We start from the raw sequence: 57671 nt of genomic DNA, 5'->3' as shown, positions 1-57671 counted from the left end.
GATCTGGCCTTCCTGCCATTTATTGTAAATACGCGAGAACGCATAGCACTGGGTGAGCAGAGAGAAGCGGCACAGGTTTTTCGCGCGGATGACCGTATCAAAATTGGGGTCCGGCTCCTTCCAGCCCTCGCCGTAAATGGCTACCAGCCAGTCTTCCGGGTGACGCAATGACCAGATAGGCTCGCCTGCCGGGGTAATGTCTTTATCGAGAATGATCGGCGGATAATAGGTGTTGCGGTTCCATTCGTAGGGCACATCGTCGCTGGTCAGCCAAAAGCCCGTGAATGAGCTGTCGCTGTCGTTATCCATGACGAACCCGGAGAGGTCCACCGTCACTTTTTTGACGGGATGCATCATCGCCCTCGGGTTGGTCAAAAACGGGTTGGGGTCTTCCACCCAGCCGTTATTTTCCAGGCAACGCACGGCGCGCTCCATCTCGGTATGCGGCAGGCCCAGGTCAATATCCTTGTCAAAAGGTATCAATCCGCCGTCGCGCACCAGCCCCAGCAGGGTGCCGTAGCAAGCAAAGGCGTGGACGTTACCCATCGCCAGTTGATTAAGGGTATCCCACATCAGCTCTTCGGTTTCGGGCTTATCGAAGTCATCGCGCTGCTTTTTGGGCGCGGGCAGCTTTTCGTCGTCTTTTGCCGGCTGCTCCAGCTTCAGCGCGAGCGCCTGGCGAAAGTGCTCGACGGATTCCGGCAGCTCGCCCTGGCGCTGCTGCATGACGCCGTAGCTCATATGAACGCCGGGGGTTTCCGGGGCGGCTTCCAGCGCTTTTTGCAGCAGCGGTGCTGCTTCGTCAAGGCGGTTTTGCTTGCTGTAGGCCTGGCCCAGGTTGATTTGCCCCATCAGATTATCGGGGTCGATCTCCAGGGCTTTTTCGTAGTGCTTGATGCTGGCTTCGGCACGGCCGTGTTTGCCTAGCTGCTCGCCGAGCATCAGGTGCAGAGTGATATTCTCCGGGGCCACTTTAACGCCCTGCAACAGCATATTGATGCCGCGCTGGACCTCGTTATCACGAAAAAAGCCCTGGGCGCGGTTGATGTAAACGCCGGCCGCTTTGGCCTGTTTGGGCTGGGCGTCGCTCGTGTTTTTGCGGCGGTTTTTCTTACTCATGGGCCCCTCCTGCGTGCGGCTGGCGGCTGGATGATGTATCCCGGTTGGCCCAGGGCGCCGGGCTGTAGTCGGCGGTCAGCGTGAAGGTATCCGGCTCGCTGTCAAACTGGCTGAGGTAGCCACGGGTGGCGAGGTAGTGCGTAGCGGTATCCGGGTCGACCCGATTGAGCAGCCGGTAGGCCAGGTCATGAACGCCGTGAACGGCATCGAGCAGAAACGCCAGCTTGCGCAGCCGCTCCGGCGCCATAGCGGCCAGGCGCGCCTCATCGGGGATAAACACCGCCTCGATGGTATCCAGCTGGCTGGCCTGCTCACGCTGTAGCGGCACATCATCGGGCAGGTGGCTATAGTGGGTCGGCTGATCAAAGCGGTAGCACTGAAAGCCGTGGCCGGTCATCCACTGGAACACCTCGGCGACGCCGGGCTGCCCCTGGCAGCTGGGCATCATGGGCAAGCGGGCGTGCACCAGCAGAGTGTCGTTGAGGTAGGCGGTGCCGTGTTCCAGCGCGGCAAGGCTGTCGTTGCGCTCGTCGAGGAGCAGCCAGTCGACCTGGCCCAGGCCGTCGATGGCGTCCAGCGCCAGAGTGGGCACCGGCACCTGGGCGAGGACCCGCGCGCCCTCGTGGCGGTTATGCGGCAGCTGCGCCGGCGGCAGCGGCGCCAGGGTGCCACTGCGCTCGGCGTCCATGCAGGCGTGTAGCATGGCGGATTGGCCGTCGCCCAGCAGCGCATGGGGGAAGACCTGAAACTCGTCCAGCTCGGCGAGGTCGTCGTTTTCCTGCAGGCGGCTGGCGGGGTCAAAGACGATAGTGGCCAGGGCGTTGAGGTCCATCAGGCCATTGAAATTCTTCTGGAACGGCAGACGGGCGCCGTTATCCACCACCATGATGCGGCCGGTAAACTGCCAGCTGAAATCCACGGTGGCGGGGGTGTCCACGGGTTTTTGATCCATAAAAGGCCTTGTGTTCTCCGGGCGGCGCCGAGTGCCGACGGCGGTACGCCATCAGACTGTCACTTGATAAGACAGGGTAACAAAAAATGTTGGAATTAAGAGGATAAAAAAGAATTTATCAAGAATTGAGTTTATTTCTTTTAGCCTTCTTCTTCATCATAGCTTCCGCAAACGGTAAGCCATCATCAATCAGATGACTTCCATCTTGTGAAGAAAACCCACAAGCGTTACCGAAAACAACAGGGCCACATAAGTCTTCTTTTATTTCAACTATTTTCTCTCCTATTCCTTTTCGAAGGAACCCCTTACCAGCTTCGCTGAGATCCATGTTAATAACTTTGAAATAGTCACCATTTGGATCCTCAACAGGTGAAAAAATAAAGCCACCAATTCTTTTGATAAACACATATTCTTCATCAGGTTTATCAATCAGACACACATCAGCATCGCCTTCGACTACGATTAAGATATAGCAATCTGAGCCAAGCTTAAAAACTCTTCTTTCAGCATCATCGAATACGTTTTCTATTTCTTCTATTTTCATAACCTCTTCCCCAACGCAAAACGGGCCCCGCAGGGCCCGTTACAATCCAAGTCTCAAAACCGCCCCGTGGGGCGGTGGTTGAGGGGGTCAGCTTAGCCCAGCAGCGACAGCGCGTTCTGCGGGAGCTGGTTGGCCTGGGCCAGTACCGAGGTGCCTGCCTGCTGCAGGATCTGGTTCTTGGTCATGTCGGCCACTTCACTGGCGTAGTCGGCGTCTTCGATGCGCGACTGGGCGTCGGTGAGGTTGGTCTCGTTGGTGCTCAGGTTGTTGATCGCGGACTCAAAGCGGTTCTGGATCGCACCGAGGTCGGAGCGCAGGCTATCGATGTCGCTGAGCGCACTGTCCAGCGTTTCAAGGCCTTTTTCCATCGTCTTGTCAGCGGCATCTGCCTCTGCCTGGACATCAGTGATGCCTTTGGCCGTAGCGTCGATCGGTTCGGCATCCGCACCGTCTTTAAGATTTACCTCGACGGAAGCGAACGTACTACCAGAACTGCTAGCCGCTTTTGCAGTCACATCTACCTCGTAGAATTCTGCATCTGCACCGCTACCAACTTTGGCAAACTGGTCGCCATTTTCTGTTGCTACCAGATTAGCGGAATCAAGTCCCGATACACCTGAAGGTGTGTCGCCGGAAAAGTAGTTTACGTCCACATCTGTAGATTTCGCTACTACATTCTCACCATCTTGAGCAGAGGTAAGTGAATCAGAACCAGTACTTGTCGCTGTAAACTCAATGCCGGCAACGGTAACAGTCTCGCCATCGCCAGTAGATGAACCCGCCGTTGCGATGGAGGCAGAAGTCGGCTTCTCAAGCGATTGGACGTCGAAATCATCAATGCCCAGCTCTTTGGAGTTGATGGCTTTCAGGTCAATATCGATGGTTTCGTTATCGTTGGCACCCACCTGAATTTGCAGCGCTTCATCACCAACGCCTTTGTCAAGAACTTTAACGCCGTTGAAGTCGGTCTGCTTGGAGATGCGGTCAATTTCGTCGGTGCGCTGGTTAATCTCGTCCTGGATGGAGGTCAGGTCCTGCTGGCTGTTGGTGCCGTTTTTCGCCTGAACCGTCAGCTCACGCACGCGCTGGACGTTGTCGTTGATCTGGTCGAGCGCGCCTTCGGCGGTTTGCGCAACGGAGATACCGTCGCTGGCGTTACGCTGCGCCTGAGCCAGGCCGGTGGTCTGCGCTTCAAAGCGGTTGGCGATGGCCTGACCGGCCGCATCATCCTTGGCGCTGTTGATGCGCAGGCCGGAGGACAGACGCTCCATGTTGGTTTCCAGCGCGCCTTTGGAATCGTTGAGATTCTGCTGGGCGATCATGGAGGTGATGTTGGTATTGATCACTGACATGGTGATTCTCCTTTCGGTGTCATCTGGCCGGGTGATGGCCCCTGGCGCCAGCTTTGCGGCCACTGTACGTGCGCCGTTGTGTCAATTAACGGCCGCCGGGGGAAAAGCTTTAGGGCGGCGGCGGGATTTTACTGTAACAGAATGTATCCGGCGCTTTATTGTGGCGGATGGCAGCTTATGTGGCCCGGGGGTCGGCGCCTTCGGGCGCCGGCGCGAGTTTGAGCGCGGGGAGCTCGCGGGGGGCGGCGCCGAGGTCGTGCCAGTGTTCGGGGTGGCAGGTGAACAGCAGGATCTGGTGGCGCCGGGCGGCGTCAAAGAGGATGCGCTTCATCTGCTCGCGGCGGGCGCGGTCGCAGTGGACCAGGGCGTCGTCGAGGATGATGAGGGTGGGCCGGCCGGCCTGGCGGAGGAGGTCGGCGTAGGCCAGGCGGCTGATGAGCCCCATTTGCTCCCGGGCGCCGTAGCTTAACGCCTCCAGGTCGTCGCGCTCGGCGCGACTGGCGCCGGGGCGAATCAGCGTTTGCGGCTGCAAGTGGGCGTCCACGCTGAGCTCGGCGCCGGGGAAGAGCCGCTTGAGGTAGTGGTCCAGGTGGCGTTGCAGCGGCGCCTGGAGCCGCCGGGTGACGGCCTGGCGCTGCTCCTTGAGCAGTTGCAGGAGAAGCTCTAACGCCCGGGCGCGGCGCTGGAGTTCGTCGCGGCGGCGCTGGCGGTCGCGGTGCTGCTGGCGGGCGGCGTCGCGCTGCTCTTCGAGGCCCTGGGCGCCCTGGGTTTCCAGGCGGATGTGGAGCTCGTGAATCTCGTGCTGGCGGGTGTCGGCCTGGCGTTGCAGCGCCTCGGCGGCGCGGGTGTAGCGCGCGAGGTCCTGCGCCAGGCCGTCGGGGTCGGCGGCGTCGATTTCGCGCTGGCGCCGGGCGAGGGAGTCGGCCAGGGCGTCTGCCCGGGCCTGGAGGTCGGTGAGGGCGTTTTGCGCGTCGTCGTGGCGCTGCCGGCGGCCGGGGGCCTGGAGGGCGTCGTGCTGGCGCTGCCATTCGGCCTCGGCGGTGGCCAGCGCCTGGCCGGCGAGGCTGAGGGCTTCGCGGTGGGCGATGTCGGCGTGTTCGGCGGCCTTGAGGCGTTCGTCGGCGGTGGCCAGCGCGGCCCGGGCGGCGTCTTCGTCGAGCGGTGCTGCGTCGCTTTGCAGCTCTTTTTCAGTTTCAGTATTTGTCAGCTCTTGAGAACGCTCTTGAGGCTGTTCTTGAGACAGCTCTTGAGAAAGCTCCTGGGACAGCTGCTCGCGGCGCTGTTCGATGCGCCGGTGCTCGCCGGCCAGGGCGTCGAGCCCCCGGGGGGCGAGGCCCTTGAGCTGGGCGCGTTCGCGTTGCCGGCGGCGGTCGAGGTCGTCGGCGCGGGCGGCGCGGGTGTCGGCGTCGGTGAGGCTGGCGACGCCCAGCTGTTGCAGCAGGGCGTCGCGCTCGGCGGTGTGGCGCTGCTGGCGGCGCGCGAGGTCGGCTACATCGCCGCCGCCGGGGGTGACGGTGAGCTGCCCCACGCCGGGGATGCGCAGCTCGGCGGCGGCCAGCAATTCCTGCTCGCCCTGCCCGCTCAGCGGCTGGTCGTTGAGGGTGAGCTGCCGGCCGTCTTCCAGGCGGTAGGCCAGGCGGGTGGCGATGGCCTGCTGCTGGATGGCGAGTTTGTCGCGCTCGGCCTCGATGTGTTGCAGCCGGCGCAGGGCGTCGGGGTCGAGGTGCTGGGCCTGGTGCTCGCGGGTGAGCTCATCGAGGGTGGCGGCCAGGCGGCGGGCGTCGGCCAGGGCGTCGTTGAGCCGGGTGGCCTGGTCGGCGAGGTTTTGCTGCTCGGCTTCCAGGGTCCGGCGGTGGGCGTGCCGGCGGGCGGCGTCGAGGGCGCGTTCGGCGTGGCGGTAGTCGGCCCGGGCGCGTTGCAGGCGCTGGCGGATGGCGTCGTCGCCGGCCTTTCGCTGGTCCAGGTGCTGCTGCGCCTGCCGGGTATCGGCCCGGCGCTGTTCGAGCTGGCGGGCCTGGTGGTCCAGGTCCTGCAGCTGCTGGCGGTAGAGCGTCTGCTGGCGCCGGCAGGCGTCGTGCTCGCGCTGTTCGCGGTGCTGGTCCTGCTGGCGGGCGTGAACGGCGTCGAGCTGGCGGCGGGTGTCGTCGGCGCGTTGCTGCTGGGCCTGCCAGGGGCGGTGGGCGTCTATCTCGCGGCGCTGGCGCTGGAGCTCGCCCAGGCGGTCGACCTGGTCGCGGTAGGCGTCGACCTGGCGGTCGAGGGTGTCCAGCTCTTCGGCGAGCCGGGCGCAGTCCTGCTCGGCCTGGCGGTAGTCGCCGGTGGTTTTGCCGGTGGGGGTGAGCAGTTTGCCGCGGGCTTTTTCGACCCGGGCGATGAGCGCATCGCCGGTGGTGCTGGCGACGTGGCCCAGGGCGTTGCCGAGGGCGCTGCTTATGTTATCAGTACCAGAATTGTCAGCTCCGGGATTGTCAGCATTGGCGTTGTCAGCGCCCTGTTCTTCCGCTTCTTTCTCCGCGACGCCTTCCTCCAGCGCCTGGCCGAGGGCGGTTTGCAGGTGTTCGCGGGCGTGGTCCACGGGGTCGCGCATGTTCTGGACGGCGCCCTGTTCGACCCAGAGCAGGCCGGGGATGCCGCGATGTTCGGCCTTGCTCGCGCCGCGTCCGGGAAATTCGTAGCCCAGCAGCCGGGCCAGGCGGTCGTCGGCGGCGCTGCCGGTGTAGGCCTCGCCGTCGGCCTGGAGGTCGCAGCGCGGCTGGTGGAGGAAGCGTTTGTCCAGCGTCCAGTGGCGGCCCTGCCAGTCAAACGCCAGGGCGACGGTGGGCGCGGCGGCGGAGTCGTCCCAGGGTTTGAGGTGGGCGACGCTGTTGGTCTGGTGGCGCTCGAAGAAGGCGGCGCGGATGGCGCGCACCAGGGTGCTTTTGCCGGATTCGTTGGGGCCGACGAAGAGGTTGAGGCCGGGGTCGAGGTGGGTGATTTCCAGCGGGGTGCGGAACTGCTGAAACTGCTCCAGTCGCAGGCGGGTGAGTTTCATGGCTGGCCCTCCTGGCCGGGTTGGTCGCGCAGCAGGCCGGCGAGCAGGCCGAGGGCGTGGCGCGCGGTGTCGGCGTCGGGGTCGCCCTGGGTCTGGCGCTGCTGTAGCTCGTGGATGACGTTGCCGACGTAGCCGTCGGCGTGCAGGGCGGCGATGTCGTCGGCGGTGGGGGTGAGCGCGAGCGCGTCGCGGTGGGTTTGCAGGCTGCGGTGGCGGCCGGCGGCGGCGCCCAGGGCGCGGTCAAGGCGCTCGCGGCCGGCGAGGTCGAGCTCGCCGGTGAGGGTGAGGTCGAGCACCGACATGGCGGGCAGGGCGTCAAGCTCGGCGAGCAGGGCGTCGAGGTCGGAGGCGACGGTGAGGTGGCGCTGCCACTGGTGCCAGGCGTGGCGGCCGATGGCAATGGGCGTGACTCGGGGCGCGGCGCCGGGGCGGTCGATGTCGACGCATAGTGCCTGGCCGGCGCCGTTGTCCTTGAAGCGGTCGGGCTCGGGGGTGCCGCTGTACCAGGTGCGGGCGTCGATCTGTTTGAGGCCGTGCCAATCGCCCAGCGCGAGGTAGTCGAGCCGGGCGGTGGCGGCGCGGTCGGCGGCGATGGGGTTGGTGGCGATAGCGTTGGTGGCGTCGAGCGCTTCGGGCAGCTGGCCTTCGACGCTGCCGTGGGCGAGGCCGATGCGCAGCCGGTCGTCGGCGGTGTTGGCGGTGTCGAGCCAGGCGGTGAGGTCCTGGGGTGTCTGGCGCTGGGTGAGCGGCGCGGGGAGGATGACGCTGCCGGCGCTTTCCAGCTCAAGGGGCTCGGGCTCGCTGAGCAGGTGGGCGTTGGGCGGTATGGCGCCGATGCGCCGGGCGCGGTGCCAGATGCTTTCGGCCAGGGCGGCGTCGTGGTTGCCGGGGAGCATCAGCCAGGGGCCGGTATAGCCGCTCATGGCCTGGAAGGTGCGGTGCAGGGTGCGGTCGCCGAGGGTCTGGGCGTCGAAGAGGTCGCCGGCGACGAGGACGGCGTCGACGGCTTCGGCGGTGGCGACTTCGGCCAGGCGTTCGACCGCTGCGAAGCGGGCTTCGGCCAGGGCGGTGGCGTCTTCGGTCTCGAAGCGGGCGTACTGGCGGCCGATCTGCCAGTCGGCGGTGTGGAGGAATCGGGGCATGGCGGCCTCCTTGCGCGATAAATGCCGGGGTGGTTTCAGAAATCTCTGACCATGCCGTGAACCGGTCGGCGAGGGGGCGCTATCAATCCCTCCCTGGACGCTATCTACGCCATCCTTGGCGTAGAACCCCCTCGCCGACCGGTTCACGGCTCGTCGGGCGTCGAGCGGATGACGCTGCGGCGCGAGCCGTTGACAAGTCTGCCTGCCGGCTCCGACATTGTCTGTGAAAACTGACTGTGAGGATCGATGGCGGCGATACAAGCCGCTGAAGTATAACAACCTACCCGGAGTGAAACGCCATGTTGATGACTGATCGCGTTGCCCTTTCAGCGTTTTTACCGCTGGCTTTGGTGACGTCTGCCTGCCTGGCGCCGGTGCTGTCGGCGCAGGCCGATACGGATGATCTGACGGCGGATATCAGCGCCGAGTCGCTGGACGTGGCACTGCAAGGCTCGGCGGATGACGCCGGCGGGCATGTGACTATCGACCAGCTGACGGCCAGCGGCGTTAGCGATCAGGCCGTGGAGCATCTGACGTTCAGCGGGCTGGAGGGCCAGTTGAAAAACCTGGACGAGCTGGGCAGCGGCAGCGTGGCGCTGGGCTCGGGCACGCTGCGCGGTTTCAGCGGGCTGGATGATGACGAGCCCGAGCTGGACCGCCTGGCGCTGAAGGATCTGGATGTTGATCTGGACCGGCTGACGGGCTCGCTGGCGGCGCTGGATGTGGATACCCGCGACGAGAACGAAGGCCGCTTTACGCTGGATGCGCTGACGCTGGAGCTGGACCCGCTGATCGCTCAGGCGCCGGCGGACCAGCGTAGCCCCTTGCGTATGGTCAGCAATCTGGTGACCGACGGCAGCGGTGTGCTTCATCTTGATGCGCAGGCCAACGGCCGCCAGGAGGATGACGGCGGCGCGACCCGTTTCACCGGTGACAGCCGGCTGCGCATTGGCGATGCGCTGGGCTGGCAGATCACTACCGATGTGACGGCCCGCCTGCCCGAGGGCGCCGACCCGAAGGCGCTGGCTGCCGGCGTGGACGGGCTGGATGATCTTGAGGGCGTGACGCTGCTGGGCGGCGATATGGATATGACGCTCACCGAGCAGGGGCTGTTCGGGCGCCTGCCGGCGTCGCTGGCGGCGATGCAGGGGATGTCCGAGACTGATTTCATGGAGCAGGCGCGCACTCAGGCCGAGGGCTTCGGGCAGATGTACGGGCCCGGGGTCAAGCAGATTGCCAACGGCCTGGTGGCGATGATGGCGGGCGACGCCGAGGCGTTGAGTATTCATCTGGACGTGCCGGATGAGGCCAACCTTCAGCAGCTGGCCAGCGACCCGCTGGCGCTGCCCGACCGCCTGAGCATGAAGGTCGAGCAGGAGTAGTCGCGGCGGTGCGCCGTTAGTGGCTGCCTTGGCGCCGGGCCAGCTGCCAGCCGACGATCATGGCGGCGAGCATGGCGATGAGCGGGGCGCTGGGCGCCGCGAGCGAGGCGATTGCCGGGCCGGGGCAGTAGCCGGACAGCCCCCAGCCGATGCCGAACAGCGCCGACCCGCCCAGCAGGCGAGCGTCCAGCTCGCGGCGGGTGGGCAGCTGAAAGTACCGGCCGAACAGCGGGCCGGTGCCGCGCAACACCAGGCGGTAGCCGATGAAGGTGGTGACTACTGCGCCGCCGAGCACGAACATGAGCGTGGGGTCCCAGGCGCCGGCGATGTCGAGAAAGCCCAGCACTCGCGCCGGGTCGGTCATGCCGGCGAGCGCCAGCCCCAGGCCGAACAGCAGCCCGGCGATGTAGCCTGCCAGCGTTTTGGTCAAGCGGGTTTTCATCACTCACCTCCGATAACGTGGCGCACGATAAACACGGTGATGACGGCGGCAACCAGAAAGCTGAGGGTAGCGGCCAGCGAGCGCGGCGACAGCCGGGCCAGCCCGCAGACGCCGTGGCCGCTGGTGCAGCCGCTGCCCAGCCCGGTGCCGATACCCACCAGCAGCCCGGCGACGAGCATCAGCGCTACGCCGCCGGCCGGCGCGCCGATAATCGCACTCGCCGACGTTCCCGACGCGCCCGCTGCCCCGGCGACGTTGCCCAGGCCGGCGCCGGTTTGCGCGTTGATCAGCATGACCAGCAGCGGCCCGCTGATGATGCCCAGCACAAACGCCAGCCGCCAGGCGTTCTCACGCTGCGGCCGGGCGGTGACCAGGGTGGCGGCGATGCCGCTGATGCCGGCGATGCGGCCCAGCGCGGCCATCAGCCAGGTGGCGGAAAGGCCGATCAGCACCCCGCCGGTTAGCCCTTGCAGGGCTGCCTGCATGTCCATTTTTTGCTCTCCGTGAGCGTTTCGTCTCAGAAAACCTTCCGTCTCTGTCAATAGCCGTGCCGGCGCGGGCCTAAAAGCGGTTGAGCGGGACTTTCAAGTACACCTGGCCGTTGTCTTCCGCCGGGGGCAGCTCGCCGGCGCGCATGTTGACCTGTACCGAGGGCAGGATCAGCCGGGGCATATTAAGGGTGGCGTCGCGTTCGGTGCGCATTTTGACGAATTGGGCCTCGCTGACGCCTTCGTGTACGTGGATGTTGTGGGCGCGCTGCTCGGCGACGCTGGTCTGGTGCTGGTAGGTGTCGCGGCCGGGGGCCTTGTAGTCGTGGCAGAGAAACAGCCGGGTGGCGTCGGGCAGCGCCAGCACCTTGTGAATCGAGCGGTAGAGCGCGGCGGCGTCGCCTCCGGGAAAGTCGCAGCGGGCGGTGCCGTAGTCGGGCATGAACAGCGTGTCGCCGACGAAGGCGGCATCGCCGATGACGTAGGTCAAGCACGCCGGGGTGTGGCCGGGGGTGTGCAGCACGCGGCCTTCGAGCCCGCCGATGGTGAAGGTGTCGCCTTCCTCGAACAGGCGGTCGAACTGGCTGCCGTCCCGGGCGAATTCGGTGCCGGCGTTGAACGCCTTGCCGAAGACATCCTGCACCACGGTGATGTTGGCGCCGATGCCGGTGCGCCCGCCGAGCTGCTCGTGGAGGTAGGGCGCGGCGGAGAGGTGGTCGGCGTGGACGTGGGTTTCCAGCACCCATTCCACGCTCAAGCCTTCGCGGCGCACGAAGTCGATGATGGCGTCGGCGGAGCGTACGTCGGTGCGCCCGGCGGCGTAGTCGAAGTCGAGCACCGAGTCGATGATCGCGCAGGCGGCGCTTTGCGGGTCGCGGACGACGTAGCTGAAGGTGCTTGTGGGTTCGTCGAAAAACGCCGTTACCGTCGGGATGGATACGTCTTGATCAGACATTGGGGCTCTCCGTCAAAATGTGGCTCAGGAATCGGGGGTGGCGCAGAACTGCTCGTACAGCGTTTCGATCACCGCCAGCGCCTTGCCGTCGGCGATGCGGTAGTAAATCTGTTTGCCGTCGCGCCGGGTGGCGACCAGCGCTTCGCGCCGCAGCACGGCCAGCTGCTGGGAGAGCGTGGGCTGTTCGATGCCCAGCTCGTGCTCCAGCTCGCCGACGTTCATCTCGCCCTGGGAGAGCTGGCAGAGCAGCATCAGGCGGTCGGTGTTGGCCAGTGTCTTGAGCAGGTTGCGGGCTTCGCCGGCGTTTTCGCGCAGGCGGGATAGCTCAATTGGTGTGGCGTCGGGCATGGCGCTGGAGGTCTCGGTGTGGTGGGTGGATTTCATTTTATAATATCACATTATGTTTTTGTTGAAAGTATTGAGTGTCCCGGCTAGTCTGTAATGGCTGGTCGATCAGAGCACTGCTCCACAACACTGTTCCAAAACACTGATCCAAAACACTGCTTCACATTCCGTTACCTCCCAGCATTTCGGTACCTCCCAACATTCTATTAGCTCCCAGGAGAACGCCATGAACTGCAACGTAGGCAAAATCGATAAAACCCTCCGCATTGTCGCCGGCCTGGCGCTGATTGCGCTGGCGCTGACCGACGTGATCGGCGCCTGGGGCTGGATTGGCCTGGTGCCGCTGGCAACGGGCTTTTTCAGCTTCTGCCCGGCGTACCGCCTGATAGGGTTGAGCACCTGTTCCAAAAACCAGTCCAAAAGCCAGTCCAAAAGCTAAGTCCAAAAGCCAGTCCAAAAAACAGCCATCCATCACCGTTGAGGATTTGATATGCCCAGCTTTCCCCATTCGTATCGCGTGTTTGCGTCCGGTCACGAAGAAGGCAGCGTCAACGCCGGCAGCGAGGGGCTGCCGACGCTGGAAACCAATCCGCCGCCGGCGTTCAACGGCCCGGAGGGCTACTGGTCGCCGGAAACGCTGCTGGTGGCGTCCGCCGCCGACTGCTTTATCTTTACCTTCCGCGCCGTGGCCCGCGCCTCGCAGCTGGAGTGGCGGGACCTGCGCTGCGATGTGGAAGGCGTGCTCGACAAGGACGGTAAGGCTACCCGCTTCACTCGGCTGATTATCCGCCCGGCGCTGACGCTGGCCGACGAGGTGCAGCGCGAGAAAGCCGAACGCTGCCTGGAAAAGGCCGAGCGCAACTGCCTGATTACCAACAGCCTGAATACCGACAACGAGCTGGTGCCCGAGATTACCGTGGCCTAGCCGCCGGCCGGGCTGATGGCAGAGATAGATAGAGACATGAACGGAAGGAGGCAGCAGCACCATGACGCGACGCGTTGAGCTCGCCATTCTGGGCGCGGGCACCGCTGGGCTGACAGCGCTGAAGGAGGCCCGGCGCTATACGGATAATGTCGTCCTCATCAACGCCGGGCCGTACGGCACTACCTGTGCGCGGGTGGGCTGTATGCCGTCCAAGGCGCTGCTGGAGGTGGCGCACGCCTACGGCCGCCGCGACTGGCTGACCGCGTGCGGGATGCAGGGCGGCGACTCGCTGGCGATGGATTTACCCGCGGCCATGCAGCATGTTCGCTCGCTGCGCGATGGCTTCGCCGCCGGCCCCGCCGGTGCGGCGGAGGCGCTGGGCGAGCGCAGTCTTCAGGGCCGGCCGCGCTTTCTCTCGCCGACTACTCTGGAAGTCAACGACGAGCGGATTGAGGCCGAGGCGGTGATCATCGCCACGGGCACCCGCCCGAACCTGCCGGATGCCTGGCGCCGGCTGGGCGACCGCGTGGTGACCTCCGACGAGGTGTTCGAGCTGGAAACGCCGGGCCGCCGAGTCGGCGTGGTGGGCCTGGGGCCCATCGGCCTGGAGCTGGGCCAGGCGTTTGCTCAGCTGGGCTGCGAGGTCCACGGCTTTACCCGTGGCGCGCACCTGGCCGGGCTCAGCGATCCGTCGCTCAACCCGCTGCTGCTCGACGCGCTGCGCCGACAGATGCACATCACCACCGAGGCGGACGTGACGTTGCACGACGGCGAAACCGGCGTGCTGATGCAGGCGGGCGACCGCGAGGTTGAGGTGGACTGGGTGCTGGCGTCGCTGGGGCGGCGGCCCAACGTGGAAGGCCTGGGGCTGGAGAACCTGGGCGTTGCGCTGGACAACCAGGGGCTACCGGCCTTCGACCCGGCGACGCTGCGCGTGGGCGAGCTGCCGGTGTTTATCGCCGGCGATGTGGACGGCCTGCGCCCGCTGATGCACGAGGCGGCGGATGCCGGGCGCATTGCCGCGCATCATGCCCTGCACCCGGAGGCCGACTGCCTGGCGCGGCGCACGCCGCTGGGCGTGGTGTTTACCCAGCCGGGGGTCGGCCATGCCGGCCTGACTCACGCCGAACTGCCCGACCGGGGCGTGGTGACCGGCCATGCCGACTTTGCCCGCCAGGGGCGCGCGATAACCGCCGGGCGCAATACCGGGCGCATTGTGGTCCACGCCAGCGAGGAAGACGGCCGCCTTCTCGGCGCCGAGATGGTGGCGCCGGACGCCGAACACCTGCTGCATCTGCTGGCCTGGTCGATTCAGCAATCCATGACGCTGGAGCAGCTGCTGGCGATGCCGTTTTATCACCCCACCGTGGAAGAAGGCCTGCGCAGCGCGCTCCAGTCCGCCCGCCGGGCGCTGGGCCGGCGCTCACCCCGGCCCGACCTGCCGCTGTGCCGCGAGCCGGCGGTGTAGCCAGCCTGCCCCACCCTTTCGAGCCGGCTTTGCACGGCTCGCTTTTCCACCGCTTTTATCGGGCGCTTCTGATTTTATCGGGGGCGCTTCCGGTTTTAACGGGCGCTTCTGTTTTAACGGACGTCTCTGGTTTTAACGGGCGCTTCTGTTTTAACGGACGCCTCTATGCAGGAGCGTCCGCACAGAAGCGTCCGCTTTGAGGCGTATTAAGAGCTTTTGAGAGCTTTTGAAAAAATGAGGAATATGAGCATGTCACGACTTCCCCTTCTGACGATCGACCAGGCCGATGAGGCGGCGGCGCCCGCGTTGCAGGGCGTGCAGCAACAGCTGGGTATGCTGCCGAATTTCTTTGCGGGTATGGCCCACCACCCCGGCACGCTGAACGGGTTTCTCGCCGCGCAGCAGGCGATGACCGCCGACAGCCGGCTGACCGCTGCCCAGCGTGAGCTGATCGCGCTGGGCGTGGCCAATGCCAACGGCTGCCATTACTGCGTTAGCGGGCACAGCATGGCGGCCAAAGCGGCCGGGATTAGCGCCGAGGCGGCCAGACAGGCGCAGGCCGGCAAGGCCGACGGTGCCCATGATCAGGCGCTGCTCGACCTGGCGCTGGCGGTGTTGGATACGCGCGGCCACCTTCCCGATGCCGCGCTTCAGGCGGCCCGCGATGCCGGCCTGGACGACGCTACCCTGGTGGAAGTAGTCGGGCTGGTGGGCGTCAACAGCCTGAGCAACTGGGTGAACAACATGGTCCGCCCGGCCATCGACTTCCCCGAGGTGCCGCTGGTGTAGGCACGGCCCGGCGGCGCTCGGAAATGAAATGGTTTGTTCTTAAAAGCGGCTTGCTCCTGGAGGCGGCTTGCTCTTGAAAGCGACGTGCTTTTAACAACGATTCGGCTATCAAAATATGTCAGTGCTGGCTAAAGTACGGGCCTTTTAGCTGACAGGATCTGCCATGCGCCCTTCCATTGACCGAACGACTGCCGGCAAGGCGACCTTGCTGGCGGGTATTCTGCTGATCGCCGCCAACCTGCGCGCGCCCTTTACCGGCCTGCCGCCGCTGCTGGATTGGCTCGCCGGCGATTTCGATCTGGGCACTACTGCCGCGAGTGTGCTGACCACCTTGCCGCTGCTGGCGTTTGCCGTGGTTTCGCCGCTGAGCGCTCGCCTGGCGCGGGCGCTGGGGCTTGAACGCACCCTGCTGGCGGCGCTGCTGCTGATCACCGTGGGCATTGCGCTGCGCTCGGCCGGGCCGCTGTGGAGCCTGTACGCCGGCACCGGCCTGATCGGCATGGGCATTGCCGTGGGCAACGTGCTGCTGCCCAGCCTGATCAAGCGGGATTTTCCCGACCACATCGCCATGCTGACCGGGGCGTATGCGCTGGCGATGGGCTTGGCGGCGGCGCTGCTGTCGGGCCTGGCGGTGCCCATGGCGACCAGCTGGGGGTGGCGCGGCGCGCTGGCGGCGTTCATCGTGCTGCCGCTGGCGGCGCTGGCTGTCTGGGTGACGCAGCTCAGGGCTCCCGCGCCCCGGGCCACCGGGCAGGCCGCAGCGGCGACGGGCAAAAGCGTCTGGCGTACCGGCCTGGCGTGGCAGGTGACGCTGTTTTTCGGGCTGAACTCGACGATCTACTACGTGGGCATCGGCTGGCTGCCGGCGATTCTCACCGATGCGGGCATGACGCCCGAGCGGGCCGGCTCGCTCCACGGTGTGTTGCAGTTTGCCACCGCCGTGCCCGGGCTGGTACTGGGGCTGATTCTGCGCCACATCGAGGATCAGCGGCTGCCCGCTGTGGGCTCGGCGCTGATGTCGGCCGTGGCGCTGCTGGGGCTGATCGTGGCGCCGCAGCAGGCGCTGCTGTGGTCGCTGCTGTTTGGCCTGGGTACGGGCGCCGGCATCATCATGGGGCTGTCGTTTATCGGCCTGCGCACCGCCAGCGCGCAACAGGCCGCTGCGCTATCCGGCATGGCGCAGAGTGTGGGCTACCTGCTGGCGGCGTCGGGCCCGCCGGTGATGGGCCTGCTGCACAACGCCCCCGGCGGCTGGCAGCTCCCGCTGGGCGTCTGCGTGGTGCTGGCGCTGACTATCGCGGTAATGGGCATGCTCGCCGGCCGCGATCGTCGGCTCGGGGCGGAGTGAAGGGGTGTTGTGGCACGTATACTGATACCATCAACGCTGCGGTAACGGCACAGATCGCGTTCAAGCAGGCCGCCCAACACATCCTTGACCTGTCCGAGGAACACCTGGTTGAGCTGATTCATAACGGGCAGTTTTCGGAGGTAGAAGACGATGGCTAAACAATACCGCAGCAATGCGATGGCCGCGATCCATGAAACCATGGAGGCGCTGCATGACGTCGGCGCCATCGACAAACAAACGATACGCGACTTCGATGAGACATGCCTGACCACCGCCAGGACGATCCCGGCAGAAGACATTCGGGCGCTCCGTGAGCGGGAGCATCTTTCCCAGCCCGTATTCGCCCGTTATCTCAATGTCAGCAGGAACCTGGTCTCCGATTGGGAACGCGGTGTCAAGCGTCCTGGCGGGCCCGCTCTACGTCTGCTGACCCTGATAGACAAAAAGGGCATTCAGGCAATCGCTTGCTGAGCCGTCCGTACCGTGACACAGCAGCACCAGAGCGCCGTTGCCTATCGGCGGCTTCCCCGGTAGGCACCGTCTGTCGACGGTCAGGTTTTTGGCCATTGCCGTTATGGCTGACCAAAACGCTGTAGCTGCATTTCCTGCAAACGGCTCAGGGTACGGCGGAAGGGAAAAGCCAGCGCGCCGTTGCGGTAGAGCTCATCCAACGGCACGGCTGCGTCCAGGTAAAGCGGCACACCACGGTCGTAACATTCATCCACCAGCGCAATAAATCGGCGTACTCCGTCGTCCTGATGCGATAGCGCCGGCAGCCGGCGGTCGCCTGCTGCTACCTGCATCACGCCATCTTCGGTACCACGGGCTATCGCCTTTTGCTGGCCACTCCCGGTCAGCCGAGGCACTTCGCTCAGGAAAACAGGCGAAAAGCGCTCACAGAGTTCAATAAAATCCTGTGGGGCCAGCTTTTGCTCGCACAGGTCGGCGTAACGGCACCACAGCACATGCCGGCTACGCTGCACGACCGTGATCCGGCGGTGCCCCAGCAGCAAGGGGTCACTATGGGGCTGTTCGCCCTTGCCAAGCTGTGCGGCAAAGGCGTTTGCCAGCGCCTGCGGCTGGTTAACCCAATAGCGTTGCTGATGTTTCCCGGGGTGCAGCCGGTGATCCTGGCCGCCGTCAACGCCCACTACCTGCATCTGCTGTTTGATGGCCGCAATGGCCGGCAAGAGTCGCTCACGATTAAAGCCGTCCTTGTAGAGGTCATCCGGCGGCTGGTTGGACGTGCTCACCACTACCAGCCCTTGCGCCAGCAATGACTGAAACAGGCCACCCAGCAGCATGGCATCGCCGATATCGCTGACAAACAGCTCGTCCAGACAGAGAACACGCGCCTCGGACGCCAGCTCCCGGGCCAGCCGTTCCAGCGGCGATTTCTGCCCGGTCAGCTGAAACAGGCGCCGGTGGACCCAGCGCATAAAACGGTGAAAATGCTGCCGCCGGGCCGGCACGGTTAACGCTTGGTGGAACTGATCCATTAGCCAGGTTTTGCCGCGCCCCACCGGCCCCCAGAGATACACGCCCTGAATATCCGCCTGGCCCGCCTGCAACTGTTCATGGCAGCGCTGCAAGCACCGGGCCGCCTCATGCTGAGCCGGATCGTCCTGAAAGCCGGACGCCAGTGCCTGGCGATAGGCGGCGTAAGGGGAAGGGGCTGTTGTGTTTGCTCTGGCCTTGTCGCCCTGCTGGTCGGCCATTATCACCTTGGCTCCTTTTGCTGATATGCGCCTGGCGTGGCTTTCGGCGGTATCTCCGTCCCGCTTATGCACAGCGCCACCGGACAGGTCAGCCGGACGTTGAATCGATGGTGGGAACTATCCTTGGAAGCTGTCTTTGGAAGCTATCCTCTACCAACCGCCGGGGCGCTTCTCACGTTATCCAGCCGGCATCTATTGGAGTCCTGAAAAGGCCGCATATACGGGCTAAGGCGAAACAGGGTATTCACTTCCAACAGCCGTTGCGCACGCTCCGGATCGTTCACGGTCAGGCCACGCGCCTCCAGTAGCGCCAACTGCTGTTCCGGCGTGAGCGGCGGCTTGGAAAAATCAGTCATGCCGCGTGTTCTCCGTGGCAGGCAGTGACAAGCGCCAAGTGCCTGAATGATAGCCAATAAAAAACCCGCACGATTTGAGCGTGAAGACTGAAGTCTACATAGGCTTGGCGGGTATATTACCGGTAAAAGTAATATATTACCGGATCGCTGGCAAGGCATTTTTACGATAAGCGCGAGTTTTGAGCGGACTAATGGGCATCAGGCATAGCTCTGCCAACACATCATCTTTCATGCGCCGTCACGCGGCCTTTGCGCTGCTGACAAGAGGTGTTCATACGAGGCCTATATCGGGCGAAGCAGGCCCGCAGTGTAGTGATGAAGTGTTTTTGGCCAATACATCCCGGGGCCAAACAGCTAGCGCCTACGCCTTGCGCTCGGTTATCGCGCCACTCGGGGTGGCACCATGTCGCGCCGGCGTTGGCCGCAGACGCGCTTTCTTTCGCTTAACGCCATGAATTCAAAAAAAGGGCAGCCCCTCCGGGCTGCCCTTTTACGGAAGGTCGCGCGCGCATAAAAATCAAAATCCGCGCGTGCGACGGGTCAAGGTTGCCGGATTCTGAACAACACGGAATAGAGTAACGGAATAACCACCAGCGTTAGCGCCGTGGCAAACAGCAAGCCGAACATGATGGTCACGGCCATGCTTTTGAAGAACGGGTCCATTAGCAGCGGGGCGACCCCGAGTATGGTCGTCAACGCTCCCAGCACCACCGGCCTGGCACGGCTGATGGCCGCTTTCATCACCGCATCAAATGGCTCAATCCCCGTGCGGATGTTGCTATCTGCCTCATCCACCAGAACAATTGCGTTTTTCACCATCATCCCGATCAGGCTCAAAAAGCCCAGAATGGCCATGAACTCAAAGGCCGCCTGGAATGACGCCAACCCGATGACGACGCCCACCACCGCGAAGGGTACGGTCAGCCAGATCACCAGGGGTTGCCTGATGGCGTTGAACATGAACACCACCACCAGAATCATCGCCGCAAATCCGTACGGCGCCGAAACGGCCAACCCCTCGTTGGCATCCCGGGACGCTTTATACTGGCCGTACCAGGTCAGCTCATACCCCGCGGGGCGCTCAATGGCTTCAATTTTGTCACGAACCGAGTTGAAAGCGTCATCCGTAGGCACCCCGGGGGCCGGATCGGACTGCACCATAATCGTCGGTTGACGATCCACCCGGCGAATCATGGCATCATTCCACTCAACATTAACCGCCTCGGTCAGTTCGCTAACGGGCACTGATTTGCCGAGTTTTTTGCTGTAGACGTTGATACTTTCAATCGCCTGCTGGCGGCTTCTTTCATCCAGCGGGGCCCGCACCACCAGCGGTATCAGGTCATCGCCTTCGCGATATTGCCCTACGGTCCGACCGCTCAGCGTCTGGGCGATCGCCTGGTTGATTTCGACACTGGTAAGCCCTAACCGCTGAAGCAAGGCGTGATTGTAGACGGGCACCACGCCGGGCACCTGCTGGCGCCAGTCATCCTGTACCGCGATCAGGTCGTCATCCTCGGCCATTATGACCTTGGCCTGCTCGGCCAATTCGCGCAGCACCGCCGAATCGGGGCCGCTGAACCCGGCTTCGATTTTCTTGCCACCGCCACGGCCCAGCATAAACTTCCACGCCTTGATGGACGCATCCGGATGCCCGGCCGTTAACGCGCCCTGCAAGTCGTTAATCAGCCCGGAAATCCGGCTTTCATCATCAACATCCACGAGCAGCTGGCCATAGGACGGATTACGCGGCTCCGGTGAGTACGTCAGCATAAAGCGCAAACCGCCGCCGCCCACAAACGACGTCACGTCGGTGACACCCTCGCGCTCGGTCACGTCATCCGCCACGTCACTCAGCACGTTTTGCGTGCGTGAGATATCCGAGCCCTGGGGCAGGTAGACGTCGACGACAAACTGCGCGCGCTGGGAGTCCGGCATAAACCCGGGCGGCACCAGGCTGGTGCCGGCAACGGCGGCGATAAACAAGCCAATCAATACGACGCCCGTGGTCTTTCGATATATCAGAACCCGCTGCAGTAAACCACGATACGCGCGCAGGATAATGCCCTCGGCATCGGACTTGTCCGTCTGTTTCACCATCAGGAACTGATAGCACAGCATGGGAATAATCGTTACCGAAAAAATCCAGCTGAGCGCCATCGAATAGAGAATCACCCAGAACAGTGAGCCGGCGTACTCGCCCATATCGCTCGGCGACAAACCGATCGCACTGAAGGCCAGGATGCCCACCATCGTGCCCCCCAGCAGCGGCCATTTGGTCGATTGCACGACATCCAGAACGGACTGGTAGCGGTCCTCACCGTTTTTGAGCTTCACCAGGATGGCGTCCGTCACCACAATCGCATTGTCGACGAGCATGCCCAGCGCAATGATCAGCGCGCCCAGCGACACCCGCTGCATGGCGATGTTATCCACCAACATGATAATCAGCGTGCCGGCGACGGTGAGCAACAGGACAAAGCCGATGATCACGCCGGAGCGCAGGCCAATAAACGCCAGCAGAACGATAAAAACGATGACCACCGCTGCGGCCAGATTACCGATGAAGCTGGATACGGAATCGCGTACCGCGTCAGACTGTATGGAAACCGGGTTAAGCGAGACTCCTACGGGGCGCTGCCCGTCCAGCTCGGCCAGGCGCGCCTTGACGGCATCGCCCATCTCCACCACGTTACCGCCGGAGATATTCGAAATACCCAGGCCAATCGCCCGTTCACCGTTATACTGCATCAGGAAGGCAGGCGGCTCCTGATAGCCCCGTTCCACATTAGCGACATCCTTCAGCTTGACGGTCTGGCCGTCTTCCCCTATTCCCAGCGGCAAATCCTTGAGTTGCTGAAAACTCCCGACAGCACTCTGCGGAATCACCGGCAGGCGCATTGCGCCGGCTTGTATATCGCCCGCTACCGTAATGCTGTTCTGCTTGTTCAGGACCTGATAGACCTGCTCTGCGGTGACGCCCAGGTTTTCCAGCCGCTCACTGGAAATCTCGATAAAAATGCGGTCTTCGCGCTGACCGGTCAGCCGGGTTTTCGCCACGCCATCGACGAGTGCCAGCTCCTGGCTTAAAAAGTCGGCATAGTCGTGCAGCTGCTTATCGCTGTATCCCGGCGCGGTAATGGCATAAAACAAGGCATAGACATCGGAAAAGTCATCGTTGACAAAAGCAGGATTCGAACCTGCGACCCTCGGCTTCGGAGGCCGGACACATCCTATTTTTCTTGCCTAGGCCTATAGGCCAAATATACAGCTAAAAAATCTCAAAAACAATTAATATCAAAGACTTACCTTACGATATCTTGCGATTTTGGCTTATTTCGTCGAGCAACTTAACGCCGATTAGCGCCGCCCTTCACCATACGGCTGGACACAGCTTGGCACATAATGTGATTTGGGTGTGTCCGGTTTCCGGACACTTTTGACCCTTGGCCAAACTGTTTTCTGCGGGAAGCGATATCGTCACACAAAAAAATGGTGACATGATTCCAGCCGTAGCCATTTCCCTGCGCTTCGGCCTGCCACCCGGCAGATTGATATCTGCTTTTGAATGGCCAGCTCTCAGCCTGTGTAATAACCCCCTGGTTTCTGCACACCCTACGCTATTAATGCTGGGTGTGCCCGTGGCGCCACATAATCGAGAGACTGATGTGGCCGCTCTTCGTTGTAGTATCGAATCCAGCGATCGATCGCTACCCTAGCTTGGCCCAGCTTGATAGCTATCGGCCGCTGCTGCCTCCGTGCGCGAGTAACTGGCCATAGGTATATGGTCGGCTGGCAGGGTGATAATCAACGCATCATCCTGCGCTCCCTCGCGTATCATGGCAAAATGCCTGGTGCTGCAGACTGCCGGTTACCCGGCAGCATCGACGAAAGAGAGCTACACCAAGCGCGACGGTTAAGGCAATAGGCGGGTACGATCGACTAGCGCAGCAGATCGTGGGTCAGCTCAGTCACCGTTTGCAAGGTAACAGTTGATCATGCGGACCCCGACACCAGGCACCTGTCTAATTTTTGGGGTCCACTTCACTTCCTTGGTTACGCGAAAGAAGCTTATTTTCGAGCAACAAGTCCTGGCTCGGAGCACAGGGGCGAAAGTTGGTCGGCATGAAAAAAAGCTATTGGCGCCGGGCGGGTGCATCCTTAGCCACGTAATAGGGGACGTCCGCCTTGGGTAGCGGGTCTCGGCCGCGCACTTTATCCGCCATCTTCTCGGCGATCATGATCGTCGGGGCATTAAGGTTGCCCGTGGTAATTATCGGCATGATCGAGGCATCGATTACTCGCAGACCTTCGAGGCCATGCACACGCCCGGCACCGTCCACCACCGCCATGGCATCATTACCCATCTTGCAGGTGCCGCAAGGATGGTAGGCGGTTTCAGCATTCTGGCGAACGAATTCGTCGAGTTCCGCGTCGGTTTTTATGTCCGGGCCCGGGGCGATTTCACGGCCGCGATACGGGTCAAATGCCGGCTGGGCGATGATCTCACGAGTGATGCGGATAGCGTCGCGAAACTCCTGCCAGTCCTTTTCCTTGGACATGTAATTAAACAGGATACTCGGTGCCGCGCTGGGATCGCGAGAGGTCAGGCGTATGCGCCCTCGACTCATCGAGCGCATGGAGCCTACATGGGCCTGGAAGCCGTGGGCCTGGACCGCGCTTTTGCCGTTGTAACTAATGGCAATCGGCAGGAAATGGTATTGCAGGTTGGGCCACTCTTCCTCGTCGTTGGTGCGGATAAAACCGGCGGCTTCGAATTGATTGCTTGCTCCGACGCCCTTGCCGAAAAATAGCCATTCGGCGCCGATTTTCGGCTGGTTCCACCACTTGAGCGCCGGATACAGCGAGATGGGCTGCTTGCACTCGTACTGGATATACATTTCCAGATGGTCCTGAAGGTTTTCTCCCACGCCGGGCAGTTCATGTACCACCGGGATATCGAACTCTTTGAGGTGCTCCGGGTTGCCGACCCCGGAGCGCAGCAGGATCTGTGGCGAGGCGATGGCACCACCACAGAGCAATACCTCGCGGCGGACCCGCACCTCCTGCTGCTCCCCCTTGCGTGAATAGCTGACCCCTACGGCACGCTTGCCCTCGAAGAGAATACGATCGGTCAGCGCATGAGTCTCAATAGTCAGGTTGGCGCGTTGTTTGGCGATATCCAGATAGCCCCGGGCAGTAGAGGAGCGGCGCCCTTTGGGGGTGACGAAACGATCCATGGGACCGAAGCCTTCCTGCTGATAGCCGTTGACGTCCTCGGTTGCCGGGAAGCCCGCCTCAACACCTGCCCGCATGAAGGTATCGTAGAGTTCATTGTTGTCTGCCTTGGGCGTGGTGACGTGGATCGGCCCATCTCCGCCGTGGTATTCATTGGGGCCGATATCTCGAGTCTCCCACTTCTTGAAATAAGGCAGGCATTCAAGATAATTCCAATCCTCGAGCCCCGGTATCTCGGCCCAGCGATCGTAATCCAGGGCATTGCCGCGCAGATAGCACATGCCGTTGATCAGGGATGAGCCGCCCAGCCCCTTGCCGCGCCCACACTCCATGCGCCGGTTGTTCATATAAGGTTCCGGGTCCGTTTCAAAGGCCCAGTTGTAGCGCTTGCCTTGTAACGGGTAGGCCAGGGCGGCGGGCATCTGGGTACGAAAGTCGAAACGATAGTCCGGCCCGCCAGCCTCCAGCAGCAATACTTGCACCTCGGGGTCCTCAGTCAGGCGTGTGGCGAGCACGTTACCCGCCGAGCCGGCGCCGATAATGATGTAGTCGAACTCACGAGTCTGCGTCATAACCTACTCTTTTTTTACCTGGTGTTAACGTGAAAAACAGCTGTTTCTTTAAGGGATAAAGTCCCAATCGTCTGTCACTATACCCCCTGAAGCGATCAGAAAACCGCTGGGAAAGGGCCCATCTCGACCTGAACAGACTTGATCTGGGTATACTGATCGAGGGACGAAAGACCGTTCTCGCGCCCGATACCCGACTCTTTGTAGCCGCCCACAGGCATCTCCGCCGGCGAATCCCCCCAGGTATTGACCCAGCAAATGCCCGCCTCGAGACGCTGAATCACCCGGTGAGCCCGGTTCAATCCTTCACTGAATAAGCCGGCAGCCAAGCCGTAACGGGTAGCGTTGGCGCGGCGAATGACTTCCTCTTCGTCATCGAAGGCCAGGATCGCCATCACCGGGCCGAAGATCTCTTCGCGTACGATGCGCATGTCATCCGTGCAATCCGTGAAGACCGTGGCCTCCGCCCAGGCACCTTTGGTGTAGTTGTAATCGGAACCACCAGTCATGCGATTGCCCCCAGCGAGCAGGCGTGCGCCTTCCTGCGGCCCGAGTTCGAGGTAGGACATCACCTTCTCGAGATGTTCAAAGCTGACCAGGGGGCCGAAATTGACTCCGGGGTCGAGGGGGTCGCCAGTTTTGATGCGCTTGACGCGCTCAACAATCTTGTCCTCAAAGGCATCCTTCACGGAACGCTGTACAAAGACCCGAGTGCCGTTAGTACATACCTGACCGCTGGAATAGAAATTGGCCATCATCGCCGCGTCAGCGGCACGCTCGAGATCCGCATCGTCGAAAACGATCAGTGGCGACTTGCCGCCAAGTTCCATGGTCACTTCCTTGAGAGTTGAGCCGGCGGCGGCGGCCATGACTTTCTTGCCGGTTCCTGCCTCACCGGTGAAGGTAATCTTGTCGATATCCGCATGCTGGGTGAGCATCTCGCCAACGCGGCCGTCGCCTTGAACCACATTGAATACGCCGTCTGGCAGTCCCGCTTCCGTAAATATCTCGGCGAGCTTGAGGGTGGTCAGCGGCGTAACCTCGCTGGGCTTGAACACCACGGCATTGCCAGCGGCCAGGGCCGGGGCGCTTTTCCAGCAGGCGATCTGGATAGGATAGTTCCAGGCGCCGATGGCGCCGACCACTCCCAGTGGTTCGCGGCGGGTGTAGACGAAGGAATCCTCACGAAGCGGGATCTGCTTGCCCTCGATAGCCGGGGCGAGGCCAGCATAATACTCCAGCGAATCGGCGCCGGTAACAATGTCGACGCTCTGAGTTTCGCTGATGGGTTTGCCAGTATCCAGAGTTTCCAGATGGGCGATCTCATCGTTGTACTCACGCAGCAGCGCCACGGCACGCAGGAGGATTCGGCTACGCTGCATACCGCTCATCGCGGCCCAAGCCCTCTGACCTTCCCGGGCAGAGGCAACAGCCCGATCGATGTCCTCCTGAGACGCCTGCTGTACGCTGGCGAGCACCGAGCCATTCGCTGGGTTAATAGTATCGAAGGTCTCGTCGGAGGTGGCGTTCACTCGGCTGCCATCTATGTAGAGTTGCTGGGTTGTCAAGGTAGTCATGCGATACTCCTGCTGAAACCGGTGTGAGAAACCTTTGTGCGTCGTCGTTCAGGCGTGCTGTTTGGTACCAGCCCTATTGACTGTGACCTTAGCTGATCTTCCAGATAGCCGCAGACCAAACGCTTGGCGCGTTGTATCCTAAGCGTACCATTCAGCCTGGGCGGGGAAACATCAAGGGCCACTCGTACTGGTCGAGACAGTTGTGGATCAGTTATGCACCGGTGAGCCCATCACATCATAGGCCTAGCCGCCGTCGTTGGGGGTGCACCTCGAGGCGAGCGTACTTCCCGAGACACAACCCTCAGGAACAGCACCTGCCGGTGCTACGCGCCATTCCTGGCGCACAATAAAAACAGGGAGGCCTACTGGCCTCCCTGTACCGGGCACCCCGGGTACGTTCACTTGCACGCGTTTGCGTCAGTTTACCTCTTGGTCAGTGAGCGCAAATTCCTGCATCTGCAGAAACTCCAGGTGGCGTTCGTATTGATCCAGCACGTTATCCAGCAGTTGCTCTCTGGTGTAGCCCATGATGTCGTAGCCTTGCGCATCGGCGACGTCGAGGTAGACCTCCATGCGCACGAATTTGTCTGCCACCTGGGTCGGACGCCCGCCAAAATGCGGTATCGGTGCTTCCTTGCGAAACACCTGGTAGCGGAAGGGGTGCTCGGATGAGGGGTCAATCTCAAGTTCGATGCAGCTGTCACCTTCCTCGTCGACGTACTTGTCACACTTCGCGGTGATGCCACGCTCGCTGAATTCATCGACGATTTCACCGAAGGTGGGCAACAGGACCTTCTCTTCGAATTCCCGTGCCCGTCCCGCGTTGGAGAAGGTGAGCATCCGCCCCAGGCGTTGCTGCCAGCGCATCTCTCCACCACGAGCGGTGCGCCCTGACAACGTACGGGGCATGGCCTGCTTGCCACTGTCCAGGCGCCGGGCTTCTACCCGTAACGACCGGTACAGGCTGACCATTACCAGAATCATCACGAAGGAGAACGGTAGTCCCATGATGACCGTGGCGCTTTGCAAGGCGCCGATCCCGCCCACGATGAGCATGGCGATGGTAAGCGCACCAGTGGTGATCGCCCAGAAGATCCGCAGCGCGGCCCGTCCATCGTGTTGGGGCGTCGGTAGGCGCGAGGATAGGTTCGCCATGACCAGCGCGGCGGAGTCGGCGCTGGTGACGTAGAACAGCAGCGCGGTCAGCGTCGCCAGCCCGGCGATGAACATGAACGCCGGGTAGTGCGAGAGCAGTTCGTAAAAGCCGCTCTCGGGGTTGAGAACGGTCTGGACACCGAATTCGGCGTCCCCGCTGCGGATAATATCCAGCGCCGAGTTGCCATAAATGGAGATCCACATGAGGATGTACGCAAACGGGATTGTCAGCGTGCCGATGACGAACTGGCGAATCGTGCGCCCGCGAGAGATTCGGGCAAGGAACATGCCAACGAAAGACGCCCACGCGACCCACCAGGCCCAGAAGAACAGGGTCCAGTCGCTCATCCAGCTGCCGGTCTCCTCGAAGGCAAAGGTCTGCAGGACCATGTCGGGGAACATGTTGACGAAATCCCCGATGTTCAGCACTAGGCCATCCAACAGGTATTGGGTTTTCCCCGTGATGAGGATCCACAGGCTCAGACCGATGGCGGAGAACACGTTCAGCAGCGACAGGAACTTGATACCTTTATCGACCCCTGATACCGCCGAGAGAATGGCCACGCCCACGCCCATGATGACAATCGCCACCTGGGTAGCGGTGCTCACCGGCACTCCCAGTACGGTGGCGAGCCCCACGTTGACCATCACCACGCCGATCCCCAGCGAGGTGGCCACGCCGAAGATCGTGCCCAGAAGTGCGGCAAAGTCCACGGTGTCGCCCAAGGGGCCGTGAATGCGCTTACCGAAGACCGGGGCCAGCGCGGAGCGCACGGCGAGGGGAAGCTTCATTCGATAGGCGAAGTACGCCAGGGCCATCCCCATCAGCGCATACATACCCCATCCGGAGAGGCCGTAGTGGAACAATGTCCATACGGTTGCTTGCCGGGCAGCGTCAACGGTTTCTGCTGCACCCGAAGGCGGATGCAGGTACTGGGTGACGGGTTCGGCGACGGCAAAGAACATCAGGTCGGTACCGATGCCGGCGGCAAACAACATGGACGCCCAAGCGAGGGTTGAGAACTCGGGCCTGGAGTTTTCCGGCCCAAGTTTGGTGTTGCCAAAACGCGAAAAGGCGAGATAGATCACAAAGGTGAGCACCCCGCCGGCAAGCAGGACGTAGAACCACCCAAACCAGCCCGAGGCCCACCCCACCACAGCACCCAGCGTTTGCTGAGCGGACTCGGGAGTGATAAGCGCCCACAGGGTGATCGCTATTGACCCGATAGCGGCCCAGATGAACACGGGCCAGTTGACCGGGGGAAGAATCGCCTTGTCTGAATGCTCCGAAGGTCGTTCGGGATCTGCGGTCTCGATGCTCATACCGCACCCCCGGCAATCGCGTAGTCACGGCGTTTCATTTTTTAACTCCTTGATGATTCCCTCAGTGTCCTGATTTCATGGAATAATTGCTACACTTGGGCCAACACAGTAGAGGCAGAAGGATCAGCACCGGTACCCTCCCTGCTTTACCGACCAAAGTGAAGCAGAGCATGAGAACCAACAACTGACCCAGACACAACGATACCAGATTTACGCCCATCATGACTTGGGCGGGGGCCAGCGACAGATCGCCAGGAAACTGGGGCTCCACAGCAGCACGATTAGCTGTGCACTGCGCCGCAGCACGACGGCCAGTGGCTATGATCCCGAACACTATGTAGTCGCGTGACTGCTCCCCGCCCGACGCGCTAATGCGCCACGGACGGGGCTTCCCACTTCAACGGCTGCTACCGACAGTACGCCGGCTTTACGCGAGCCTCATTGGACAGAAACGGACAGCCCTGCCGCCTTTAACTGCACGATGCCTTGATGCTTGATGTTCAGCGCCGCGTTGATGTCCCGGTCGTGGCGTGTATGGCAGGCGGGGCACGCCCACAACCGGACGTTTAGCAGCATGGCATCCATCTTGTGATGGCATGCATGGCAGGTTTTGGAGCTGGGGAACCGCGGGTCAAGTTTGACCAGATGCTTTCCCTTTTCCTCTGCTTTGTAGGCCAACTTGGCGATCAAGGCATGCCAGGACGCATCGCCAATGTGTCTGGCGAGCCTGGCATTTTTCATCATGTTCTTGACTTGCTGTTTTCTCTTGAGGTTTTTCTGCGCCTGCTTGAGAAAACGCGGATTGGCAGTCTTGCGACCGCTTGAGTCAATGGCAAGATGCGACAAGCCCATGTCGAGGCCGACGACGCTTGAGGCGTCGAGGTCTTGCAGACGTTCCGGCGCGTCCTGCCCCGTTTCAAACAGCAGCGCGGCGTAGTGCTTGCCGGTGACGGTGCGCGACAAGGTCATGCTTTTCAGCTTACCCTGAGTACACCGATACACAGCTCAAATTCCCGCCGTGCTTTGTATTCCCGCCCACATTGGGCGAGGGTTTACGCGGATTTTTGCTAACCTGCTCCGCCAGTTCCTATAAACCCCATAAACTTAAAAACCCATATATATATCAGCATGATATTCAATAAAATTTATGAGTTTATCTTTTCCTGCGGCGGTTTTACGCACCGGTTAACGCCGCCCTTCGCCACCCTGCCTGTCACAAACCGGCACATACCGTGATTTTGATATGTCCGCTTTTGTACCGCTTTTGACCTTTGGCCGCCAAAGGTGAACGAGCTTTTTTTGGCGAGCTGCTTACGGCGATATTCGAATATGCAGCGCAGAGTCGATTACCTTCGTCGCTCCATCTCGCGCAGACCTTCATTAGGCGACTGGACGAGGTGCGCAAGAGGGAACACCGCGGGCAGAGATATCCCGGAGTGCGGCGCTAAACCTTGCGGGAAAGTCTAGACAACGAGGCCTTACGCCCGGGCAGCTGGCGGCACCCCAAGAGCTGGCGGCTTATCAGAATGCCGAATCAGATGCTTGGGTGATTAAGAAGTGGTGGACTGGACCCAGCAAACTCCGACGTCACGATCCGCTCAGTGGCGAATCATGAACTATTCTGGGCTCATGACTGCGGCGGTCACGGAGAGGCCACTGCTGAAGCCAATGGACAAGGCCCCAGCAACGCCGGAGCGGCATGCCAAGTCCAAGGCAGTGGTCAGACGCTGGACCTAGAAGCTGACAAATGCTCGACCACTACAACTGGAGGGGATGAATAGCTTTTCCAGGCGGCCAGGCCACACGCACACCTCGACCGGAATGAAGACAACTTCATCACCATGACCTAACTGACGGGCAGCCCGGTGGACCGTCTACTGAATCAGGCCAAATCCACATGAAACGACGAAGGATCAAAATTCTAATACGCAAAACTAGGCAACATAAATGACCGGGCATCATCAAGACCAACCGGTCAAATGAACAATAATATCTTCCAAGTGAGGGTTTATGAGCGGCCTAAGAAGCATCATCCTGCACCACTCCTATTACAACGGTCTCAGGGTCAAAATTCCGTGCTCTGGGCACGCCTATCTCTTGGGTACGAACGGGTCTGGCAAGACCTCCGCGCTAAACCTCATCCCCATCTTCTACGGCAAGGATCCCTCCAGCCTGGTGGCCCGTACCGCCGACAAGAAAAACTTTATCGACTACTACCTGCCGAACCAGCAGAGCATGATTGTCTACGAGTATGAACGACTCGGCGGCGAGGTGTGCTGCGTGGTGATCTATCGGCGTGAGGCGGGACAGTACGCCTATCGCTTCATCAAGGGAGCGGCTGACGATACCTTGTTTCAAGAAGACCTCGAGGCGCTCTACTCGCGCGCGACGCCCGCCAACGAGCTGCTCAAGTACGAGCTCCCGAAGCGGGGCATCGAGGTGAGCAACCAGATCCTCAACACCATCGACTACCGCTCAGTCATCCAGAACGATCCCATGTCCAGCGGCAAGCGCCGGCGCGCTCGCAGCGCGGCGTTCACCATGGGGCGCGAGGCCCGCGAGTTCTCCCTCGGAGGCCTCGGCGACAAGTTGCAGCACATCGAATCGCTGACGGCCGTTGCACTCAACAAGGGGCGGATGCTCGAAAGCCTCAAGTCGATGATCGTTGACACGATGATCCATGACCACATCGCCATCACCCCGCCGCAGGCCCACCACAAGAACAAGGAGCTCTGGAGCGACCTGGCCAGCCTGCAGGAGTTCGCCAGGGATAACTCTAGGCTACGCAAGGGCTTGGACGCCTACGCCGGCCTGCAGGAGGTACGCGGCCCGCTGATTGCCCACCAGGAAGCCTTGACCGAGCTGATTCGCACCACTCAGGCCGAGATCCGCGATCTGGAAAACAAGGTCGATGAGCTGGGGCAGCAGGTGGAGGGGCTCGATGATGCGCAGAGAACCGAGCGCAACCGACTGGGCGAGCTCGAAGCCAGGCACGGTGGGGCCGTGGCCGACCTCGGGAAGTGGCTGGACGCCCTGGAAAAAGAGCGCGACGACTGGGAGGCGATGGACATCGAGGCAATGAAGCGCCGCGCCGAACAGCGCCCCTCCCTGGAGAGCGAGGCCAAGCTCGCCGAAAGTCAGCTGGTAGCACTGACCGCCCACGCCAAGGAAATCGACGTGCGGTTTAGCCAGCAGCGCAAGGATGTGGAAAAGGCCTTCACCACCGAGGAACGCCGGCTGACGGATCGCGAGTATTCGGTCATGCGAAAGCAAGCGGTACTGGCCAACGAGGCAAAGGAGCAGGCCGAGCACTTCAACCATCAGTGCCGCGTGGAGCTGGATGAACAACATCAGGCCTCACAGAAGATCCTGCTCGATATCAGGGAGGGAATCGAGGAGCTTTACCGGAAGCTCAACGAGGCGGGTCGGAACCTGCCTGGCGAAGACGAAGACATAGCCATGTCGCAGGAGGCGGTGGAGACAGCGGAGCGGGAGCTAGGGTGGCTCGATGACGCCAACGAAGAAGCCAAGACGTCGCTTGATGAGGCACGCAAGGCCCACGAAAAGGCGGTTGAGCAGCTGGATGAGGCCGAGGCCGAGAAGGGGCGTCGAGGGAAGCGTGTCGAGACCCTGGCTGACCAGCTCTACCCACCGGATAACACGCTGCTCGCGTTCCTGCGCGAATCCGGCCTCCCATGGCATGACACCTTGGGCAAGGTGGTCGACTCCAGGCTGCTCCTGCGCAAAGACCTCTCGCCTCGCCTCGCGGAACCGGCCGCCCTGAAGCAGGCGTTCGGCCTGGAAATCGACCTCACCGTCCTCCCCCGGCCCGAGAGCGCCGAGGAGGAGGCTGTGCTCCAGGCGAAGCTGGAAAAAGCCGAGAGCGATCAGCGGCGCGCCAAGGCCACGGTCGAGCAGCGCCAGGACGCGGCCCGGAAGGCACTGGACGAACTCAACGAGCGCGACAAAGCCGCCACTCGCGCCCGGGACCGGCTACGCCAGGGGCGGGAGAAGAACGAGCAAGCCCGCGCCAGCCACCGTGCGCTGGAGCATGACGTCACGCATGCCAAAAAGGGGCGGTGCCAAGCCGTCGAGGAACAGATTACCGAGGCCAGGCAGCGGGAAGAACAGCAGCAGACCGAAGCGGAGCGTGAGCGCAAGGCATTGCAGGATTCTCATACGCGCCAGCGCCAACAGCACAAGGCGGACCAGCAGGCCGATGAGCAACGCCTCACGGCGCAGCTTAAGTCGATCAAGGCCGAGCAGGGGCGGATCAAGGGGAACCTCGACGCCAAGTGCAAGGAGCTGGAGATCCAGCATGAACAAGCGCTGAGCGCTGAGGGGGTGGATCCCGAAACGCTGCGGAAGACGAAGGAGACTATCACTAAGGCCGAGGAGGCATTGAAGCAGATCGAGGAGGACCAGCCCTGGATCCGCAAGCATGACGATTGGCTAAAAGACCGCTGGGGCGCCAAGCCCGACAAGGAGCGTGCATTGGGCGAGGCCCAGCGTTTGCTGGAAGAGGTGCGGCGCCAGCAAAGGACCTCGAAAGCTCAGTACCAGTCGCGCACCAGCGAACTGAATGCCGAGAAGCGCGCCGCCGGCACCGAGGCAAAAAAACTCAAGGAAGAGGTGGAGACGTGGGAGGCATTGGACTCCCATGCATCGATCCTCTCCGCCGAGATCCCGCCCTTGGCGGCTGAGGCTGCCACCCCCTCGCCAGCGCAGACTCATGTCAGCGGTAGCGCAGAGCAGCTGGTGGCGGAGCTGCGCCGCCTAGTGTCCAGTGGCAATGAGCGCAAACAGATGGTCTTCAAGGCCGCCACGCTCTGCCACAACCTGCTCGGCAAGCACCCGCAGTCGAAGATCTACCAGGAATGGCTGAACCTGCGTGAGCACCGCCGCGGGATCAGTCGCCACGAAGAGGGCACCCCCGCCTACAACATCGAGATGATGCAGGACATCGAAATCCTGCTGGACGACCGCCTGCCCCAGGTCGAGCGAGCCCTGATCGAGAACATCCACTCGATAGGGTCGCTGCTGAGCGACTACCACGAGAACCTGCGCAGCCTGAACAGCATCGTGGACCAGGTCTCCAGCCAGCTGCATCGCAACCTGAACACCGATCACTCCTTCGATGTGATCAGTGACGTGAGCATCCGGGTGCGTTCCAGGATTCACGACCTAGGATTCTGGTCGGAACTGGCGGCATTTGGCGAGTCCTGGCGGCACTGGCTGATCTCGGGTAGCAACGAGTTGCCCAGTACGGAGCTGCTTAGCCGCATGATGCTCCTCGAGGATCAGATGCAGCATGCACGGATGAAGCCCGATGATCTCCAGAGCATGGTGGAGCTGGAGATCGAGTTCTACGAGCAGGCACGCCGCGTGCCGATCCGCTCCGATGCCGACCTCGGCGAGGCCAGCAGCGTGGGCATCTCTCGCCTAGCGATCTTGGTGCTGTTCAGTGCCCTCACGCGCTACCTCTGCCCGAATCCGGATATCTGTATCACCTGGCCGATCGATGAACTGGGCCAGTTGGCGCCTGAGAACATCGTGCGTGTGTTCACGATGATGCGGGAGCGTAACATCGCCCTGTTCTGCGCCGAGCCCAGGCTATCTCACGAACTTCAAAGCCACTTCTCGCATCGCGTGGCACTCAGTAACAAGAGAGGAGTGATGACCATGGCGCCTGACGCGGAGACAGCGCGAGACAACCCATTGCTGACGCACCTCGCCGGGTCGATGCCGGCACCGCCGTCTACCCAAAAGTTCGTCCCGCGATGAGGTGAAATATGAGCCAAGATGAGCTTTTCCGTGACTGCGTGGAGCGCTTGCTCAAGGGGGAAGTGATCTGCCCCTTCAGCGCCCCCGAACTCTACAACTACATGGCCCGGCCCGGCCTGTATCCGCGCGTCGAGGACTTCCTCGGCCAGATCGGGCGTGGCATCTCGAGAACCCGCGACGGCCACGCCTTCTACGCCGTCTATCGCGACACCGTGGATCAAGGCACCCGCAGCCTGATCCGCAATCACTTCGAGCGGCTGACCACGAACTGGGAGGGCTTGCTACGCTGGCTGCGCCTGGCGCGACAGGCCAGCGAATCGGGGCATCCGCTTTACGCCGGGGATATCATCAGGGAGAGCGACTACCTGGCGGCCATCGAGAACTCGACCAGCCTGCAAGAAGAGCTCGAGGCCATTGCGTCGAAGTTCGGTCTCAAGGGCAAGGGGCGGGATCCTCGGCACCGGCTCAGCCATCTGCTGGACCGCTTGGAAAAGGACGGCTTCCTGCAGCGGGTCGGCACGGCCGGGACCATCTTCAAGGCCACGGGGCGCTGGTCGATTCTGTGGGACCAGCTTGAGTTCGTGTACCAGCAAGAGGGCATCCTGGATACCCAGCGCGAGCAGGAGCAAGCCGAAGCACCGGACCAGGAGGGGTTGTTCCATGGCTCGTCCTGATGACGCCAAGGCGGCGCTGAGGGCGCTTACCGCGCATGCTGACCTACTCATCCAGGCCTGCCTCGAGGAAGGCGGCAGGCTCACCGAGGACAACGAGAACGAAGCGGCGCTCGCCCAGCTGCGGCGGCACCGCCTCGTCTTCGAGCTCGATGAAGAGCGCCAGTTTTCCCAAGTGAGCCGGGTCGTCAGCGATCTTATGCACCATGTCACCCAGAGCTATCGGCGCCAGATATCCTGCTCAGCGGCCGGCGGCATCGTGCAGGAGCTCGAAAGCATCGTCGAGGCGTACAAGCTCGCCTGGCGCAACAGCTCAAGGGATCTGCATCTGAGAGAGGCCGAGGCCCAGGAGACCGTGGCATCGCTGATCGACACCCTGCGGGAAATCACCCAGCGTTTCACACGCTACATCCACAGCGAGTTCAGCTATGTCAGCGACCTCGACCAGCGCATTCACGAGAACCGGCGAGCCCTTCAAGAAGCGAAGGACCTCAACGAGTTGTTCGATACGCTGACACCGGGATACCTGATGGACCGGGCAGGAGCCATCAGCGGCCTGCAGTACCTGCTGATGAAGGTCCTGCGGCGCAACCTCGACAAGCTGCGCAAAGACTTGATCGATGCCACCCATGGCCTCCGGGAGAACCTGGCCAAGCTCGAGCAGGATCAGCAAGCTCGTCAGCACAGCAACATGATCGAGGCCTTCCTGCGGCATTACGAGCAGAACCTGAGCTACCGCCCGGACCCCGGCCTGCTCGAGGCGACCGAGCATATCCCGCCGACGTTCTGTCGGGTGGAGCCCATGGTGATGCGCGCCCAACCGGATATCGATGACGCGGCACAGCAAGATGACCTGCGCGAGCTGCTCGCCGGGGCCCTGAGTCGCCGAGACGCCCGAGACCGGGAGCGTGAGGTGTCGCCGGATCGCGCGCCTGTCGCCGTGCAGGATAGCCGGGAAGCGGTGGTGGCGGTCGAGCCCGCCCCCTTCGACCGGGCGATCGACTACTTCTTCGATGCCCTGCCGGAACTGACGGCCCACACCGGCAAGGTTTCCACCATGGCCGCGTATCAACTGCTCGAGGTGCAGGAGCCGGCCGATGTGTGGTTGCTGGGCGTGTATGGCCGCTACCAGTCTCATCTCGTGGAGGGCAACCCGCCATACCGGGGGCAACTGCTCGAACATGAGGTGCCGCGATACAGCGGAAACCATGAGGTCAGTGACATTATCTTCCGGGCAGCGGAGACGGCATGAAACGACGACTTGCGGCTATTCAGGGCGTACTCCAGAAACGCCAGCGGCGGGTACCCGCCAGTGTCGACTGGCTGGCACTACACGAAGAGTGGGACGTTGGGCGCCTGCGCGGTGGCTATCTCCACCTCTCGCTGGAAGATCGGGAGGTGATGAGACAGCGAGCCATCCAGCTCTACCGGGCCGACCCCATGACCCTGGACCTAGAGAAGGACAGGACGGCGCTGACCGAGGAGACCGCCAACGAGAAGCTCTCGCGCCAACGGGCTTTTGGCCGGCTGCTGCGGGTTGCCGTGCCTGGCCATGGCGTCACCGTCGCCACGCTGGAGCCGGGACAAGGTGACGAGCTGTTTCTGCCGACCCCGCCTGGGGTACTGTTATCGGTTGAGCCCTCCCAGCTGCTGCTCGACACAGCGCACATTACCCGCGTTCTTGTAATCGAGAACGCCCAGCTCGTGGAGCGATGGTGGGAGTTGGTGCCACTGCTTCCCGAGGCCTGGCGGCACAATACTCTCATCGCCTACCGGGGGCATCGCCAAGACCTCCGCTCCCTGCTTGAGTGGATAAAGTCGCACAGGGAGCACATCACGCTCGGCTTCTACGGGGATTTCGATCCCCACGGGGTTCGGATCGGCCTGCGCAGCTATGCGCCGCTGATGCCCCCCGAGCAGTTCTGGCTCATCGGACCAGACGACCCAGCTTCCATCCCGAGACAGGTCAACAAGCCTGACACCTTCGCATCGCACGAAAACACCTTGCGCTATCTGGAGAGGCATACGCCAATTTCATCAGGATTTCGGCCGCTGATTGATCATATCCGCAGGGGGCGATGGGCTGTAACCCAAGAAGCATTACTGGCGCTCAGCACACCACTTTATGGGTTTCAGGATAATCAACGGTCAGGCACACCCCTTCGCGACAGATCTTTCTAAAAGGGCAATACCCGACCGCTTACAAGCTTCCTTTGCCGGAGCTGGCCCGGGACTAGCTGTATGGTCCCGGGAAGTGGAGGGAGTGTAGCTGACCAACAAGCAGTCGCAGGTGAAGTGGTCTAATTGGAGCGGACACCCCGATAAGCCTCATAATGGAGGCAATGGAGGTGTTCATGACCAAGAAGACTCGACGTCGGTTTTCCGATGAATTCAAAGCGGATGCGGTGAGCCTGGTGATCGATCAGGGGTACTCCGTATCCGAGGCTGCCCGGCGACTGGGCGTGGAGCGCAGCGTGCTGGACCGCTGGTGCCGCAAGCACCGTCAGCTGGCTTCCAGCACTCCGGGGCGGCAGGAGGTTGATCGCGACGCCGAGATCAAGAAGCTCCGCGAAGAAGTTCGTAAGCTTCAGATTGAAAAGGATATTTTAAAAAAGGCGGCGGCCTTCTTCGCCAAAGAGTCGAGCTGAGATATCAGTTCATCGAGTCGGAGAAGGCCACCTATCCCGTAGCCGTGCTGTGCCGAGTCATGCGGGTCAGCCGGAGTGGCTTCTATGCCTGGCGACGGCGTGGCCCTGATGACCATCGTCAGGCCCTACTCCGCGAGGTCAGAGAGATCCATTGCCGGAAGCGCGGCAGCTACGGCAGCCGCCGCATGGCCATAGAGCTGCGACGCCGCGGCCACGACGTCGGCCGGTACCAGGCCCGTAGCCTGATGCGAGAAGCCGACGTAGCGGCACGGCAGCGGCGCCGCTGGCGTCATACAACCGACAGGGAGCACAGCCTCCCGGTGGCGCCCAATCTGCTGAACCGCCAGTTCATGGTGGCGGAGCCGAACCAGACCTGGGTGGCCGACATCACCGCGATCTGGACGCTGGAAGGATGGCTTTATTTGGCGGCGGTGCTCGACCTCCACGACCGGCAGCTCGTGGGCTGGGCGATGGCTGACCACATGCGCACGTCGCTGGTGCTGGACGCCCTGGAGATGGCCGTAGGGCGCCGGCAGCCTGATAGCGGGTTGATCCATCACAGCGACCGCGGCAGTCAGTATGCGTCTCGTGACTACCGCTCCACGCTGGATCGGCACGGGTTCCAGGCCTCGATGAGCCGCAAGGGGAACTGCTGGGACAATGCCGTCATGGAGCGCTTCTTCGGCTCACTGAAAAGCGAGTGGCTGGCTGGCCAGCGATACTGGAGCCGACAGGCAGCACGGCGGGATGTGATCGAATATATCGAGATGGAGTACAACAGCTGCCGGCTCCACTCGACCCTGGGCTACCAGACGCCGAGGGAGATTGAATTGGCAGCTATCGCTTGAAAATGTGTCCGCTCTGACTTGACCAGAACATGAGTAACTACACCAACCATATTGCCGATACGCCGATCGACAAACCCTTCCAGAAATTTGCGTGGCACAAGGTAAACTGAAAAAAGGTAAGCGACATGAACAGTCTGACAGCGGTCGATGAAAGCAACTATGCCGATGAAGTAGTGGAAAGCCACCAACCGGTGCTGATCAAGTTCTGGGCGCCGTGGTGTGGTCCCTGCAAAATGCTCGACCCGGTCGTCGAAACCATCGCTGGGGAACGAGGAAAAGCCCTCAAGGTGGTGACGCTTAACGTTGACGAGGCACCAAGCCTTGCGGCGCAAAACGGCGTACGCGGTTTGCCAACGGTGGCCCTGTTCAAGGGGGGAGAGAAGCTCGACGCACTGAGCGGCGTGCAGCCCAAGGAGCGATTCGACGCGCTTCTGGACGGGTATATCCCACGCTAAGGCGCTTGGGTAGCGATCATTAAATAGCCCGGTGAAGGCGTCAGATAACCTCACCGGGCGACACTCAAAGCGGACAGCTGGCAGAGTCGCGCAGCGCTTCCAGAGAGGAGGCCATATCTTCGGCCAGCGCATGTACGGCCGCACTATGGATATCGCGCTGAGCGAAGGAGCGAAGCCCCATCACCTCGGCCTGGAGTCGCCGGCCAAGCCGGGTGGGATCAAGCCGTGAGTCAAGTTCACCGAGCTGCTGTGCCTGCGTAAAACCGTCAATAAAGCGCTTTTCCATAGCGGCGAGCAGCGCCTCAACGTTGTCTCGGGCGGCCTGCTCGCGTTCGCCAAGCTCCAGCAGGCTTTTGACCAGCATACAGGCGCGGCTGGGTATGGCCTGATCGCAAAGCCCACCAAGCTGGCGCAAATAAGCCGCCAGCCCGACTAACGGCGATTCATGAGCGGCCAGAATACGCTCAAGCTCCGCCAGTGCCAGACGTGCATAGCGCTCCAGTGCTTCCTGAAACAGCTGCCCCTTGCTACCAAAAGTGGCGTAGATACTTCCGGGACGCATATCCAACGCGTGTTCAAGATCTTTCAAGGAAGTGGCATGAAATCCCTTGCGCCAAAATAGCTGTAAGGCACGCTCCAGGGAGTCTTGCCGGTTATGGAGTGTGGCGCGGGACATAGTGTCGTTCCATGGTTCAGCTTGTTCGACAAAGTTGAGTAATTGCTCAATATTATCTTTCTACGCCCACGCGCGTCCAGCTGCCGCCACTTGATCTTGCCAAGCGTTGGTGGAAACAAAAGGAGACATTATGACCCAGACGACGGATTCTACCGTTCTTGTTTTTGACGTTAACGAAACGCTGCTGGATATCACGCATCTGGAGCCCTTTTTTGCCCGCGTTTTTGGCGACCGCGCCGTGCTGCGCGAATGGTTTGCGCAGCTGGTGCTTTATTCGCAAACCATGACGCTTTCAGGCCTCTACACGCCTTTTGGCGACATTGGCGCGGGGGCGTTGCAGATGCTGGCGGAGATTCATCAGGTCAGCGTGACGCCGGCCGATATCGCCGAACACAAGGCGCTATTGGCTGCGCTGCCGGCCTATCCGGACGTGGCGCCGGCGCTCGCTCGGCTAAACGCTGCCGGCTTTCGGCTGGTCACGCTGACCAATTCGGCTGCGAGAGCGTCGCCTACGCCGCTGGAAAACGCGGGGCTTCAGCGGTTTTTCGAGCGGTCGTTCAGTATCGAGGCGGTAAAGCAGTTTAAGCCGGCCCCTGATACTTATCGTTTGGTGGCCCGTGAGCTGTCGGTAGAGACGTCTGATCTGTGCCTGGTTGCCTGCCACGTATGGGATACCATCGGCGCCCAGGCGGCCGGCTGTCGCAGCGCTTTTCTAAAGCGTCCCCACAACGCTATTTTGCCGGCATTGAGCGTCCCTCAACCGGATATAGTCGTGCCGGATATGCACGCTCTTGCTGACCGACTTATTTTAGGTGTGTGATCCGCTTCTATGTCATTTAGAACAATGCTCTATGATTGTATTAGCCCACTCGAAAAATGGTATGCGAGCGGGCTACATGTCATTGATAGCGTACGATCAGAGCGTTTCTGGAAAGGCATCGACACGCTTAATTTTGATAGGCACCGGCAGCATAGGTCAGTTCATAGCTATGGCTGTAGATCTCGATGACGTTGCCAAAGGGATCTTCCATATAGACCATGCGGAACGGCTTCTCACCCGGGTAGTACTCGCGCACCGGCATGCGCTGCTTGCCGCCGGCCGCCACAATGCGTGCCGCCAACCCTTCGACGTCCGGATCCTGAACACAAAAATGAAAAATACCGGTTTTCCAATACTCAAAGTTGTTGTCAGGCTGCTCCTGGTGCTGGAACTCAAAAAGCTCTACGCCGATTCGATCACCCGTTGACATATGAGCGATACGAAATGACTCCCAGCCGGGACCAAAAACGTCGCTGCACATAACGCCAATGGCTGAATCATCCTCAACGATAGTGGTTGGCTCCATAATGACGTACCAGCCCAATACCTGGGTATAGAAGTCGATGGCTGCTTGAACGTCGGGCACGGAAATGCCGATATGGGAAAACGTGCGGGGGTAAACCTGAGGCATAAAAGCTCCTGTTGGCAAGGGAGGTGAATCAGCTAACGAATGCCATTTTATGCGGCCTTTGCTATAAGGTGAATCGACATGTCGTTATGATAATGATAAGTTTTCGTTATGATTAATCCTCAGTGGCTCCGTACTTTTACCACCCTGGTTGAGCTGGGTAACTTCACGCGTACCGCCGAACGGCTGGACTTGACTCAGGCAGCGGTCAGTCAGCACATCAAGCGTCTGGAAGGGGAAGTGGGGGCGTTGTTTATCCGCCATCCGCGCCGGCTGGAACTCACGCCATCGGGTCATGCGCTATGCGAGTACAGTCGCGAGGTGGGCGTAGCGAATCACCGTTTGCACCAACGGCTGACGGACGACGATGGCCAGCAAGGAGAAGTCAGCCTAATCACGCCGGGAAGCATTGGGTTAGCGCTATACCCTCACCTGCTGGAAATACAGCGCACGACGCCTGGACTATCCATTTACCATCGCTTCGCCCCGACTCAGGAGATAGTGGCGGGCGTTCTCGAAAATCGTTTTGAGCTGGGGATCGTGACGCTGCCGCAGGATGATCCACGTTTGGCCGTATCGGTCTTTGCGCGTGAGGCGCTGGAGCTTGTGGTGCCGGCCCATGCCAAGGCTGATGAGTGGGCCGATCTTGCACGGCTGGGTTTTATCGATCATCCCGACGGTCATGAGATGGCCACGCGCTTGCTAAGCCGTCGTTTTCCCGGCTTTTCCGGCGTGTGCAGTCTGCCGAATCACGGCTTTACCAATCAAGTTGGCTTGATTCTTGAACCGGTGGCGCTGGGGCTAGGGTTTACCGTGCTGCCCCGATTCGCGCGTCAGGCATTTTCTCGCCCTGAGGCGATACGCGTTGTCACCGGCGAACCGGCCGTCGTGGATACGTTATGGTTGCTGCATCGCGCCGAGTGGCCGCTTTCGGCGAGAGCAGAGCGTATGCTCAATGCCATCAAGCCGGTGCTAGGCAGTGCACATTAGCCGAGCGGCAGCATGGGCAGCCAGAGCGCCAGGGCGACCAGCGCAGCCAGCAACACGGGTGGGGTGATAACCAGACCAACCTTCATGTACTGCCCCCAGCCGATGCGGTAGCCCTTGCCGGCCAGCACGTGTAGCCATAGCAGGGTGGCGAGGCTGCCAATAGGCGTAAACTTGGGCCCCAAGTCGTTACCGATAACGTTGGCATAGAGCATCAGCTGCTGGGTCGTCGCTGACACCTGGGCCTGGTCGATCGCCAGGGCACCCACCAGGGTTGAGGGCATGTTGTTCATCAGCGACGCCAGAATTGCCGAGGCGAAACCGGTGCCCAGGGTGGCCACGAAGGTGCCTTGGTGGCCCAGCCACTCCAGTACCCGGGCGGCCTCGGCGGTGAGCCAGGCGTTGCCCAGGCCGTAGACCACCAGATACATGCCCAGCGAGAACAGCACGATCTGCCAGGGGGCGTTGCCAATGACCTTCTTCAGCGAGATGACGTGCACGTGGCTCGAGCTGAACCAGCGCCCGGCAATCGCCATCAGCACCAGCGCCGCTATCCCCATGATGGCGGCGAAGGGAATCGGCCAGCGGGTGGTTAAAAACAGCGCGACCAGCAGCACGGCAAGTAGCGGGAAAGCGGCGCGGAAAACCTGACGGTCGCGGATCGCCGTGGCGGGTGCCTCGAGTCGTTCAACCTCGTAGCGGGCGGGAATGTCACGGCGGAAGTAGAGGCCCAGCACCACCAGCGTGGCGAGAAGCGATACCAGATCGACCGGCAGCATCACTTGGGCATAGCGGCTGAAGCCGATGTCGAAGTAGTTGGCGCTGACAATATTGACCAGGTTCGAGATGACCAGCGGCAGGCTGGTTGAGTCGGCGACGAAGCCGGTGGCGATGATGAAGGCCAGAGCGGCTTCAGGGCGGAAATCGAGCCGCGCCAGAATAGCGACGACGATGGGCGTCAGCAGCAGAGCGGCACCGTCGTTGGCGAATAGCGCGGCGATCATCGCGCCGAGCAGCACGATCAGCGGGAACAGCAGGCGGCCCCGGCCGTTGCCCCAGCGGGCGATGTGCAGGGCGGCCCAGGCGAAGAAGCCCGCCTCGTCGAGAATCAGCGAGATGATAATCAGCGCCACGAAGGTAAAGGTGGCATCCCAGACGATCTGCCAGACGATGCCCACATCACCCCAGCCGACCACGCCGGTGGCCAGTGCCACCGCGGCCCCGCCCAGCGCGCTCCAGCCGATGCCCAGCCCTCTGGGCTGCCAGATCACCAGCACCAGGGTGATAACAAAGATGGCGAACGCCAGCATGCAGGGCTCCTTTTCCGGTGGGTGGTCTCAGTGCGTTGACTGGTTGACGCGCCGAGACACGGCCTCGGCGCTCTCGACCCGCTCCGAATAGCGATCGGTCAGGTAGGCCGACCGCCCTCGGGTCATCCAGGTGAACTTCACCAGCTCCTCGCAGATGTCGACCACGCGCTGGTAAAGCGGTGACAGGAGCATGCGCCCGGCCTCGTCGAACTCGTTGAAGGCTCTGGGCACGGAGGACTGGTTGGGGATGGTCAGCATGCGCATCCAGCGGCCGAGCAGGCGCAGCTGGTTGACGGTATTGAAGCTCTGGCTGCCGCCGGAGACCTCCATCACCGCCAGGGTCTTGCCCTGGGTCGGTCTCACGCCGCCCAGCGCCAGAGGGATCCAGTCGATCTGGGCCTTCATGATGCCGGTCATGGCGCCGTGACGTTCGGGGCTGACCCACAGCATACCCTCGCTCCACTCGGCCAGCTCGCGCAGTTCCTGCACCCTGGGGTGATCGCTGTCGGCATCGTCGGGCAGCGGCAGGCCGGCGGGATTGAAGGTGCGCACTTCGCAGCCGTACCAGCGCAGCAGGCGGGAAGCCTCCTCGGACAGCAGGCGCGAATAGGAGCGCTCGCGCAGCGAGCCGTAGAGCACCAGGATACGCGGGGCATGACGCGGCTCGTCCGGGCCCACCAGAGCGTTGATATCGATGGCATTCAGTTGCTCCGGATCGATGTTGGGGAGTGGGTCGTGCGTCATGAAACGGTTTCCTTCGACGGTGGGCAGCAGGGCTTCAGGTCTTCGAGCAGCGGCTCGCAGAGCTCGGGGCGCCCGGCACAGCAGTCGCGCACCAGGAAGCCGAGCGTTTCGCGCATGTGGTTGAGGCTGACTCGGTAAATAATCGAGCGGCTCTGGCGGCGCGAAACGACTAACCCCGCGCGAGACAGCACGCCCAGATGAGTTGACATGGTGTTATGCGGCACGTCCAGCAGGCGTGCGATCTCACCGGCCGGAAGGCCTTCCGGCTCGTGGCGCACCAGTACGCGGAAGGTGTTTAGGCGGGTCGCCTGGGAAAGCGCCGCGAAGGCTTCGAGAGCTTTATTCGTGTCCATATGTCGAGAATTACAGAAATATAAAGAAAGCACAAGAGACTACATAATACAGGGCCTTGCCCGTCAGCACTTTTCCGCCTCTTTTTGTTGATGATCTTAAAGCTTCCTCAGCCCCCACATAAAATAGCTACCGCCGATCAGTGAGGCAACCAGGCCGGCCGGAATTTCCTGGGGAAACAGCAGCTGGCGCCCGAGCCAGTCAGCCACGACCATCAACAGGGCGCCGAGCAGAGCCGCGCCTGCCATGTGGCTGCGAGCCCGCGAGAAACCAAGCATGCGCGCCATGTGCGGCGCCAGTAGGCCGACAAACGACAGGGGCCCGACAATCAGCGTGGCTCCGGCGGTGAGTAGCGCTACCAAGGAAAGCAGAGCGAGCCTGGCGCTTTCCACGCGAATGCCTAGCGCTCGCGCGGCCGCTGCGCCAAGCGGGAGAATATCCAGCCAGCGCCCCAGCGGCTGTGTGGCTAGAGCCAGCAGTAAAGCAGCGATCAGCACCACCAGCGCCGAAATAGGGTCAACGTAGTAAGTAGAGCCAGATAACCACGCTACCACCTGCTGACCTCGTGGGTCGCCGCCGGCGAGCGTGATGGAGCGTACCGCATCAAACAGCGCAGTAATGGCGACGCCACATAGCAATAGTCGTTCTGGCTGAAATCCACTGGAGTGATTAAGTGCCAACAGTACGCCAAGGGTGATCAGAGCGCCTAGTGTTGCGCTGCCTACCAGCAGCAAATTACTGGGCCCCTGGATCAAAAATAGCGTGATGATCAGAGCAATAGCGGCCCCGCCGCTGATGCCGAGTAGCTCAGGGCTCGCCATGGGATTGGCGGTCACACGCTGAATCAGGGTGCCGGCAATCGCCAGCAGGATACCGCTTCCGGCGGCGGCCAGTAGGCGTGGCCAGCGCCACTCAAGTACCGGAGGATCGAGTGCCAGATCCCATCCATTGGGGCCTTGGCCGATAGTTAGGCCGGCGAGGGCGGCAACGGCGATCAGCACCATCAAGACGATCATCAACCGGCCCGGCAGGGGGTGACGAAAGGATTCGTTGCTGCTGGCGCTGGGCGGGCGGCGGGCGGTCATACGCAGGCGTGGAATTAGCCATAATAACAGGGGGGCACCGAGGGCAGCAGTGGTGGCGCCAGTAGGAAGCAGCGTCGGCAGCCTGCCGGCAAATCCTTGCAGCAGTAGGTCGGTTGTGGCGAGTAGCAGGGCCCCAAGGAGAACCGAGCCGATGAGTCGTGCCTTGAGACGCCGGGCCCCGACCAAGCGCACGATATTGGGTGCCGCAAGGCCGATGAAGCCGATGATGCCAACCACGCTGACCACGCAGCCGGTGAGGAATACGGCGAGGCCAAGCCCGCCCAAGCGCAGCCACTTGAGCGAAATGCCGAGGTTCTTGGCGCTGGCGTCGTCGAGCTCTAGAAGCGCCAAGGGCCGGATCAGACAGGCCGATGCGAGCCCGGCAATGGCCAGTCGCGGTGCCAGATAGGCCACTGACGACCAGTCATTCTGGGCTAATGACCCAGCGCCCCACACCAGCAGGCCCTTTAACTCTTCCTGATGGAAAAGCAGGAGCACCATGCCGAGGGCGCCAGCGTAGAGATTCACTACCAGGCCGCCGAGCACGACGACGCCCGGTGACAGCCCACGTCGCCAGCCAATACTGAAGACCAGAGCCATGGTGCTGGCACTGCCGCCCAGGGCGACCCACTCGCGACCGGCGACAAGCAGGCCGGGAGCTACAAGAGTTGCCGTCATCAGTGCTAGGTTAGCGCCGCTGGCGACGCCCAAGGTCGTGGGTGATGCCAAAGGATTGCGCAGCGTTTGTTGCATCAGCACGCCGGCAAGCCCTAAGGCGCCGCCGGCGAGCAATGCCATTGTGAGGCGCGGCCACCAGCTGTAGTGCAGCACTAAGCCATCCACTCCGACAGCGGGGGTGAACAGGCTCTTGAATGCCGTTATTAGGCCGTTCAATGGCGCAAGCGACACCACCAGCCCTAAGAGGAAGGCCGTCAGAAGTAGGCTGCCGGCCAGGATTGGCGCAGTCAATACCGATAGCGGCCGCCGCTCACTCGTTGCCATGGGCGTTCTCCGTGGTGACGTCTGGGGTGGTGTCAAACCTGCAGATGATTGGCGAGGTGCTGGACGCTCATTCTGGCGGTTTACCGTTTGCGCAGGCGCCGAGCGTTTGTGATTGAGCGTCGCTCAGTGCCGCTGTCAGTGTTTTGGCGAAACGCATCGCCGACGGTAAGCCGCCGAAACTCCAGGTTGGCGGCAGGGTGATAACGTCGTCGCGGGTTACACTGGGGATGCTTTGCCACAGACCGCTGGTTTTCAGCGCTTCGGCCACGCCCGCGGGGTAGGGCTCGATGATGACCAGGCGTGCTTGCTCGAGGCTGATTAGGCGCTCAAGGCCCGCCAGGCTGAAACCCCAGGCGTTAGTCGGCTCTTTCCAGATATTAGTCAGGCCAAGCTGATTGATGACAGCGTCGAACAGGCTGTTGGCACCGAATACACGGACATGGCGAGCATCCATGAACTGGACGATCATCAACGGCCGGGGTGCTGCCGGCTGGCGTGAGGCCAGGCAATCGATCTCAGCTCTGGAGGATGCAACCAGCCGTTCCGCGGCTTTTTCGTGATCGCTTAGCTCCCCCAGCTTGCGTGTCAGCGCCTCAAGCTCTGGCCACACCGGTTTGTCGGGGGTATAGATCGAAAGCGTTTCCACCGGCGCTATGGTGGAGAGGCGCGGTGCGAGATTGGCGAACATCGGCGAAATCAGGATGCGATCGGGAGCGAGGTTCGCCAGCAGTTCGAGGTTGGGTTGGGTGCGCAGGCCTATGTCGGTGACCGACATAGGCGTTGATTGACCCACCCAGCTTGCATAGTCGTCGGTCTGAGCCAGCGCTATCGGCGGCGCGTCTAACGCGATGAGAGTCTCGGCCAGGGTCCAGTCGAGGCTGGCGATCCGGGGACCGGCAAAGGCCGGGGACGCCAGCGCTATGACCAAAGCCAGCGTTAGGGGCAGAGTTATAAAGGCGTGATAGTAGCGATAAATCATGGTGTTGACAGAGAGGGGGCGTTAGTGCACAAGGGCAACGGCATGCTCCCCGCTAGGGTGGGGCATGACCTGCATGGGGATACCGTAGATCTTTTCCAGCAGGTCACTATGCATCAACTGTGCCGGTGAGCCTTCGGCAATGACCCGGCCGGTATGCAGGGCGACCAGATGATCGCAGTAGCGCGAAGCCATATTGATGTCGTGCAGCACGATAACAACGCCCAGTTCCAGCTCCCGGGATAGGGTCTGCACCAGCGACATGACTTCAACCTGATGGGCAACATCCAGGGCCGCCAAGGGTTCGTCGAGCAGCAGCAGGCGACTGCCCTGTGCAAGCAGCATGGCTAGCCACACCCGCGTGCGTTCACCACCGGAAAGGGTGTCCACCAAGCGATCAGCGAAAGACCCGGTATGAGTTAACGCCATGGCACGGTTTATGCGCTCAATATCGTCGCGGCGGGAGCGACCAAGCAAGCCTTTCCATGGATAGCGGCCAAAGGCAATCAGCTCGCGACAGGTCAAGCTTTCGGCACTGGGCAGATGCTGAGGCAGGTAGGCGACTTCCCTGGCGAAGGCACGCTGGCCCCAGGTAGACAGCTCGCGGCCAGCGAAGTGTATGGCACCACGGGTAGCCTGCTGCTGTTGGGCAAGCAGCTTGAGTAGAGTGGATTTGCCTGAGCCATTGTGGCCGATTAGGCCATGGATACGTCCCGTCTTGAAGCTCAACGTTGTAGGGTGTAGCAGGCGTTTACCCTGGATTTCAAAGCTTGCGGCGTGAACGTCGAGCATCATGGTCTCCGCATCATCTCCCGCGCGAGAGATGATGCTGTAGGAGGAGTTGAAAAACACGAAAAGGTAATGGTTATCAATTCCAGCGGAAATGTCAATACGCCATTCTTTTCGGCCGCTAGAAACGATAGCTCAGAGTGGCATTGACGTTACGCTCGGCGCCGAAGTAGCAGAAGTCCAGCGAGTTGCATGACGCCACGTACTCCTTGTCCAGCAGATTGTTGACGTTGAGGCGGGCGGACATGCCCTCAAGGCCAACCTGGCTGAAGTCGTAGCCCAGGGTCGCATCGACCAGCGTATAGTCCGGCACCATCTCGGTATTGGCGCGGTCGGCCTGAATATCGGCGTGATAGCGTACGCCAAGTCCAGTGTTAAGGCCGGTAAGCGGCCCCTTCATGAAATCGTAGTAGCCCCACACGGAAGCGCTGTGTTTCGGCGCGTAGATAGCGCTGTTGCCCTCGTTGCCATCGTCACTCTCTGAGTAGGTAATATCAGTGTAGGTATAGCCCGCCTGCAGGCGTAGCGCTTCGGTCAGCTGAGTGTTCGCCTCGAGCTCGATGCCCCGGGATTCGATCTCGCCCACGGCGCGGTAGGGGTCGGTAGGTTGCTCCTTGGTTGCTACATTCTTCTGGTTGATATGAAACAGCGTGACCGAATATTGGTCCTGGGTGCCGTTGGGTTCAAACTTGAGCCCGGTCTCGACCTGTTCACCTTCTGTCGGCTCGAGCAGATTGCCCGCGGCGTCGACGAAGCTCGTTGGAGTGAACGAGGTGGAGTAGCTCACGTAGGGAGAGATGCCGTTATCGAAGGCGTACAGCAAGCCTGCGCGGCCGCTGAGCTGGGTGTCGTCCAGTTTGCTTACGGCACCGGTATCGCGATTCTCGTTTTCGATGTTGACCCAGTCGTAGCGCCCGCCGAGCGCCAGGTGCCAGCGGTCCCAGCTCAGCTGGTCTTGCAGGTAGACGCCGGTCTGCTCGAGCTTGTGCTGCTCACGGGTGGTGACGGCGATGTCGCCGATGGGATCGGCACCGTAGCTCGGGTTGAAGGCATCAATGGCAGGAAAAGTGCCGGAGATCCAGACCACGTCATTGTCGCGGGTCTGGTAGTCGAGGCCGGTGAGCACACGATGTTCGATGGGGCCGGTGGCAACGCTGGCCTCAAACTGGTTGTCGACGGTCCAAGCCTTGAGCGATTCGTCGCCGCCGGAGTAGTAGCGGTTGAGCTCAGTGTCGCTGGCCCAGCCGAAGGCGTAGACTTGGTTGAGCTCCACGTCAGACTTCAGGTAGCGCACCTTCTGACGAGCACTGATGTCGTCGCTGAAGCGGTGCTCGATATCGTAGCCAACCAGGACCTGGTCGCTCTCGAATTTGTCGTAGTCGTCTTCGCCTTCGAAAAACTCATTGTCGATATGAGGCCCGAAACGGCTGTCCACTGCGCCTTCATAGGGGAGGCCGGAGTGATAGCCACCCTCCGGCTCTCTGGACAGATAGGCCGACAGATTCAGAGTCGTGGCATCGGTAATGTCCCAGGTCAACGACGGTGCAATGGCATAGCTCTCTTCTTCGACCGGCCCGAACTGGGTGTCTGCGCCCTGGGCAACACCGGTGAGGCGAAAGGCAGCGCGCTGTTGGTCATCGATGCTGCTGGTGATATCAAAAGCAGCGCGTTTTTGGTTATTGTCGCCGAATCCGATCTGCACCTCGCCGGTGGGTGTGGCGGTGAACTCTGGGCGTTTGCTACTCAGTGCTACCAGACCGCCGGGGGAGGCTCGGCCATAGAGGACCGACGCCGGCCCCTTGACCACTTCGATAGACTCAAGCATGTACGGATTGATACTCAGCGAGCTGTAGGAGTTGGTATCTCCCATCAGTTTCAGGCCATCGAGAAAGGTGTTGCTCAGGCTGCCATCGGAAAACCCGCGCAGCACGATGTAATCGTAGCGGTTCGAGGCACCGACTTGGTTGGTATAGACGCCGGGAGAGTAGTCGAGTGCGCGCTGAACGGTCTGGGCGCCGCGCTGCTCAATGTCCTCGGCGGTGACGGTGGACGTCGCCTGCGGCGTTTCGCGAAACGGTGTCTCGGTTTTGGTCGCAGCCTGGCCAGTCACGGTCATGGGAGTGAGCGCTGAGGCGTCAGCCGCAGAGCCGCTGCTATTGGCGGTGGCCGCATCAAACGCGGTGTCTTGCGCCAACGCTGCCGAAGAGAGGCTGGCCGCCAGCAGGGCAGGTCCGACTTTCACGGAGTAAGGCAGTCGAGAGGAGAGCAATGGGCAAAAGTGCATGTCATTCACTTACCGGTCGGGGCCTCTCGCCTTGGGGCCGACGGATTGAGGCCGAGATTGAACTTTATTGGTAATGCAAATTATTACATTTCGAGGGCCATTTGCGGCTATGCGCAATGACGCAAGCGTTATGCGAGATGACATAAGCGTCAGGCCAAGGCGCTTGGCGACATGCCGAAGCGGCGGCGGAAGGCAGTGGAGAAGTTAGTAGCGTGATTGTAGCCGCCCAAGTGAGCCGCCTGTTGCACGCTATAACCCTGTTGGAGGAGTTGATAGGCAAGCTGCAGCCGACGTTCGCGCAGGTAGTCGAATAGCGACAGACCGAAGCAGCGCTGGAACTTGGTGCGTAGGCTTGTTTGACTCATCGAGGCCTGGAGCGCGAGATCTGCCAAAGTATGAGACTCGGTGGGAGCGTTATGGAGCCGGCGTCTGACTCGTTCAAGACGTTCGCGCTCGCCGGGTGAGATGCCTGAACAGCGGATGTAGTCGCGGTGGGGCAGCCCGTGGGATAGCAGCTGCAGGCAGATCGCCTCTAGCAGCAGGCAGTGCTGGCCGGCAGACGGCTGAGGGGCAGTGACTTGCTCAAGCATTGGCGTCACATAGCCTGGCAGCGTCCACAGATGCAGGTGCGGCCTATCGGCTGCAAGCAGTGGCCCGATGGCGGGTTGCTGGCTCAGCGCCTCGATAGCGTCACCTTCCAGCGCCAGATTGAGCGTTATCAGGCGTTGGCCGGCGGCCTGGTGGACCTGTAGCGGCAACTGCTCGGCGAGACGGGCGCTCATGGCATTGCCGGCATTTAGCCGATGTCGCCGCGAGCCGATGCAGACGTCGATCGACCCCTTTAGAACGATACAGATAAATAGCGGGGCGACCAGACGCGAACAGGAGTCGTAGGGTTCAAGTACGTCGACGTCGGAAAAGGTCATCAGCCAGCCGGGGCGGGGCGTTTCTTCGAGCACGTGACCGCTAAGGATCGGGCGCGACGGCATCTGACTTGCCTGGTTCTCGCCGAGGAAATCGTTGTCGCCAAAGCGATAGAGGATGCCGTGGCGCGCGCCAAATTTTTTCAAGTCTTCAGCGTAGATCTGCACGCGGTGCGTCCCCTGAGGTGGATTGAGACCGTGTGCATTCCAGCGGGCAGTTGCCGCAGTAGGAAAATTCGGGCAGGCGGTAGCGAAGACAGCAGAGCCGCCGAGTGCGGCAGCTCTTTTCACTTTTATCGGCCAGATAACGCACCGGCATGAACAGCGGGTTGCGTCGTCCATCGGGATAGGCGCGATGCTTGATCAGGCGTAGAGGTTCTTCGGCCAAACCTGACAGGGCCATGGGGTGCTCCGCCGTAGCGTGGGAAAAGTATTCGAAGTAGTTGCCGAAATTACTCCAGAATACTTTGGGTGAAGCACCCGAGAGACCGGCTAGCTTTTCTATCAAAGGGGCAATGTGGCCCTGAAGAAGCTGCTCGAAGCGGGTAAAGGCATCAAGAGAGCCCAGCGGCTTGCCTTCGTGAAGCAGGACAAGCTGCGTGGTACGGCTTTCTTCATTGGTGATGATGGCCATTTCGTCGAGCGCCAGCGGCAGTTCCCGTGCTAGCAGCAGGTTAGCAGCCAGCGCCGGCGCTGCTACGTTGGCGAAATGCCACTTTGACCATAGCGAAGCGATAGCCTTGAGGTCGTCTCCTTCGTGTTGGAGAGCAAAACGAGCCAGTAGATCACTGAGCACGGAGGCGTCCAACAAGGATTCGCCGCAGATGGCATCACTTGGAAAGGCCTCACCGATGACCGGGGGCGTAAAGTGCTCAAGGGGACCGTAGTAGAGGTGTGAAAGGGCGAGCGTCATGGCGTATCCGAAAGCGGGCGGGAGACCACCACAGTGGTTAGGTAAAGTTTTCAGCGGGACCCTACAGATACTAAATGCGAATAGTTATTAAATTCAATAGCGATGTCTTGCATTAATTTCACCACCTCGGGTGCTGTATTTGTTGCTTGAATTCAGTCAGAGGTGGTCGTATCCGGCATCGGTGGAAAACGATCTAAGCGATCATCTGGACTCGACAGCACGCTGCTTTCAGGGGAGTAGAGGGATAGCGCCGGGCTGGCGGGGGATAGGGGCTTTGCTCGGTCTACTCCACTGAGCCACAATACGCCGCCGCCGTTCTTCAGGAACTGAGCGGCGCCTTATCTTTTATCGCCTCCAACAACGTCGGGTGCTGCCGTGGACCTTCTACGCGTCGTCTATCGCCACTATCGCTGGCCTTTTCTTGCAGTGATGGTCTTGAGCTTGGTTAGCGCAGCGCTTGGCATCGGTGCTATTGCCTTCATCAATCAGCGATTGATCGAGAGCGTGGGAAATCCAGGCCATGTGCTGCCGATGTTTCTGGGGGTGATCGTATTGCTGCTTGTGGTGACCCTGGGTGCCCAGCTGGCGCTGACTACCCTGGGTCACCACTTCGTCTACGGTTTGCGTGGGCGCTTGGTGAAGCAGGTTCTTGATACCGACATCGAGCGCCTGGAGCACCTCGGCAGCGCCGAGCTGCTGGCCAGCCTGTCCAGCGATATACGCAATATCACTATCGCCTTTGTGCGGTTGCCCGAGCTGATTCAAGGCGTCGTGCTGACCCTTGGTTCCGCGGCTTATCTGGCGTGGCTGTCGCCTAGCCTGCTCGGGGTCACGGCGGTTTGGGTAGGCGCCACCATTGCCGGTGGCTCCTGGCTGGTGGCGCGGGTTTATCGCCACCTCGCTCAGGTGCGAGAAACCGAGGACAGACTCTACGCTGATTTCGAGGCGGTGATTCATGGGCGAAAGGAGTTGGCGCTTAACCGAGCGCGTGCACAAAGCCTCTACGAGGACGACTACGACCGCGATGCGTGTCACTATCGTCATCACATTATTCGCGCTGATACCTTTCATTTGAGTGCGCTGAACTGGTCCAACATCATGATGCTTGGTGCGATTGGCGTGGTCTTCTATCTTGCCAACGGCCTCGGTTGGGCGACGACCGAGGTGGCCGCCACCTTTTCGCTGACGCTTCTATTCCTGCGCACGCCGCTGATCTCGGCTGTCGGTGCGCTGCCAACGCTGCTCAGCGCTCAGGTGGCCTTCGACAAGCTTCATAGCCTTGCTCTGACCGAGTACCGCGGGGGCTTTGCCGGCAGAGAAACCCGGGATGATGCCTGGGAGTCCCTGACGCTGAAGGGCGTCAGCTTTCGTTACGCCGCGAGCGAAGCCCGTGAAGGCTTTGCTGTTGGGCCCATTGATCTGACGCTGAAACGCGGCGAGATGGTCTTCTTGATCGGCGGAAACGGGAGTGGCAAGTCGACGCTGGCGAAGCTGCTGACGGGGCTGTATCGTCCCCAGGGTGGTGAGATTCGCCTTGACGGGTATGCGATTGGCGAGGGCGAGTGGGAGGCCTTTCGCCAGCGCTTTTCGGCCGTATTCACCGATTTTCATCCCTTTGACAGGCTTGTTGGCCCCAGCGGTGAGGCAGCTGACTCGTCTCTGGTTGATACTTGGCTTGAGCATCTTGCCATGCGCGAGAAACTTCATTTTGACGGTCAGCGGGTGACCAACCCAGCGCTATCCCAGGGGCAGCGCAAGCGTCTAGCTCTGCTGATGGCGGTGGCCGAAGAGCGCGATATTCTGTTGCTCGACGAGTGGGCCGCCGATCAGGATCCGCAGTTCCGTCGGTTCTTCTATCGCGACCTGCTGCCGCTGCTCAAGGACATGGGCAAGACGGTATTTGCGATCAGCCACGACGATCATTATTTTCACCATGCTGATCGTCTCTACGAAATGCGAGCGGGCCACTTGAGCGAACTGACCGGAGCCAGTCGTGAGCGAGTCAGTAAAGACGCCGTCGCGAGGCTGAACGAAGACCTGTGAGAGACCCGCAGCGTCCGGCTATCGGTTTCGGAGCTTTCGGCGCCTTTATGCCAATGTCAGAAATCCGCGCCCGTATGGTGAGGTAATCGTTGCCAGCAGACGACGCTGGAATACGCGTGATTGCGCCTGCAAATAAAAACGATTAGCATCCCGGAACATGTTTCACATGCGACCCGGTAAGCCGGCCATGATCTTTTCCCGCTGCCATATCAAGGCCTTTGTCGATGCAAACTTTCCCGCCATTTTCCGGGCTGTCTCCCGTAACCGTAGCGATTCGCCGTGGCATGGGGCTAACGCTCTCCTTCTCCTTGCTAGGCATCTCGCCTTTGGCCCTTGCGCAATCTGACGCCGTTGCCGACGTCAATACCGATACCATGGTTGTAACCGGCACAGCGCTCAAGGTCGATGCGCCGATATTGGAGACGCCGCGCTCCACTTCCCAGGTATCTCGCGAAGAGCTTGATAACCGCCAGGTCAATAAGTATGACGAGGTATTTCGATACCGCAGCGGCGTGCTGTCTCAGCCCTTTGGGCAGGACAACAAGGCCGACTGGTTCTACCTTCGCGGTTTCAACGCCGAGGATTCCACCTATCAGGATGGGCTGCGCCAGTTTCGCGAAGGCGGCTACTTCTGGTGGAGCACCGAACCCTTTGGTCTTGAAAGCGTCGAGTTACTCAAGGGGCCTGCCTCCATCCTGTATGGGGAAGCCCCTCCGGGCGGCGTGATCAACGCTGTCAGCAAGCGGCCTACCGAAGAGCGTCGGGGCCTGGTCGAGCTGCAGGCCGGAAGCAATGATCATAAGCAGGTGGGTATCGATGTGTCTGGCCCCGTGGCCGACCGCGATGACGCTCGCTATCGCATGGTTGGGTTATTCCGCGAAGGTGATGGCGCCATTGAGGATACTGACAACCAGCGCGTTTATCTGGCACCAAGTCTAGAGGTGGACCTTTCGGATAACACCGGCATTACCTTCCTTGCCAGCTATCTGAAAGATCACGGGACGCCGACCAACGGCTTCAAATTGCCCCATGGCACTGTGAACAATACGCCGTTTGGCAAGCTTGATCCCGAGGACAACCTGGGCGAGCCCGGCTATGAGAGGCAGGAGCACGAGCAGTGGGCGCTGGGCTATGAGCTGAGTCACAGCCTCAACGATACCTGGGACCTTGAGCAGAACCTGCGCTATAGTCATCTGGATCTGCTCGAGCGTGATGTCTATGTGTCGTATATGCTCGATGATCGCCATGCTCAGCGTGGAATGACTTACCGCGATGGTGACTACGATGCCATCACAGTGGATAGCCGCGCGATCGGCCACTGGTATACTGATCGTCTAGAGAACACCTTGCTGCTTGGCTTCGACTATCAAGACCTGGATATCAACTACGACAATTACGACGATGCTGCTTTCGGTGGTCCCTTCGATATCTTCGATCCTGACTATGGCAACTTCACACCGTCGTCACGCAGTGGCACTGAACACCAGGAGGGCAAGGAGCAGCTTGGCTTCTACGCTCAAGATCAGCTGCGTATGGATGATCGCTGGATCTTTCTCGCCGGCCTTCGTCATGACAGCGTTGACGTGACCAATCGTATTGACGGTCAGGATAATGGCGGGGGTCGCGAGGATGAGATGACCTTTTCTGGCGGTATGATGTACCTCGGCGACTACGGTGTTTCACCCTATTTAAGCTATAGTGAGTCATTCTCGCCGCAGATTGGTACCGACCCTGACGGTAATGTTTACCAGTCGAGTGAAGGTGAGCAGTGGGAGCTGGGCGTTAAGTACGCGCCGAGCTGGCTCGACGGCTATGTGACTACGTCGGTCTTTGATCTCGAAGAATCTGACACCCTCTACGTCAGCGGCGAGTCGTCGAATCGTCAAGGTGGCAAGCGTAAGTCCCGGGGCTTTGAAGTCGAGGGCGTGGGTTATGTTACCGATGAACTCAAGGTTACTGCAGCCTATACCTATACCGACGTGCGCGTTGATCTCAGCCAGGCTCAGAAAGATGTTCGCGCCGGCCTGATTCCTCGCAATCAGGCTTCACTGTGGATGGATTATGAGGCCCAGGGGTTGTTACGCGGCCTGAATATCGGTGGTGGCGTACGTTATGTGGGCGAATCTAAGGATAGCCCGCAATACTCGGATACTCAGGTAGATTCTTATACCTTGTGGGACGCTAAGGCCAGCTATGATCTTACTCCACAGTGGACCGCCCAGGTCAACGTCAACAACTTGACCGACGAGGAGTACGTCAGCGGATGTGAGTATTGGTGCTATTATGGGGAAGAGCGCAGCGTAGTTGGGAGCCTGAAGTACCGGTTCTAACCCCTGAATTCAAATAATGAGTGCAGCATCTACGGTGTTCAGCGATCCTGAATCTTCCCCAGGAAGATCTGTGCCGGTTTCCGGTAGCCGAGTCGCTTTCGAGGCTATCTGTAGGGTCCCGGATGATCAAATGAGCTATAGGAGTTATCCTCTGCTCGCAGCCAGAGAGCTTCTACAGCAATTCATTCGGGAGCAGGTTCATGGACATCAAGCTGCATAAGCAGGCCACGACGACACCGAAGATTCGTGCCGAGATCCAGGCGGCACCCTCCAGCATCACGGATAGCGAGCTGGCCCGCCAGTTTGGCGTCTCCACCGCGACCATCCGGCGTTGGCGGTACCGTGAGGATGTTTATGATCGGCCCCATACGCGTCATAACCTGCTGGCCACGCTCACGTCCGAGCAGGAGGAGGTGCTGATCGCCGCCCGCGAATTCCTGCGCCTCGGTCTGGATGACCTGCTTGTCGTGGCACGTGAGTTCTTGAACCCTCGACTGTCCCGCTCAGGCCTGCATCGCATGCTCAAGCGCCGCGAGGTGCCGACACTGGCAGAACTGGCCCGTCAGGATGCCGGAGATGATGACAAGCCCCGGCACAAGCCCTTCAAGGACTACGAGCCCGGGTACGTGCATATCGACATCAAGCACCTGCCCCAGATGCCCGACGAGGAGCAGAAGCGCTACCTGTATGTCGCCATCGACCGTGCCACACGCTGGGTCTATCTGGAGGTCAGGAGCAGCCAGTCCGCCAAGGATGCCAAGGCGTTCATGAAGCGTGTGGAGGAGAAGGCTCCCTTCACGATCCAGACGGTGCTGACTGATAACGGCAAGTCGTTCACCGATCGCTTTACGCGGGCAGGTGAGCGCAAGCCCAGCGGCCGCCACCCCTTCGACCAGCAGTGCCAGACCCATGGTATCGACCATCGCCTGATCAAGCCGGGAAGGCCGCAGACAAACGGTATGGTAGAGCGGTTCAACGGCCGCATCAGCGACGTGCTGGCGACCCGGCGCTATACCTCAGGCGAGGACCTGGAGCAAGACGCTCAAACGCTACGCTTGGCTGTACAATCACCACATCTCTCAGAAGGCGCTGCATCATCAATCACCGATCACGGCGATGAAGGAGTGGCAGGCCAAGCGACCTGAGCTATTTACCAAACGAGTTGTCAATCACACGGGACCCGACA

Annotated in this window: 43 protein-coding genes, 1 tRNA gene and 5 pseudogenes (1 of these 49 running past the window's edge); 19 read left to right on the top strand and 30 right to left on the bottom strand. The window is 61.1% G+C overall.

Annotation, left to right across the window (positions count from 1 at the left end; genetic code table 11):
• The 6 genes from C793_RS14035 to C793_RS0102420 form a co-directional block, all read right to left on the bottom strand.
• On the bottom strand, positions 1–1119 hold the 5' portion of the coding sequence (locus C793_RS14035; protein ID WP_017429363.1) for a tetratricopeptide repeat protein. 99 nt of this gene lie to the left of the window's left edge; only the first 1119 of its 1218 coding nucleotides appear in the window; it begins with the start codon at positions 1117–1119; its stop codon lies off the left edge, out of view.
• Positions 1112–2071: a hypothetical protein gene (locus C793_RS0102435; protein ID WP_017429362.1), complete on the bottom strand. Its 960-nt coding sequence runs from the start codon at positions 2069–2071 to the stop codon at positions 1112–1114. The genes C793_RS14035 and C793_RS0102435 overlap by 8 nt, the downstream gene beginning before the upstream one ends.
• Before the next feature lie 118 nt (positions 2072–2189).
• Positions 2190–2615 (bottom strand): hypothetical protein, encoded by a 426-nt coding sequence (locus C793_RS14415; RefSeq protein ID WP_156804862.1) that lies wholly within the window; start codon positions 2613–2615, stop codon positions 2190–2192.
• Positions 2616–2707: 92 nt separating this feature from the next.
• Positions 2708–3967, bottom strand: coding sequence for a FliC/FljB family flagellin (locus C793_RS0102430; RefSeq protein ID WP_017429361.1), 1260 nt, complete (start codon positions 3965–3967; stop codon positions 2708–2710).
• Positions 3968–4142: 175 nt separating this feature from the next.
• Positions 4143–6998, bottom strand: a complete 2856-nt coding sequence (locus tag C793_RS13410) for an AAA family ATPase (RefSeq protein WP_017429360.1) — start codon at positions 6996–6998, stop codon at positions 4143–4145.
• Entirely contained in the window at positions 6995–8140 is a 1146-nt protein-coding gene (locus C793_RS0102420) for a metallophosphoesterase family protein (protein WP_017429359.1), read from the bottom strand. Before C793_RS0102420 ends, C793_RS13410 begins: the two co-directional genes overlap by 4 nt.
• A gap of 299 nt (positions 8141–8439) precedes the next feature.
• Here C793_RS0102420 and C793_RS0102415 point away from each other — a divergent pair, with 299 nt between their 5' ends.
• Positions 8440–9522: an aq_1923 C-terminal domain gene (locus C793_RS0102415; protein ID WP_017429358.1), complete on the top strand. Its 1083-nt coding sequence runs from the start codon at positions 8440–8442 to the stop codon at positions 9520–9522.
• 16 nt (positions 9523–9538) lie between these two features.
• Here C793_RS0102415 and C793_RS0102410 read toward each other — a convergent pair whose 3' ends face one another.
• The 4 genes from C793_RS0102410 to C793_RS0102395 all read right to left on the bottom strand — a co-directional run bounded on the left by C793_RS0102410 (position 9539) and on the right by C793_RS0102395 (position 11791).
• Positions 9539–9964: a DUF6691 family protein gene (locus C793_RS0102410; protein WP_017429357.1), complete on the bottom strand. Its 426-nt coding sequence runs from the start codon at positions 9962–9964 to the stop codon at positions 9539–9541.
• The gene (locus C793_RS0102405) at positions 9964–10455 is read right to left on the bottom strand and encodes a YeeE/YedE family protein (RefSeq protein ID WP_017429356.1); all 492 of its coding nucleotides are present in this window, start codon (positions 10453–10455) and stop codon (positions 9964–9966) included. Before C793_RS0102405 ends, C793_RS0102410 begins: the two co-directional genes overlap by 1 nt.
• 70 nt (positions 10456–10525) lie before the next feature.
• Positions 10526–11407 (bottom strand): MBL fold metallo-hydrolase, encoded by an 882-nt coding sequence (locus C793_RS0102400; RefSeq protein WP_017429355.1) that lies wholly within the window; start codon positions 11405–11407, stop codon positions 10526–10528.
• 24 nt (positions 11408–11431) lie between these two features.
• On the bottom strand, positions 11432–11791 hold the full coding sequence (locus C793_RS0102395) for an ArsR/SmtB family transcription factor (RefSeq protein ID WP_017429354.1): 360 nt from the start codon (positions 11789–11791) through the stop codon (positions 11432–11434).
• Between the two features lie 187 nt (positions 11792–11978).
• Here C793_RS0102395 and C793_RS0102390 point away from each other — a divergent pair, with 187 nt between their 5' ends.
• The 6 genes from C793_RS0102390 to C793_RS0102360 all read left to right on the top strand — a co-directional run bounded on the left by C793_RS0102390 (position 11979) and on the right by C793_RS0102360 (position 16753).
• Positions 11979–12191 (top strand): YgaP family membrane protein, encoded by a 213-nt coding sequence (locus C793_RS0102390; RefSeq protein WP_017429353.1) that lies wholly within the window; start codon positions 11979–11981, stop codon positions 12189–12191.
• Between the two features lie 51 nt (positions 12192–12242).
• Positions 12243–12677 carry an OsmC family protein gene (locus tag C793_RS0102385; RefSeq protein WP_017429352.1) on the top strand — a complete coding sequence of 145 codons (435 nt, stop codon included), beginning with the start codon at positions 12243–12245 and terminating at the stop codon, positions 12675–12677.
• A 61-nt stretch (positions 12678–12738) separates the two neighbouring features.
• Positions 12739–14145: a dihydrolipoyl dehydrogenase gene (locus C793_RS0102380; RefSeq protein ID WP_017429351.1), complete on the top strand. Its 1407-nt coding sequence runs from the start codon at positions 12739–12741 to the stop codon at positions 14143–14145.
• A 249-nt stretch (positions 14146–14394) separates the two neighbouring features.
• Positions 14395–14934 carry a carboxymuconolactone decarboxylase family protein gene (locus C793_RS0102375; RefSeq protein ID WP_026106063.1) on the top strand — a complete coding sequence of 180 codons (540 nt, stop codon included), beginning with the start codon at positions 14395–14397 and terminating at the stop codon, positions 14932–14934.
• Positions 14935–15097: 163 nt separating this feature from the next.
• A complete protein-coding gene (locus C793_RS0102370; protein ID WP_017429349.1) occupies positions 15098–16282 on the top strand; it encodes an MFS transporter in 1185 nt (394 codons plus the stop codon).
• A gap of 150 nt (positions 16283–16432) precedes the next feature.
• Positions 16433–16753 (top strand): helix-turn-helix domain-containing protein, encoded by a 321-nt coding sequence (locus tag C793_RS0102360; RefSeq protein WP_017429347.1) that lies wholly within the window; start codon positions 16433–16435, stop codon positions 16751–16753.
• Between the two features lie 101 nt (positions 16754–16854).
• Here C793_RS0102360 and zapE read toward each other — a convergent pair whose 3' ends face one another.
• The 8 genes and pseudogenes from zapE to betT form a co-directional block, all read right to left on the bottom strand.
• A complete protein-coding gene (gene zapE, locus C793_RS0102355; protein WP_017429346.1) occupies positions 16855–18000 on the bottom strand; it encodes a cell division protein ZapE in 1146 nt (381 codons plus the stop codon).
• A gap of 143 nt (positions 18001–18143) precedes the next feature.
• Positions 18144–18356: a hypothetical protein gene (locus C793_RS0102350; RefSeq protein WP_017429345.1), complete on the bottom strand. Its 213-nt coding sequence runs from the start codon at positions 18354–18356 to the stop codon at positions 18144–18146.
• Positions 18357–18896: 540 nt separating this feature from the next.
• A pseudogene (locus C793_RS13405) lies at positions 18897–21518 on the bottom strand (efflux RND transporter permease subunit); the annotation flags it as partial.
• Positions 21519–21535: 17 nt separating this feature from the next.
• A tRNA-OTHER gene (locus tag C793_RS14410) sits at positions 21536–21603 on the bottom strand.
• A gap of 368 nt (positions 21604–21971) precedes the next feature.
• Positions 21972–22091 carry an integrase core domain-containing protein gene (locus C793_RS14855; RefSeq protein WP_484177365.1) on the bottom strand — a complete coding sequence of 40 codons (120 nt, stop codon included), beginning with the start codon at positions 22089–22091 and terminating at the stop codon, positions 21972–21974.
• 401 nt (positions 22092–22492) lie between these two features.
• Positions 22493–24166 (bottom strand): choline dehydrogenase, encoded by a 1674-nt coding sequence (gene betA, locus C793_RS0102340; protein ID WP_017429343.1) that lies wholly within the window; start codon positions 24164–24166, stop codon positions 22493–22495.
• Positions 24167–24261: 95 nt separating this feature from the next.
• A complete protein-coding gene (gene betB, locus C793_RS0102335) occupies positions 24262–25740 on the bottom strand; it encodes a betaine-aldehyde dehydrogenase (protein ID WP_026106061.1) in 1479 nt (492 codons plus the stop codon).
• 417 nt (positions 25741–26157) lie between these two features.
• A complete protein-coding gene (gene betT / locus C793_RS0102330; RefSeq protein ID WP_017429341.1) occupies positions 26158–28218 on the bottom strand; it encodes a choline BCCT transporter BetT in 2061 nt (686 codons plus the stop codon).
• A 184-nt stretch (positions 28219–28402) separates the two neighbouring features.
• Here betT and C793_RS14240 point away from each other — a divergent pair.
• Positions 28403–28549 (top strand): annotated as a pseudogene (locus C793_RS14240) (helix-turn-helix domain-containing protein); the annotation flags it as partial.
• Positions 28550–28656: 107 nt separating this feature from the next.
• Here the strand turns inward: C793_RS14240 and C793_RS13400 are convergent.
• Positions 28657–29187: an RNA-guided endonuclease InsQ/TnpB family protein gene (locus C793_RS13400; protein ID WP_222120377.1), complete on the bottom strand. Its 531-nt coding sequence runs from the start codon at positions 29185–29187 to the stop codon at positions 28657–28659.
• Positions 29188–30228: 1041 nt separating this feature from the next.
• Here C793_RS13400 and C793_RS0102320 point away from each other — a divergent pair.
• The 6 genes and pseudogenes from C793_RS0102320 to trxA all read left to right on the top strand — a co-directional run bounded on the left by C793_RS0102320 (position 30229) and on the right by trxA (position 38624).
• Positions 30229–34002, top strand: coding sequence for an ATP-binding protein (locus tag C793_RS0102320; RefSeq protein WP_017429339.1), 3774 nt, complete (start codon positions 30229–30231; stop codon positions 34000–34002).
• Between the two features lie 8 nt (positions 34003–34010).
• A complete protein-coding gene (locus C793_RS0102315) occupies positions 34011–34676 on the top strand; it encodes a condensin complex protein MksE (RefSeq protein WP_017429338.1) in 666 nt (221 codons plus the stop codon).
• On the top strand, positions 34663–35925 hold the full coding sequence (locus tag C793_RS0102310) for a hypothetical protein (protein WP_017429337.1): 1263 nt from the start codon (positions 34663–34665) through the stop codon (positions 35923–35925). The genes C793_RS0102315 and C793_RS0102310 overlap by 14 nt, the downstream gene beginning before the upstream one ends.
• A complete protein-coding gene (locus tag C793_RS0102305; protein ID WP_017429336.1) occupies positions 35922–36854 on the top strand; it encodes a DUF7281 domain-containing protein in 933 nt (310 codons plus the stop codon). Before C793_RS0102310 ends, C793_RS0102305 begins: the two co-directional genes overlap by 4 nt.
• 173 nt (positions 36855–37027) lie before the next feature.
• A pseudogene (locus C793_RS0102295) lies at positions 37028–38169 on the top strand (IS3 family transposase).
• A gap of 125 nt (positions 38170–38294) precedes the next feature.
• Positions 38295–38624 (top strand): thioredoxin, encoded by a 330-nt coding sequence (gene trxA / locus C793_RS0102290; RefSeq protein WP_017429333.1) that lies wholly within the window; start codon positions 38295–38297, stop codon positions 38622–38624.
• Between the two features lie 64 nt (positions 38625–38688).
• Here the strand turns inward: trxA and C793_RS0102285 are convergent, their stop codons facing one another.
• The gene (locus C793_RS0102285) at positions 38689–39300 is read right to left on the bottom strand and encodes a TetR/AcrR family transcriptional regulator (RefSeq protein WP_017429332.1); all 612 of its coding nucleotides are present in this window, start codon (positions 39298–39300) and stop codon (positions 38689–38691) included.
• Between the two features lie 130 nt (positions 39301–39430).
• Here C793_RS0102285 and C793_RS0102280 point away from each other — a divergent pair, with 130 nt between their 5' ends.
• Complete coding sequence (locus C793_RS0102280; RefSeq protein WP_017429331.1) at positions 39431–40120, top strand: haloacid dehalogenase type II; 690 nt, start codon at positions 39431–39433, stop codon at positions 40118–40120.
• Positions 40121–40247: 127 nt separating this feature from the next.
• Here C793_RS0102280 and C793_RS0102275 read toward each other — a convergent pair whose 3' ends face one another.
• Entirely contained in the window at positions 40248–40751 is a 504-nt protein-coding gene (locus C793_RS0102275; RefSeq protein ID WP_017429330.1) for a lactoylglutathione lyase family protein, read from the bottom strand.
• A 108-nt stretch (positions 40752–40859) separates the two neighbouring features.
• Between C793_RS0102275 and C793_RS13395 the strand changes: the two genes are divergently transcribed.
• Entirely contained in the window at positions 40860–41738 is an 879-nt protein-coding gene (locus C793_RS13395; RefSeq protein ID WP_017429329.1) for a LysR family transcriptional regulator, read from the top strand.
• On the opposite strand, the gene C793_RS0102265 is transcribed toward C793_RS13395, so the two are convergent.
• The 9 genes and pseudogenes from C793_RS0102265 to fhuF all read right to left on the bottom strand — a co-directional run bounded on the left by C793_RS0102265 (position 41735) and on the right by fhuF (position 52112).
• Positions 41735–43045 carry an arsenic transporter gene (locus C793_RS0102265; protein ID WP_017429328.1) on the bottom strand — a complete coding sequence of 437 codons (1311 nt, stop codon included), beginning with the start codon at positions 43043–43045 and terminating at the stop codon, positions 41735–41737. The genes C793_RS13395 and C793_RS0102265 overlap by 4 nt on opposite strands.
• Before the next feature lie 27 nt (positions 43046–43072).
• Complete coding sequence (arsH, locus tag C793_RS0102260) at positions 43073–43789, bottom strand: arsenical resistance protein ArsH (protein WP_017429327.1); 717 nt, start codon at positions 43787–43789, stop codon at positions 43073–43075.
• Positions 43786–44142, bottom strand: coding sequence for an ArsR/SmtB family transcription factor (locus tag C793_RS13390; RefSeq protein WP_017429326.1), 357 nt, complete (start codon positions 44140–44142; stop codon positions 43786–43788). Before C793_RS13390 ends, arsH begins: the two co-directional genes overlap by 4 nt.
• A 96-nt stretch (positions 44143–44238) precedes the next feature.
• Positions 44239–46227 carry a Fe(3+)-hydroxamate ABC transporter permease FhuB gene (gene fhuB / locus C793_RS0102250; protein WP_017429325.1) on the bottom strand — a complete coding sequence of 663 codons (1989 nt, stop codon included), beginning with the start codon at positions 46225–46227 and terminating at the stop codon, positions 44239–44241.
• Between the two features lie 67 nt (positions 46228–46294).
• Positions 46295–47206, bottom strand: a complete 912-nt coding sequence (locus tag C793_RS0102245) for an ABC transporter substrate-binding protein (RefSeq protein ID WP_017429324.1) — start codon at positions 47204–47206, stop codon at positions 46295–46297.
• 282 nt (positions 47207–47488) lie between these two features.
• A pseudogene (locus C793_RS0102240) lies at positions 47489–47995 on the bottom strand (ABC transporter ATP-binding protein); the annotation flags it as partial.
• A 118-nt stretch (positions 47996–48113) separates the two neighbouring features.
• Positions 48114–50234, bottom strand: coding sequence for a TonB-dependent siderophore receptor (locus tag C793_RS0102235; protein WP_503658102.1), 2121 nt, complete (start codon positions 50232–50234; stop codon positions 48114–48116).
• 191 nt (positions 50235–50425) lie between these two features.
• Positions 50426–51367, bottom strand: coding sequence for a helix-turn-helix transcriptional regulator (locus C793_RS0102230; protein ID WP_017429321.1), 942 nt, complete (start codon positions 51365–51367; stop codon positions 50426–50428).
• Complete coding sequence (gene fhuF / locus C793_RS0102225) at positions 51351–52112, bottom strand: siderophore-iron reductase FhuF (protein ID WP_017429320.1); 762 nt, start codon at positions 52110–52112, stop codon at positions 51351–51353. The genes C793_RS0102230 and fhuF overlap by 17 nt, the downstream gene beginning before the upstream one ends.
• Before the next feature lie 375 nt (positions 52113–52487).
• Here fhuF and C793_RS0102220 point away from each other — a divergent pair, with 375 nt between their 5' ends.
• From C793_RS0102220 to C793_RS13385, 3 genes and pseudogenes are all read left to right on the top strand, one after another.
• Positions 52488–54155 carry a multidrug ABC transporter permease/ATP-binding protein gene (locus C793_RS0102220; RefSeq protein WP_026106057.1) on the top strand — a complete coding sequence of 556 codons (1668 nt, stop codon included), beginning with the start codon at positions 52488–52490 and terminating at the stop codon, positions 54153–54155.
• 224 nt (positions 54156–54379) lie between these two features.
• Positions 54380–56485 (top strand): TonB-dependent siderophore receptor, encoded by a 2106-nt coding sequence (locus C793_RS0102215; RefSeq protein ID WP_169330545.1) that lies wholly within the window; start codon positions 54380–54382, stop codon positions 56483–56485.
• A 200-nt stretch (positions 56486–56685) separates the two neighbouring features.
• A pseudogene (locus tag C793_RS13385) lies at positions 56686–57671 on the top strand (IS481 family transposase); the annotation flags it as partial.

Source organism: Vreelandella jeotgali Hwa (genome assembly GCF_000334215.1).
GTDB lineage: Bacteria > Pseudomonadota > Gammaproteobacteria > Pseudomonadales > Halomonadaceae > Vreelandella > Vreelandella jeotgali.
The sequence above is the reverse complement of the archived record's forward strand: the minus strand, read 5'-3'. Positions and strand labels throughout refer to the sequence as shown.

Coding starts and splice junctions, on each gene's coding strand:
- fhuF (WP_017429320.1), bottom strand. CDS start 52,112: ATGACGCTCGCCCTTTCACACCTCTACTACGGTCCCCTTGAGCACTTT.
- C793_RS0102285 (WP_017429332.1), bottom strand. CDS start 39,300: ATGTCCCGCGCCACACTCCATAACCGGCAAGACTCCCTGGAGCGTGCC.
- C793_RS0102275 (WP_017429330.1), bottom strand. CDS start 40,751: ATGCCTCAGGTTTACCCCCGCACGTTTTCCCATATCGGCATTTCCGTG.
- trxA (WP_017429333.1), top strand. CDS start 38,295: ATGAACAGTCTGACAGCGGTCGATGAAAGCAACTATGCCGATGAAGTA.
- C793_RS0102265 (WP_017429328.1), bottom strand. CDS start 43,045: ATGCTGGCGTTCGCCATCTTTGTTATCACCCTGGTGCTGGTGATCTGG.
- C793_RS0102360 (WP_017429347.1), top strand. CDS start 16,433: ATGGCTAAACAATACCGCAGCAATGCGATGGCCGCGATCCATGAAACC.
- betA (WP_017429343.1), bottom strand. CDS start 24,166: ATGACGCAGACTCGTGAGTTCGACTACATCATTATCGGCGCCGGCTCG.
- betT (WP_017429341.1), bottom strand. CDS start 28,218: ATGAGCATCGAGACCGCAGATCCCGAACGACCTTCGGAGCATTCAGAC.
- C793_RS0102430 (WP_017429361.1), bottom strand. CDS start 3,967: ATGTCAGTGATCAATACCAACATCACCTCCATGATCGCCCAGCAGAAT.
- C793_RS0102400 (WP_017429355.1), bottom strand. CDS start 11,407: ATGTCTGATCAAGACGTATCCATCCCGACGGTAACGGCGTTTTTCGAC.
- C793_RS0102350 (WP_017429345.1), bottom strand. CDS start 18,356: ATGACTGATTTTTCCAAGCCGCCGCTCACGCCGGAACAGCAGTTGGCG.
- C793_RS13400 (WP_222120377.1), bottom strand. CDS start 29,187: ATGACCTTGTCGCGCACCGTCACCGGCAAGCACTACGCCGCGCTGCTG.
- C793_RS0102435 (WP_017429362.1), bottom strand. CDS start 2,071: ATGGATCAAAAACCCGTGGACACCCCCGCCACCGTGGATTTCAGCTGG.
- C793_RS13410 (WP_017429360.1), bottom strand. CDS start 6,998: ATGAAACTCACCCGCCTGCGACTGGAGCAGTTTCAGCAGTTCCGCACC.
- zapE (WP_017429346.1), bottom strand. CDS start 18,000: ATGGCCGACCAGCAGGGCGACAAGGCCAGAGCAAACACAACAGCCCCT.
- fhuB (WP_017429325.1), bottom strand. CDS start 46,227: ATGGCAACGAGTGAGCGGCGGCCGCTATCGGTATTGACTGCGCCAATC.
- C793_RS0102380 (WP_017429351.1), top strand. CDS start 12,739: ATGACGCGACGCGTTGAGCTCGCCATTCTGGGCGCGGGCACCGCTGGG.
- C793_RS14415 (WP_156804862.1), bottom strand. CDS start 2,615: ATGAAAATAGAAGAAATAGAAAACGTATTCGATGATGCTGAAAGAAGA.
- C793_RS0102390 (WP_017429353.1), top strand. CDS start 11,979: ATGAACTGCAACGTAGGCAAAATCGATAAAACCCTCCGCATTGTCGCC.
- C793_RS0102410 (WP_017429357.1), bottom strand. CDS start 9,964: ATGAAAACCCGCTTGACCAAAACGCTGGCAGGCTACATCGCCGGGCTG.
- C793_RS0102315 (WP_017429338.1), top strand. CDS start 34,011: ATGAGCCAAGATGAGCTTTTCCGTGACTGCGTGGAGCGCTTGCTCAAG.
- C793_RS13395 (WP_017429329.1), top strand. CDS start 40,860: ATGATTAATCCTCAGTGGCTCCGTACTTTTACCACCCTGGTTGAGCTG.
- C793_RS0102395 (WP_017429354.1), bottom strand. CDS start 11,791: ATGAAATCCACCCACCACACCGAGACCTCCAGCGCCATGCCCGACGCC.
- C793_RS0102245 (WP_017429324.1), bottom strand. CDS start 47,206: ATGATTTATCGCTACTATCACGCCTTTATAACTCTGCCCCTAACGCTG.
- C793_RS0102215 (WP_169330545.1), top strand. CDS start 54,380: ATGCAAACTTTCCCGCCATTTTCCGGGCTGTCTCCCGTAACCGTAGCG.
- C793_RS0102320 (WP_017429339.1), top strand. CDS start 30,229: ATGAGCGGCCTAAGAAGCATCATCCTGCACCACTCCTATTACAACGGT.
- betB (WP_026106061.1), bottom strand. CDS start 25,740: ATGACTACCTTGACAACCCAGCAACTCTACATAGATGGCAGCCGAGTG.
- C793_RS0102405 (WP_017429356.1), bottom strand. CDS start 10,455: ATGGACATGCAGGCAGCCCTGCAAGGGCTAACCGGCGGGGTGCTGATC.
- C793_RS0102280 (WP_017429331.1), top strand. CDS start 39,431: ATGACCCAGACGACGGATTCTACCGTTCTTGTTTTTGACGTTAACGAA.
- C793_RS13390 (WP_017429326.1), bottom strand. CDS start 44,142: ATGGACACGAATAAAGCTCTCGAAGCCTTCGCGGCGCTTTCCCAGGCG.
- C793_RS0102415 (WP_017429358.1), top strand. CDS start 8,440: ATGTTGATGACTGATCGCGTTGCCCTTTCAGCGTTTTTACCGCTGGCT.
- C793_RS0102370 (WP_017429349.1), top strand. CDS start 15,098: ATGCGCCCTTCCATTGACCGAACGACTGCCGGCAAGGCGACCTTGCTG.
- C793_RS0102375 (WP_026106063.1), top strand. CDS start 14,395: ATGTCACGACTTCCCCTTCTGACGATCGACCAGGCCGATGAGGCGGCG.
- C793_RS0102310 (WP_017429337.1), top strand. CDS start 34,663: ATGGCTCGTCCTGATGACGCCAAGGCGGCGCTGAGGGCGCTTACCGCG.
- arsH (WP_017429327.1), bottom strand. CDS start 43,789: ATGACGCACGACCCACTCCCCAACATCGATCCGGAGCAACTGAATGCC.
- C793_RS0102420 (WP_017429359.1), bottom strand. CDS start 8,140: ATGCCCCGATTCCTCCACACCGCCGACTGGCAGATCGGCCGCCAGTAC.
- C793_RS0102385 (WP_017429352.1), top strand. CDS start 12,243: ATGCCCAGCTTTCCCCATTCGTATCGCGTGTTTGCGTCCGGTCACGAA.
- C793_RS0102305 (WP_017429336.1), top strand. CDS start 35,922: ATGAAACGACGACTTGCGGCTATTCAGGGCGTACTCCAGAAACGCCAG.